The sequence below is a fragment of the Bacillus sp. AFS077874 genome, from assembly GCF_002566505.1.
Taxonomy (GTDB): domain Bacteria; phylum Bacillota; class Bacilli; order Bacillales; family Bacillaceae_G; genus Gottfriedia.
The window spans coordinates 1-57,671 of record NZ_NUYF01000049.1; the positions used below are offsets into that span (position 1 = coordinate 1).

Annotated in this window: 58 protein-coding genes and 2 other RNA genes (1 of these 60 running past the window's edge); 11 read left to right on the forward strand and 49 right to left on the reverse strand. The window is 31.6% G+C overall.

Annotation, left to right across the window (positions count from 1 at the left end):
• Nucleotides 1–347: 347 nt before the first annotated feature.
• Together COJ46_RS20785 and COJ46_RS20790 are read right to left on the reverse strand one after the other, a co-directional pair.
• Nucleotides 348–536 (reverse strand): zinc-finger domain-containing protein, encoded by a 189-nt coding sequence (locus COJ46_RS20785; protein WP_483294982.1) that lies wholly within the window; start codon nt 534–536, stop codon nt 348–350.
• Between the two features lie 13 nt (nt 537–549).
• Entirely contained in the window at nt 550–1,206 is a 657-nt protein-coding gene (locus COJ46_RS20790) for a reverse transcriptase-like protein (RefSeq protein ID WP_097978846.1), read from the reverse strand.
• 132 nt (nt 1,207–1,338) lie between these two features.
• Between COJ46_RS20790 and COJ46_RS20795 the strand changes: the two genes are divergently transcribed.
• A complete protein-coding gene (locus COJ46_RS20795) occupies nt 1,339–1,719 on the forward strand; it encodes a reverse transcriptase-like protein (protein ID WP_097978847.1) in 381 nt (126 codons plus the stop codon).
• Nucleotides 1,720–1,735: 16 nt separating this feature from the next.
• Nucleotides 1,736–2,671, forward strand: a complete 936-nt coding sequence (locus COJ46_RS20800) for a DMT family transporter (RefSeq protein WP_176522669.1) — start codon at nt 1,736–1,738, stop codon at nt 2,669–2,671.
• A 6-nt stretch (nt 2,672–2,677) separates the two neighbouring features.
• On the opposite strand, the gene ssrS is transcribed toward COJ46_RS20800, so the two are convergent.
• The 6 genes from ssrS to COJ46_RS20830 all read right to left on the reverse strand — a co-directional run bounded on the left by ssrS (nt 2,678) and on the right by COJ46_RS20830 (nt 11,060).
• Nucleotides 2,678–2,860: non-coding RNA, 6S RNA (gene ssrS / locus COJ46_RS20805), on the reverse strand.
• A 46-nt stretch (nt 2,861–2,906) separates the two neighbouring features.
• Entirely contained in the window at nt 2,907–3,743 is an 837-nt protein-coding gene (locus COJ46_RS20810; RefSeq protein WP_286133671.1) for a sulfurtransferase, read from the reverse strand.
• 21 nt (nt 3,744–3,764) lie between these two features.
• On the reverse strand, nt 3,765–7,361 hold the full coding sequence (locus tag COJ46_RS20815; RefSeq protein WP_097978849.1) for a dynamin family protein: 3,597 nt from the start codon (nt 7,359–7,361) through the stop codon (nt 3,765–3,767).
• A gap of 288 nt (nt 7,362–7,649) precedes the next feature.
• On the reverse strand, nt 7,650–8,153 hold the full coding sequence (locus tag COJ46_RS20820; RefSeq protein ID WP_286133672.1) for an isoprenylcysteine carboxyl methyltransferase family protein: 504 nt from the start codon (nt 8,151–8,153) through the stop codon (nt 7,650–7,652).
• The gene (locus COJ46_RS20825; RefSeq protein ID WP_097978851.1) at nt 8,153–9,244 is read right to left on the reverse strand and encodes a type III polyketide synthase; all 1,092 of its coding nucleotides are present in this window, start codon (nt 9,242–9,244) and stop codon (nt 8,153–8,155) included. The genes COJ46_RS20820 and COJ46_RS20825 overlap by 1 nt, the downstream gene beginning before the upstream one ends.
• Before the next feature lie 286 nt (nt 9,245–9,530).
• Nucleotides 9,531–11,060, reverse strand: a complete 1,530-nt coding sequence (locus COJ46_RS20830; protein WP_097978852.1) for a carboxypeptidase M32 — start codon at nt 11,058–11,060, stop codon at nt 9,531–9,533.
• Between the two features lie 224 nt (nt 11,061–11,284).
• On the opposite strand from COJ46_RS20830, the gene COJ46_RS20835 reads away from it, so the two are divergent.
• Both COJ46_RS20835 and COJ46_RS20840 read left to right on the forward strand, forming a co-directional pair.
• Complete coding sequence (locus COJ46_RS20835; RefSeq protein WP_025671541.1) at nt 11,285–11,596, forward strand: ArsR/SmtB family transcription factor; 312 nt, start codon at nt 11,285–11,287, stop codon at nt 11,594–11,596.
• Nucleotides 11,597–11,712: 116 nt separating this feature from the next.
• Nucleotides 11,713–12,231: an SRPBCC family protein gene (locus tag COJ46_RS20840; RefSeq protein ID WP_286133673.1), complete on the forward strand. Its 519-nt coding sequence runs from the start codon at nt 11,713–11,715 to the stop codon at nt 12,229–12,231.
• Nucleotides 12,232–12,293: 62 nt separating this feature from the next.
• On the opposite strand, the gene COJ46_RS20845 is transcribed toward COJ46_RS20840, so the two are convergent.
• From COJ46_RS20845 to COJ46_RS20855, 3 genes are all read right to left on the reverse strand, one after another.
• A complete protein-coding gene (locus COJ46_RS20845) occupies nt 12,294–12,755 on the reverse strand; it encodes an RDD family protein (RefSeq protein WP_097978853.1) in 462 nt (153 codons plus the stop codon).
• Nucleotides 12,756–13,130: 375 nt separating this feature from the next.
• Nucleotides 13,131–13,334 carry an aspartyl-phosphate phosphatase Spo0E family protein gene (locus tag COJ46_RS20850; RefSeq protein WP_069031948.1) on the reverse strand — a complete coding sequence of 68 codons (204 nt, stop codon included), beginning with the start codon at nt 13,332–13,334 and terminating at the stop codon, nt 13,131–13,133.
• Nucleotides 13,335–13,697: 363 nt separating this feature from the next.
• A complete protein-coding gene (locus COJ46_RS20855; RefSeq protein WP_097978854.1) occupies nt 13,698–15,212 on the reverse strand; it encodes a carboxypeptidase M32 in 1,515 nt (504 codons plus the stop codon).
• 168 nt (nt 15,213–15,380) lie between these two features.
• Here COJ46_RS20855 and COJ46_RS20860 point away from each other — a divergent pair, with 168 nt between their 5' ends.
• On the forward strand, nt 15,381–16,001 hold the full coding sequence (locus tag COJ46_RS20860; RefSeq protein ID WP_098566253.1) for an NAD(P)-dependent oxidoreductase: 621 nt from the start codon (nt 15,381–15,383) through the stop codon (nt 15,999–16,001).
• Between the two features lie 31 nt (nt 16,002–16,032).
• On the opposite strand, the gene COJ46_RS20865 is transcribed toward COJ46_RS20860, so the two are convergent.
• Both COJ46_RS20865 and COJ46_RS20870 read right to left on the reverse strand, forming a co-directional pair.
• The gene (locus COJ46_RS20865) at nt 16,033–17,964 is read right to left on the reverse strand and encodes an ATP-dependent DNA helicase (protein ID WP_098566254.1); all 1,932 of its coding nucleotides are present in this window, start codon (nt 17,962–17,964) and stop codon (nt 16,033–16,035) included.
• A gap of 230 nt (nt 17,965–18,194) precedes the next feature.
• Entirely contained in the window at nt 18,195–19,121 is a 927-nt protein-coding gene (locus COJ46_RS20870) for a Gfo/Idh/MocA family protein (RefSeq protein ID WP_098566255.1), read from the reverse strand.
• Nucleotides 19,122–19,292: 171 nt separating this feature from the next.
• Between COJ46_RS20870 and COJ46_RS20875 the strand changes: the two genes are divergently transcribed.
• The gene (locus COJ46_RS20875; RefSeq protein ID WP_069031943.1) at nt 19,293–19,511 is read left to right on the forward strand and encodes a hypothetical protein; all 219 of its coding nucleotides are present in this window, start codon (nt 19,293–19,295) and stop codon (nt 19,509–19,511) included.
• A 125-nt stretch (nt 19,512–19,636) separates the two neighbouring features.
• Here COJ46_RS20875 and COJ46_RS20880 read toward each other — a convergent pair whose 3' ends face one another.
• The 4 genes from COJ46_RS20880 to COJ46_RS20895 form a co-directional block, all read right to left on the reverse strand.
• A complete protein-coding gene (locus tag COJ46_RS20880) occupies nt 19,637–20,788 on the reverse strand; it encodes a THUMP domain-containing class I SAM-dependent RNA methyltransferase (protein WP_098429788.1) in 1,152 nt (383 codons plus the stop codon).
• A gap of 151 nt (nt 20,789–20,939) precedes the next feature.
• Nucleotides 20,940–21,324: RNase P RNA component class B (rnpB, locus tag COJ46_RS20885), an RNA gene on the reverse strand.
• A gap of 78 nt (nt 21,325–21,402) precedes the next feature.
• Nucleotides 21,403–21,708, reverse strand: coding sequence for a cell division regulator GpsB (gpsB, locus tag COJ46_RS20890; RefSeq protein ID WP_097978859.1), 306 nt, complete (start codon nt 21,706–21,708; stop codon nt 21,403–21,405).
• Nucleotides 21,709–21,784: 76 nt separating this feature from the next.
• Nucleotides 21,785–22,351, reverse strand: a complete 567-nt coding sequence (locus COJ46_RS20895; RefSeq protein WP_098566256.1) for an SLOG family protein — start codon at nt 22,349–22,351, stop codon at nt 21,785–21,787.
• 660 nt (nt 22,352–23,011) lie between these two features.
• On the opposite strand from COJ46_RS20895, the gene COJ46_RS20900 reads away from it, so the two are divergent.
• On the forward strand, nt 23,012–23,740 hold the full coding sequence (locus tag COJ46_RS20900) for a GntR family transcriptional regulator (protein WP_097978861.1): 729 nt from the start codon (nt 23,012–23,014) through the stop codon (nt 23,738–23,740).
• A gap of 48 nt (nt 23,741–23,788) precedes the next feature.
• Here the strand turns inward: COJ46_RS20900 and COJ46_RS25115 are convergent, their stop codons facing one another.
• On the reverse strand, nt 23,789–24,595 hold the full coding sequence (locus COJ46_RS25115; RefSeq protein WP_286133674.1) for a YppG family protein: 807 nt from the start codon (nt 24,593–24,595) through the stop codon (nt 23,789–23,791).
• A 200-nt stretch (nt 24,596–24,795) separates the two neighbouring features.
• Here COJ46_RS25115 and yppF point away from each other — a divergent pair, with 200 nt between their 5' ends.
• Nucleotides 24,796–24,972, forward strand: a complete 177-nt coding sequence (gene yppF / locus COJ46_RS20910) for a YppF family protein (RefSeq protein ID WP_084006691.1) — start codon at nt 24,796–24,798, stop codon at nt 24,970–24,972.
• Between the two features lie 134 nt (nt 24,973–25,106).
• Here yppF and COJ46_RS20915 read toward each other — a convergent pair whose 3' ends face one another.
• Together COJ46_RS20915 and COJ46_RS20920 are read right to left on the reverse strand one after the other, a co-directional pair.
• The gene (locus COJ46_RS20915; protein ID WP_097978862.1) at nt 25,107–25,358 is read right to left on the reverse strand and encodes a hypothetical protein; all 252 of its coding nucleotides are present in this window, start codon (nt 25,356–25,358) and stop codon (nt 25,107–25,109) included.
• 400 nt (nt 25,359–25,758) lie between these two features.
• On the reverse strand, nt 25,759–26,769 hold the full coding sequence (locus COJ46_RS20920; RefSeq protein WP_097978863.1) for a DUF2515 family protein: 1,011 nt from the start codon (nt 26,767–26,769) through the stop codon (nt 25,759–25,761).
• A gap of 94 nt (nt 26,770–26,863) precedes the next feature.
• Between COJ46_RS20920 and recU the strand changes: the two genes are divergently transcribed.
• Nucleotides 26,864–27,475: a Holliday junction resolvase RecU gene (gene recU, locus COJ46_RS20925; protein WP_097978864.1), complete on the forward strand. Its 612-nt coding sequence runs from the start codon at nt 26,864–26,866 to the stop codon at nt 27,473–27,475.
• 50 nt (nt 27,476–27,525) lie between these two features.
• Nucleotides 27,526–30,270 (forward strand): transglycosylase domain-containing protein, encoded by a 2,745-nt coding sequence (locus COJ46_RS20930; RefSeq protein WP_098566257.1) that lies wholly within the window; start codon nt 27,526–27,528, stop codon nt 30,268–30,270.
• A gap of 101 nt (nt 30,271–30,371) precedes the next feature.
• On the opposite strand, the gene COJ46_RS20935 is transcribed toward COJ46_RS20930, so the two are convergent.
• The 17 genes from COJ46_RS20935 to COJ46_RS21015 form a co-directional block, all read right to left on the reverse strand.
• Nucleotides 30,372–30,875: a YpoC family protein gene (locus COJ46_RS20935; protein WP_097978866.1), complete on the reverse strand. Its 504-nt coding sequence runs from the start codon at nt 30,873–30,875 to the stop codon at nt 30,372–30,374.
• Complete coding sequence (gene nth, locus COJ46_RS20940; protein ID WP_097978867.1) at nt 30,865–31,527, reverse strand: endonuclease III; 663 nt, start codon at nt 31,525–31,527, stop codon at nt 30,865–30,867. The genes COJ46_RS20935 and nth overlap by 11 nt, the downstream gene beginning before the upstream one ends.
• A gap of 46 nt (nt 31,528–31,573) precedes the next feature.
• The gene (locus COJ46_RS20945; protein ID WP_286133675.1) at nt 31,574–32,284 is read right to left on the reverse strand and encodes a DnaD domain-containing protein; all 711 of its coding nucleotides are present in this window, start codon (nt 32,282–32,284) and stop codon (nt 31,574–31,576) included.
• Nucleotides 32,285–32,572: 288 nt separating this feature from the next.
• Nucleotides 32,573–33,760, reverse strand: a complete 1,188-nt coding sequence (locus COJ46_RS20950) for a pyridoxal phosphate-dependent aminotransferase (RefSeq protein WP_097978869.1) — start codon at nt 33,758–33,760, stop codon at nt 32,573–32,575.
• A gap of 15 nt (nt 33,761–33,775) precedes the next feature.
• On the reverse strand, nt 33,776–34,240 hold the full coding sequence (locus COJ46_RS20955) for a cell wall elongation regulator TseB-like domain-containing protein (RefSeq protein ID WP_097978870.1): 465 nt from the start codon (nt 34,238–34,240) through the stop codon (nt 33,776–33,778).
• An 11-nt stretch (nt 34,241–34,251) separates the two neighbouring features.
• Entirely contained in the window at nt 34,252–34,422 is a 171-nt protein-coding gene (locus COJ46_RS20960; RefSeq protein WP_082459338.1) for a YpmA family protein, read from the reverse strand.
• 107 nt (nt 34,423–34,529) lie between these two features.
• Nucleotides 34,530–37,319, reverse strand: coding sequence for an ATP-dependent DNA helicase DinG (gene dinG, locus COJ46_RS20965; protein ID WP_098566258.1), 2,790 nt, complete (start codon nt 37,317–37,319; stop codon nt 34,530–34,532).
• A 201-nt stretch (nt 37,320–37,520) separates the two neighbouring features.
• Nucleotides 37,521–37,904, reverse strand: coding sequence for an aspartate 1-decarboxylase (gene panD / locus COJ46_RS20970; protein WP_025671415.1), 384 nt, complete (start codon nt 37,902–37,904; stop codon nt 37,521–37,523).
• 26 nt (nt 37,905–37,930) lie between these two features.
• On the reverse strand, nt 37,931–38,776 hold the full coding sequence (gene panC, locus COJ46_RS20975) for a pantoate--beta-alanine ligase (RefSeq protein ID WP_097978872.1): 846 nt from the start codon (nt 38,774–38,776) through the stop codon (nt 37,931–37,933).
• Nucleotides 38,773–39,615, reverse strand: coding sequence for a 3-methyl-2-oxobutanoate hydroxymethyltransferase (gene panB, locus COJ46_RS20980; RefSeq protein WP_097978873.1), 843 nt, complete (start codon nt 39,613–39,615; stop codon nt 38,773–38,775). The genes panC and panB overlap by 4 nt, the downstream gene beginning before the upstream one ends.
• A gap of 380 nt (nt 39,616–39,995) precedes the next feature.
• A complete protein-coding gene (locus tag COJ46_RS20985; protein ID WP_097978874.1) occupies nt 39,996–40,979 on the reverse strand; it encodes a biotin--[acetyl-CoA-carboxylase] ligase in 984 nt (327 codons plus the stop codon).
• On the reverse strand, nt 40,964–42,157 hold the full coding sequence (locus COJ46_RS20990; protein ID WP_098566259.1) for a CCA tRNA nucleotidyltransferase: 1,194 nt from the start codon (nt 42,155–42,157) through the stop codon (nt 40,964–40,966). Before COJ46_RS20990 ends, COJ46_RS20985 begins: the two co-directional genes overlap by 16 nt.
• A 1-nt stretch (nt 42,158) precedes the next feature.
• Nucleotides 42,159–43,289, reverse strand: coding sequence for an N-acetyl-alpha-D-glucosaminyl L-malate synthase BshA (gene bshA / locus COJ46_RS20995; RefSeq protein ID WP_097978876.1), 1,131 nt, complete (start codon nt 43,287–43,289; stop codon nt 42,159–42,161).
• Nucleotides 43,290–43,319: 30 nt separating this feature from the next.
• Entirely contained in the window at nt 43,320–44,021 is a 702-nt protein-coding gene (gene bshB1, locus COJ46_RS21000) for a bacillithiol biosynthesis deacetylase BshB1 (RefSeq protein ID WP_141437844.1), read from the reverse strand.
• Nucleotides 44,022–44,041: 20 nt separating this feature from the next.
• Nucleotides 44,042–44,404, reverse strand: coding sequence for a methylglyoxal synthase (gene mgsA, locus COJ46_RS21005; protein ID WP_097978877.1), 363 nt, complete (start codon nt 44,402–44,404; stop codon nt 44,042–44,044).
• A gap of 14 nt (nt 44,405–44,418) precedes the next feature.
• A complete protein-coding gene (gene dapB / locus COJ46_RS21010) occupies nt 44,419–45,222 on the reverse strand; it encodes a 4-hydroxy-tetrahydrodipicolinate reductase (RefSeq protein WP_097978878.1) in 804 nt (267 codons plus the stop codon).
• A 1-nt stretch (nt 45,223) separates the two neighbouring features.
• Nucleotides 45,224–45,553 (reverse strand): nucleotide pyrophosphohydrolase, encoded by a 330-nt coding sequence (locus COJ46_RS21015; RefSeq protein WP_098566260.1) that lies wholly within the window; start codon nt 45,551–45,553, stop codon nt 45,224–45,226.
• A gap of 136 nt (nt 45,554–45,689) precedes the next feature.
• Between COJ46_RS21015 and COJ46_RS21020 the strand changes: the two genes are divergently transcribed.
• Entirely contained in the window at nt 45,690–46,562 is an 873-nt protein-coding gene (locus COJ46_RS21020; RefSeq protein ID WP_097978879.1) for a YitT family protein, read from the forward strand.
• 68 nt (nt 46,563–46,630) lie between these two features.
• Here the strand turns inward: COJ46_RS21020 and COJ46_RS21025 are convergent, their stop codons facing one another.
• The 12 genes from COJ46_RS21025 to aroC form a co-directional block, all read right to left on the reverse strand.
• Entirely contained in the window at nt 46,631–47,311 is a 681-nt protein-coding gene (locus COJ46_RS21025; protein WP_097978880.1) for a zinc metallopeptidase, read from the reverse strand.
• 58 nt (nt 47,312–47,369) lie between these two features.
• On the reverse strand, nt 47,370–48,152 hold the full coding sequence (locus COJ46_RS21030; RefSeq protein ID WP_097978881.1) for a sporulation protein YpjB: 783 nt from the start codon (nt 48,150–48,152) through the stop codon (nt 47,370–47,372).
• Between the two features lie 59 nt (nt 48,153–48,211).
• Nucleotides 48,212–48,796, reverse strand: coding sequence for a DUF1405 domain-containing protein (locus COJ46_RS21035; protein WP_097978882.1), 585 nt, complete (start codon nt 48,794–48,796; stop codon nt 48,212–48,214).
• 151 nt (nt 48,797–48,947) lie between these two features.
• Entirely contained in the window at nt 48,948–49,724 is a 777-nt protein-coding gene (locus COJ46_RS21040; protein ID WP_056466650.1) for a menaquinol-cytochrome c reductase cytochrome b/c subunit, read from the reverse strand.
• A 63-nt stretch (nt 49,725–49,787) separates the two neighbouring features.
• Nucleotides 49,788–50,462: a menaquinol-cytochrome c reductase cytochrome b subunit gene (qcrB, locus tag COJ46_RS21045; RefSeq protein ID WP_056466653.1), complete on the reverse strand. Its 675-nt coding sequence runs from the start codon at nt 50,460–50,462 to the stop codon at nt 49,788–49,790.
• 2 nt (nt 50,463–50,464) lie between these two features.
• Nucleotides 50,465–50,968, reverse strand: coding sequence for a QcrA and Rieske domain-containing protein (locus COJ46_RS21050; RefSeq protein ID WP_097978883.1), 504 nt, complete (start codon nt 50,966–50,968; stop codon nt 50,465–50,467).
• Nucleotides 50,969–51,111: 143 nt separating this feature from the next.
• Nucleotides 51,112–51,561, reverse strand: a complete 450-nt coding sequence (locus COJ46_RS21055; protein WP_097978884.1) for a DUF2487 family protein — start codon at nt 51,559–51,561, stop codon at nt 51,112–51,114.
• Between the two features lie 607 nt (nt 51,562–52,168).
• Complete coding sequence (locus COJ46_RS21060; protein WP_069031873.1) at nt 52,169–52,708, reverse strand: ReoY family proteolytic degradation factor; 540 nt, start codon at nt 52,706–52,708, stop codon at nt 52,169–52,171.
• A 54-nt stretch (nt 52,709–52,762) separates the two neighbouring features.
• A complete protein-coding gene (locus COJ46_RS21065) occupies nt 52,763–54,022 on the reverse strand; it encodes a tetratricopeptide repeat protein (RefSeq protein ID WP_097978885.1) in 1,260 nt (419 codons plus the stop codon).
• A gap of 17 nt (nt 54,023–54,039) precedes the next feature.
• Nucleotides 54,040–55,323 (reverse strand): 3-phosphoshikimate 1-carboxyvinyltransferase, encoded by a 1,284-nt coding sequence (gene aroA / locus COJ46_RS21070; RefSeq protein ID WP_097978886.1) that lies wholly within the window; start codon nt 55,321–55,323, stop codon nt 54,040–54,042.
• A gap of 196 nt (nt 55,324–55,519) precedes the next feature.
• Nucleotides 55,520–56,605, reverse strand: a complete 1,086-nt coding sequence (aroB, locus tag COJ46_RS21075; protein WP_097978887.1) for a 3-dehydroquinate synthase — start codon at nt 56,603–56,605, stop codon at nt 55,520–55,522.
• Nucleotides 56,605–57,671 carry the 3' portion of a chorismate synthase gene (gene aroC / locus COJ46_RS21080; protein ID WP_025671396.1) on the reverse strand. It continues 103 nt past the right edge of the window, so the window shows 1,067 of its 1,170 coding nt (coding positions 104–1,170); its start codon lies beyond the right edge, outside the window; the stop codon is at nt 56,605–56,607. Before aroC ends, aroB begins: the two co-directional genes overlap by 1 nt.

The following is a 57,671-nucleotide window of genomic DNA, read 5'->3' on the forward strand; positions in this document are numbered from 1 at the left end:
TTCCAATCAACTTATTCATCAAAAAAAGTTTACAAATAAAACCTAATCAAATAGCCTTTACTTTGAGTAAGTTAACAGTTGTTTATTAAAATTTGTAGGTCAATTAATACAGAACATTAATTTATAAACCATTACTTTTCTAAATATTAGTTCATAATTTTTTTAACCTCTGAAAAAAATCTATTCTTTTTTGGGGATCAATAAAACTACAAAAATGATGTTTTAATCATAAAAAATGTTCACTAAATGCACGTTTTCCCTATTAACATTTTTATACCTCAACACTCTGAAAAAGAAGGTAATTAAATTCACACCTTCTTTTTCGTGTTTATTTAGTTAAGGGCAAGTTAACAGTCAGAAGTTAATTGCTTGCCGATCGTTTTTATTTTTTCTCCGATTGTACATTTATTAATACAAAATGATTGTGCGAATTTTTGACTATGGTCTTTTCTAAAATGTTTATAGACAAAACAGCCATCACAATAAGTCCTCATTAAAGTATCTATTTCCTCCAAGATTTCTTTACGTTCCAACATTCAATTCACCTCTTCATGTAACTTCAATCGTACTTATTATCTTATTCCCTTTAAGTGCTTGCGTTGCTAAATTATGAGCTTCTTTATTATCATTACGTTTAATAAGTTCTAATTGTAAGGTTAATTTTAAGTTTTTACATTTTCTTTCAATTCGATTTATGAATCGTTCATGTTGTTCTTCATAACAAGGCCAATCTCCAGTTAATTGATTAATGACTACTTGTGAATCTCCTTTAATAACAATTGTTTGTCCTGTTATATTCATTTCCTCTAATAGTAAGATTGCATTTTCAATCGCAGCAAACTCCGCTTCATTATTTGTCAATAACCCATCTAATTTTTCATTAAACCTTTTTCGATAGTTTTTACCATTTTGACTAAAGTATAAGCATACACCTATTCCAGATAGAGATGTTGCTAGATCAAATCCACCGTCAAAAAATATTGAAATATTATGAGGCTCTTCTTCGAGTTCTTTTAAATACTTTATTACTTGTTTTTTCGTCCACTCTGTGTCGAATTGATCTAAAAAAATGATTTCTTTTGTTCTACCTGTACTTTCAAAATCTTCCGCTAAAAGTAGTGCTTCTTTTATTTCTAACCAATCAGTTTCAAGGGTAATTTGATATTTCTTTTTGGTTTGATACTTCCAACTGATCTTTATCTTCATCCGACACACCTCTGCTTTTATTTATTTTAGACTTGCTATAGTTGAATATAAATTACTTCATTTCATATTTTAAGTTTTCATTTTTTTGAATATATACTAAAATGGTAGATATATAAGTGTTGGAGGTTTACTATGATTGAAGTTTATATTGACGGAGCTTCCAAAGGAAATCCCGGGCCTTCAGGTGCAGGTATTTTCATAAAAGGAATTAAAGAACCTGTTTTTTTAAGTATTCCATTAGTTTCGATGTCTAATCATGAAGCTGAGTTTCATGCATTGCTACTTGCACTAGATTATTGTGTCAAAAATAATTTAACAATAGTTTCATTCCGTACGGATTCAAAAGTCGTTGAAGAAAGTATTGATAAGAAATATTCGAAAAACGATTTGTTTATTCCTTTATTAGAGAAATCACTTAAGTTGATCGATCAACTTGAACTTTTCTTTATTAAATGGATTCCATCAAGCGCAAATAAGGTTGCTGATGAACTTGCTCGAAAAGCTATAAAATAAAAAAGGAATGGACGATATGAAAAATAAATTAATCGCTTTTTCTTCTTTACTCTTTGTGTCCTTCATTTGGGGTTCTTCGCTTTTCATTGTTAAAGAAACACTTAAGTTTGTCCAACCATTTACATTTAATGCATTACGATTTATAGTAGCAGCAATTGTATTATTTACAGTTCAGACTTTATTAAATCGAAAAAATAATAAAAGATATCGCGGAAAAGCTGGTTATATTTTCCCTGGAATCGTTATAGGATTATTTTTATTTCTAGGTTTTGTATTTCAAACATTTGGATTACATTACACGTCTATATCCAAATCAGGTTTTATAATAGGTATTAGTGTTGCGATTGTTCCTTTTCTTTTATTCTTTAAATATAAGAAAAAACCTACTTTACGGGAAAATGTATGTGCAATTATTGCCTTCATCGGATTATTTTTATTAACACTATCAACAAATTCTAAGTTTAATTCTGGTGATATTATTTCCTTTTTCAGTGCAATTGCGTTTGCTCTTCATATTATTTATTCAACGATCTACTCACCTAGTTATAATTCACTACAACTGGCAACTGTACAAATTACTTTTGTAGGTTTAACCTCTTGGACATTTGCTTTAATCTTGGAAGATTGGCAAGTCATTTTCAATCATGCATTATGGACAAATAAATTTTTTGTTTTTTCCATTCTATCTACTGCCATTTTTTGTACCGCTGCAGCATTCTTTATCCAAATGTTTGCCCAACGTACAATAAGTGCGACTGAAGTAGGGATTATTCTCGCTACTGAGCCAGTTTTTGCAGCGATTACTGGATATTATTATGGTGGAGAAAGATTACAAGAAATTGGTTTATTCGGTTGTAGTTTGATTTTAGTTTCTACAATTGTAACTCAAATTAGAAAGAACAAAAGTAAAAAGCAATTATATAAAGAAGAAAAAACCATTCACAAAATGTGAATGGTTTTTTTTCCCGCAAATGCCGTTATTCCTTTTATGTCTAAGTAAACCGAACTCCAAGGTGGATGTCCTCACAAGTAACGCTCATCCTCCTATATGTAGGCACGATGTTGTTACTTAAATATCGGTCTTCCGGTATACAAATCATTGGTTTAAGACATAAACTGACAACGCACACAGCAGGTTTTGTTTAATTTGTATTCTCATTCTATACCAACTAAAACTATTTTGCAACTTATAATTTTTTCTTACTCACAATATTTTCTTCATAAGAAATCCAATCACTAAAACTTCCTGGATAGAGTTTTACATTCGTATATCCAGCTTCAACTAACCCTAAATAATTAACACAACCAGTGACACCTGAACCACAATAAACAACAGTTTCATTGTCTTTTTTTAATGGTTTAAAGAGAGTTTGTAATTCTTCTTTTGTTTTAAATTCTCCTGTTTCATTTAAAACATCTTTCCAAAATGAATTTTTTGCTCCAGGTATATGGCCAGCAATTCGGTCAATTGGTTCAAATTCGCCAATATATCGAATAGATTCTCTAGAATCAATTAAATTGAAATCCTCATTTTTACTATTCTTCTTAACTTCATCCATCGAACTAATCATATACTCTTGTACTTTAATCTCGAATTTTTTAGGTATTACTTCTTCAATTTTAGAAGTTACTTCAAAATCGTTTTCCAACCATTTTTTATAACCACCATTTAAAACAAACGTAAACTGATGCCCTACTAAATTACATAAAAACCAACATCTTGAAGCATTATCATTCGTACCATCGTCATAACAAATTACAATCGTATCATGATCGATCCCTAGTTTCCCTAACAGATTTCCAAAATCAGTTAAGTTAGGAAACGGATGTCTACCTCCATGCTTTTGTACCGGACTAGATAAATCATTATTTAAATCAACATAACGAGAAAGCGGAATATGATTTTTCTGATACTCACTTAAACCATATTCAGGATTTGACAATTGAAATCGACAATCTAAAAATACAACATTTTTATTTAAGCGCAATTTGTTTGCAATGTTTACATCAATAATATTTTTCAATTTTAATTGTCCACCCTCATATTAAATTAATTTTTTAAATAAGTTTAATACTTTTTCATCTACTACTACTTCATTTAAGTTTTCAGTTGCTTTAATTGTTTGTTGAACATCATTTTCGATTTGATTACTGCAGTTTTGCAATACAGAATTTAATGCTTCAACATATTGAATGTGATAATGCTCTGCAAATAAGCTATTCATATTTGCTAAATACTCTTTTAATGGTGTTCTCAATTCGTTAATGCATTCATCAATCATAGTTTCTTTCATGTTTTCAACAAAAAAGCTTTTTGGATTTTTAAAGTAATTCTTTAAACTTTCAAATCGATCTACATTAATAAATTGATCAGGATTTTTTATCGAAACAGGTAAGATCTCATTAATTTCGCTTTTTTGAACGATAAATTCAGATTGAATAGAATGTATTTCATCAATTACTCGATCTTGCGACATTAATATTTCATTCGTTAAAAACTTCTCTAATCTAAATCCTGTTACTCTTAATTCCTTTAAAATCTCTTCCAATACTTCATAAATAAATTCACGAATTTTAGTTACAAATAATTGTTTAATATTTTTCGTTGTATTATTGAAAATACTTGGATTAAAGAAATAAGGGAATAAATCTCGCATCCTTAATTCGATACGCTTTTCGATAAAGAAAATTAATTGCTCGTTTTCTTTCATAAATGCTCTTGGTAAATTAGTCGGTTCTGCATTTCTAATCGATTCTTTAACTTTTTTCTGAATATGCTCAAGTTCGTTGAAGAATTGATCTTTTTCACGTTTTATTCTTTCAAATCGATTAATCGTATCACGTAAGATTTTTTCAATTGTTAATAGGTCATTAATAAATGTTTTAAAGACTTCATTCGCAATTTCAAATTGGAAGAAATTTTGGATTTTCGTATTTAATTTCTTATAATTACTCTGGATTTCTAAATTTAACTCTGAATCACCATATCCCTTCATCTGAAGCATACTTGAAATTGCAAAAACAGATGGGAAACGTACTCCTAATTTCGTTAATTGGTTAACAAAGAAATTTTGCACGATTTCGATTTCGTTTTGATCCTTTGCTAAATCCGAAGCATTTAACACAAAGTAAACTTTATCACTATCAAAGCTTTCTCTCATTCGTCCGATTTGCATTAAGAAAGACTCATCTTGACGTGTAAAGGCATGTTGATAATGTGCAACATATAGAATTAAATCAGCTTTTTTCAAATAGTCGAATGCTAGTTCAGTATGTCTTGAATGGATACTATTTCCCCCTGGCGTATCCACTAGTACGATTCCACTTAACGTGATCTCACAATCAAAATAAACTGTACTTTCTTTTACAAAACACGCTCTATTTTCTTCACTTATAACACTTACATACTCACTTAAATCATATCGCTTAGTTGTACCTAGTAAGCTTCTCATTTCTTCATAATTTTGACATACGCTTTCTGCATAAACGAAAGCATCAGTAGGGATTTTATCCTTTTGTTTCTTAATTAAATTTTGAAGGGTACTAAACCATTCTTTTTCATCTGCTTCCACGCCCCATTTTTTGAAGAAATCAAGAAACTCTTCTTTTAAAGATTCTTCCGATTTATAACTCACATCAGCTTTTTTATTACCAGATTCAGTTGTTGAGCGTTTAATCTTACAAATTGCTGCTGTTGTTGGGTGTGGAGAAACAGGTAATACACGATCGCCAAGTATAGTATTTATATAAGATGTTTTTCCAGAACTAAACGCTCCGAATAATGCAATTGTGTATTCGTTTGATTTTATTTGATCTCTTTTTTCTTTTAGAATACCGATTTTACTCTGGATAAATTTATTTGAAGTTAATTCGTCTAATATAAAATCAGCAACTCCATATTTAGCTTGAATTTCTTCGTTTGAATATTTTTTTGAATTAGTTTGTTCAATGTCAATAATAAGTTCTTCTTTTATTTCCGGTGCTTGAACAGTTAAAATTTTATGATTAATTAATTCACTAACTGATATTAAAGTAGGCTTAATTTCTGGCAATTCTTGATTCATTGCTTGATGATTATTTAAAATCGTCTTAATTTCTGAGACCATATGTGAAATTTTTTGATTATTAAACTCTAATTCATCAAATCCATCTATTTTTGATTGTAAATCATTCTTTTGATTTTTTAGTTTTAGAATAGTTGATTCATTTTGTACCTTAAGTTCCTTTGAAAGTGTATAAATAAATTCAGCAATACTTTTACGATATACCGCCTTAATTCCTTCACTTACTTCCTTCGTATACTGTAATAAATAGTTACCACCTGTATCAATCAAATGGGATGGCTTTGGACAAATTACATCTTCACTCAAATTCGGCTCTAAGATTTTATCAAAGTCACTGCTATCAATTTTATTATTTTCAATTTGTTTTACAGTTCGAATCGCTGCTTCTTTTACAAAATACTCAATTTGTTTATTTGTTAATTCTTGTACCTTGTGAATAAATTGACTTTTAGATTCATGTAAAGAATTTTCAAGTTTTTTTCTAGATTGAAATAATCCTTTATTTTGCAATGCCTTTTCTGATTCTAAATATTTTGATGCTAATTCTCTCATTTCAAATGGTGTAATGTTTGAATTAGTAAGAACTTGTTGTGTAGACTGCAAACAATTTTCCTCAAATGTTGAAACTGATGTTTCAATAACTTCAATTTCATTATTTAAATCATTATATTCCGATCTAATCTCATCAGCATTTTGATCGAGATCAATGTAATCGTTCTCAAGTTGTTGTATTTGTTCATTCATAATTGTTAAAAAGCTTGCATAGTCATTTTCAATTTGTATTACATCTTGATGACTATATAAGTCATTTAAATAATTAATAAACTGACTATATTCGTTATTATCTACAGATTTATCTCTTGTAGAAATATAAAAAACTTGTAAGTTGCCTAATCCTTGTTTTTTCAAGTTTCCAATTACACCATGTTTAAATTGTTCAAATGTCAATTCTGTTTCATCGTGTTTATCAATACATGTAATGACTAAACAAACTTTATTATTTTTTTCAACTAAATTATGAATAAAATCAATATTAGTTTTCGAATGAACATGTTGATAATCCATTAAATAGAAAATACTATCCGCTAGATGAATGACTGAGTTTGTCGCCTCTAAATGATCCATATCTGTTGAATCAATTCCAGGAGTATCAATTAAAACAGATCCAGTTGGAATTTTAAATAGTTCTTGTGCCCACTCGAGCTCAATAATTGAACCACTATCAGATGCTAATTTTTTTAGTTCATCTACTTGAATATCCTCTTGAATCTGATACATTTCACCATCTTTAAGCGTAATTAACATTTTACTTTCGCCATTTTTTAATTTTACAACGTTTGCACTTGTAGGTATTGGGCTTGTAGGTAGTTTTTCTACTTGTAAAAGATCATTTAGTAAAGATGACTTACCAGCAGAAAAATGCCCACAAAATACGTAATAACTTTCCTTATTTTGTATTTTGTATGCTAATTTTTTTAATTGAAATAATTCCTTCGAATTTCCTTGTTCAGAAAGTAAATTGATCCCTGAAGAAACCTTATTCAGTATTTCCCCTCTGTTAATCTTAGTGTTTTGCAACGTGATTTCCCCATTTCATGTCATACTCAAATAATTTCCCTAGCATTATTTTATCCCCATATATATTAATTTGGAAGAAGAATGTATAGGCATATGCATATAAAATAAAAAAAACTAGGTAACATCACCTAGTTTTGAACTTGTTTAAGTACATATTTAGTTAATAAAAAGTATAAAAGAATTGTAGCTGACACAAATCCAAGAACCATTTGACGCACAACCTTCCGAAGTTGATAATGATTTTCATTCTACATTAATCATAATCAGTTATTTTCCATTTGTCAATAACTATTCGATTGATTGTAAAAGCGCTTTATTTTCTTCTCGGATTCTTACTTTTAATAAAATTAAATTACAAACAGAAAAGATTACAGTTGTAATATACGCATGAAACATAATAGGTATTACTAATAATTCCATGGTAACGATCATGTAATTTGGATGCTTGATATATTTATAAAGGCCACGTTTTACTAATTTTTCATTAGGTAAAATAATGATTTTTGTATTCCATCTTTCCCCTAACGTTGAAATAACCCATACCCTTGCTAATTGTAATATGATAAAAACGATAAGGAGAAAGGTAAAAAATCTAATTTCTAAATAATGAATGAAATAATTCTCAATTAGAATTGAAATAAAAAACATGCTATGTAAGATGATAAAAAATTTATAATGCTCTTGGCCAAATTCAAGTGCGCCTCGCATTTTTAATTTTTTTTCATTATTCTTTGCTATACCTAGCTCAATCACTCTTTGTATGACGATGAATAAAAAAATAATCTTTAACATTAGCATTCTACCCACTTTAACAATGATAACTCTGAACTAAATCCTGGTCCTAAAGCACAAAGAAGACCGTACTCATTCGTTTTTCCTAACTTCATATACTCACTTAACACAAATAAGACAGTACAAGATGACATATTTCCATATGATTTTAAAATATTTAAGGAAATTCCGATTTTCGCTTCGGAAAGTTCTAATGAATCGATATATGCGTCCAATACTTTTTTTCCACCAGGGTGAGCAATGAAATGAGTTACATCCTTTATTGTTAGTTCATTTTCCGTTAAAAAATTTGAGACAACTGGATGTAACCAATCTTTAACGATTGTTGGTATATCTCTTGAAAAAATGACAAATAAACCATCATTCCGAACATCCCATCCCATTACGTCTAATGAATTTGGCATTAGAGTTGAATTAGTTTGTTCAATTGACGGTAAAGATTTATGGATCGTTCGATTTTTCAAATCACTCTCATCGCCAATAACTAGAACCGCTGCTGCTCCATCAGCAAATAATGAAGTTCCTATTATATTACTTTTGGAAAGATCTTCTTTTTGAAATGTTAAACTACATAATTCAACTGCAACTAGTAAAATATTTGACTTTGGATGGGCTTTACAATAATCAAATGCTCTAGAAATTCCACTAGCACCACCGGCACACCCTAAGCCCCATATGGGTATTCTTTTAATCGAAGAATGAAATGGCAGGATATTTGCGATATGAGCATCAATTGTAGGGGTTGAAATACCAGTTGAAGAGACAAAAATAATTCCATCAATTTTGTCATATTGAATTTCCGAAGATAGAAATTCATTACTATTCAAACAATTTTTAATAGCTTCTATTGATAATTCAATTGAGATTTCAGTGTAAGCCTGATTTTTTTGCTCAAAGCTATGTTCTTCGCTATACCAAGAAAGCTCCTTAGAAATAAATCGACTTTGAATCTCACCATTTTGAAATACAGATAATAAGCGATCGATTGAAGGATATCTTTTCAAAAAAAGCTCTCGAATAAAAGGCACAATATTTTCCTGATCGATTTTATATTTTGGTACAGCTTTCCCAACAGATAAAATTAAAGGCATAATTTCCCACTCCTTATAGTCATTACCTTTTGTATTAATTTGGAAAATTATTCTTTAATACATGAAAAAATCCTAGAGTGGAAATAAGATGCCATTCAATAAAAAAAAGACAATTCTCTATTCATTCATGGACCATGAACAAATAATAAGAATTGTCTAAGCGTTTCAAAGGAGTATTCTTTCTGTTGTGCAGTTTTAGTATATCTCATTTTACTCGAATCTACATTCGCAATTATTTCCATTAAAATGCTTCTAAAATAAAGCCTACAACATTTCTAATTCACAATTATGATTTATTTACTTCTTCCAACTCATACAATTTTGTATATTTTGATTCTAAATAATTAACAAAATATTTCACATTTAATTCTTCACCAGTAACGTCTTTCAATATTTGCTGTGGTTCCTTCATTGCACCATATTGATGAATATTCACTTTTAACCAATCAAGAATTGTTTGAAAATCATTCGTTTCAATTAATTCACTAAAATTTGGTAATTCTTTTTCCATTGTTGCTTTAATTTGAGCAGCATACATTGCACCTAATGCATAAGTTGGAAAGTATCCAAAATGCCCCATTGACCAATGTACGTCCTGTAAAACACCTTCTCGATCAGTTTCAGGAATTATTCCTAGATACTCCTCCATTTTTTGATTCCAAATTAAAGGGAGCTCTGAAACTTGAATTTTTCCATCTAATAAATCCTTTTCAATTTCATATCGAATCATTACATGTAAAGGATAAGTTAATTCATCAGCTTCAATACGAATAAATGAAGGCTTACTATTATTTATCACTTTATAAAATTCATCTAAAGTAACATTATCTAGCACTCCATTAAGTTGCTCTTTTAATTTTGGATAATTTGATTTCCAGAACTCATAGCTTTGTCCAATAATCTTTTCATATAAAAGGGACTGAGATTCATGAATACCTAAAGACGCTCCATGGGCGATCGGTAAACCATCCAAATCTTTGGAAATATTTTGCTCATATAGTGCATGACCACATTCATGAATTGTACTAAAAATGGCTTTTTCAAAATTATTTTCATGATATTTCGTTGTTACTCGAACATCACCTAAATTAAGAGAAGTAGCAAAAGGATGTGGAGTAGGATCTAATCTTCCGGCATCAAAATTATAACCAAGAGAAGTTAATAGTTGTTCACATATTTCTTTTTGTTTTTGCGTCGAAACGAATGCTTTCATCTCTTCTTTTTCAAAATTTTTCCCACTAGTCGATACAGCTTTAACAATCGGTACTAATTTATTTCTTACTTCTGAAAATACTTCGTCTAGTTTATTTACAGTCATTCCAGGTTCATATTGATCTAAATATGTATCATATTTACAGTCTTTATATCCTAAATATTCAACGAACTTACGTTTATAATCAATTATTTCAGTTAAATAAGGTTCAAATTTAGCAAAATTATTTTCTTCCTTCGCTTCTGTCCAAACACTTTCAGAAATTGCTTGGCATTTAACAAATGCTTCAAACTCATCAACTGGTATTTTCGTATTTTGATCGTATTGCTTTCTTAAATATTTTACTGTTTTTTCAACTTCTAATGAACATTTCCCTGCACTAATGGCTTCTTCCATTGTTATTAAATAATGAGCCATATCTTTTGAAGTACTCATTTTAAAAACATCGGCTGATAATTGACTAATTACATTTGAACGCTGACTTACAGCATTTTTAGGTGCACCTGTTCGAAGATCCCAATATAAAACACTAATTGCTTCTTCAATGTTTAACATTTTTCTTACATAATCTAAAAACGAAGCCTCATAATCTTTTAAGCTCATCAAAACACCCACCTTTTAAAATCGAATTTTCAAGTCAGCTAAATAGTAGCATAAAAAATATGTGGATAAATAAGAATTATCTTATTTTTCAAATAATATTTCTCGACAAAATGAATATTGTTCAGTAATTTCGTAGATACTACTCAAGTATTTTTTAGATCAACACAAATTTATATTCCGAATATTCCTTGACAGGAATATTCCTCATGAGGTATATTCTATTTATGAATTCGACTTTAATTGCTCTTGCAGAGCCGAACCGGTTACAGATTGTTGAACTCTTACGTGACGGTCCTCTATCAGTCGGTGAAATTGCTGAAAGCTTAGGACTTAAACAACCACAGGTTTCAAAGCATCTTCGCGTTCTAAGTGAAGCTGGGCTTGTCGAAGTTCAACCTATCGCCAATAAAAGAATTTATAAACTAAGACCCCAGCCGCTAAAAGAAATGGATTCGTGGATTAAGTCATTCCGTCACGTCTGGGAACAGAGATTCGATCAATTGGACGATTATTTAAAAAAATTACAAGGCAAATAATCTTAGCTTATTAATTGCACACAATTTAATTAGTACTAACTATTATTGAAAGGAGAAGTACCTAGTTTTTTAAGGAAGAAATAAAGTAAATAATAAATTAAATGGAGGAATTAATAATGAGTAAAAATATGTTTAATGTAGATGAGCAAGGATTAGTTTTAACAAGAGTTGTTGATGCACCTCGTGAATTAGTATTCAAGGTTTGGTCAGAAGCAGAACACCTTAAAAACTGGTGGGGTCCAAAAGGCTTTGAAATGGATGTAGCAACGCTAGAATTTAGACCAGGAGGTAAATTCCACTATAAAATGGAATCACCAGAAGGATTCGTTATGTGGGGATTATTTGTTTTTGGTGAAATTATTGAACCTGAGAAAATTGTATTTGTTAATTCATTCTCTGATCAAGAAGGTAATATGGTTCGCGCTCCTTTCTTTGAAGTTTGGCCATTGGAAATTCAAAACACTTTAACTTTAGAAGAAAATGATGGTAAAACAACTATTACATTAAAAGGTTTTCCAATCAATGCTACTGATGAAGAAGTTGCTGCATTTATTGCAAATAAAGATTCTATGCAACAAGGCTTTACAGGTACATTTGATCAACTAGATGAATATTTAGCAAAAACATCTTTATAAGATAAAAAGATAAATACCCTTTAAAGTTTGAAAATAGCTTTAAAGGGTATTTTTTAGTGCTATTAATAATAGACAACCTTCGTTTTAGCGATTAAATCATGCAATGTTTTCCGATCTTTTCGGAAGATAAAAAATAGATCAATTAGATACAAAATTCCGATTGCTTCTATAAATATTGGCAAATTTAGCTGGCAACCAAAAGCAAAGATTGAACGTAATGTCATTGTTTTGAGATCAACTAAGTCATCTGTATCCCTTACAACCATAATACTTAATAATCTTTTTCCTATTGTTTGTCCGTTCCAAATATAAGTAGGTACAATGACATAAAATAGGAAAATAAATAATAGCGACCAAATTGAATATAAAAACAGTTGCTTACTACTAAACATAAATAAATCTAAAATGTCTTTACTTTCTAACCCAAGTATTAATAACCCCAGTTTAGAAAATAAAAGATTTAACGAGCCATCGATCCAAGCTGCAAACAATCTTCTAAAACGACTTGCCAGTTCGAAATCCATCTAGAACCTCATTCCACATTTTTATAAAAAAATGGATATTAATCGATATACTCTATTATATTTAGGGAATTTTGTTTTTGATTAGTGATTTTTAACTATTTGTATTAATTTTTTTAAACAAGCTACATTATCTCCATTTTTCACTACAAATCGAATGCTATTTTTCTTAAAGTCCAGTTGAAACACAAACTATAAACTTCTCGATTTTTTAAACGTCACATAACTTTACAATTTCTACCCTTGTTCTCACAATTTTTATAATAGAATCTATAAAAAATAAATTTAGCTAATTGTTATCTAATTCTTTATACTAGTAGCTTTCCACTTCGAAAAAAATAAGACCACAAAAAATTTTGTGGTCTATGTACTATTTTATCATATTGGTTTAATATTAATTTTTGATTGTTTAACTGCAACCGTTTTCAACAATTTCTGTAGTTCTCTTAAATCAGTGTCCAACTGATGACGAATCTTTACTACTTCTTGATGATTGTCATTATTTTGATTTTGAGCTTCTTGCAACTTGATTCGTTTTTCTTCAATATTTCGTTCTAAAGATCTGGCTGTCCTAAAAAACATTCAAATTACCTCCTTTTCAAAAAAAGTATGAACACGCTTTCATTTTTATCTATAATACTATAAAAAAAATATCTTAAGACTTTCTAAATGTGAATATTTTTTGAACTTAATTTCAGTAACTTTAAATCTTCACTATTTCACTTAATTAAATTCAACTCTTCTTAATAAGTAATTGTGAACACGCTTTCATTTTTATCTATGATACTATAAAAAAGTAATTTATTAAATATCTAAATATGTCTATTCTTTGAACTTATTAAAAAAACACAAAAAAATAATAACTTGGAATTAATCATTTATTTATGTTTTCTTTAATAATGAGTATGAGGAGGTTCTTAACAACCTCCATCCATACGAATCAGATTAAACTAGATTATACAATTTAGAGTATTTATCTTCTAAGTAATCAATAAAGTATTTTACGTTTAACTCTTCCCCTGTAACATCTACTAATATTTCTTTTGGTTCTTTTAGTTTTCCATATTGGTGAATATTAAGGGTTAGCCAATCAACAATTTGATGAATCTCGCCGTTTTTTAAGATGGTTTCAAAATCGCTTAAATCCTGTTTCATTTTATGCTTAAACTGTGCTGCGTACATCGCACCTAATGCATATGAAGGAAAATAACCAAAATCTCCACCTGCCCAGTGAACATCTTGAAGAACACCTTCTCGATCGTTTGATGGAACGATACCTAAGTATTCTTCCATTTTATCATTCCATACTTTTGGCAAATCCTTTACTTGTAAATCACCATCAAACAGTTCTTTTTCAATTTCATATCGAACCATTATATGCAATGGGTATGTACATTCGTCCGCTTCAATTCGAATTAATGAAGGCTCACTATGGTTTATTGCTTTATAAAATTCTTCTACCGATAAATTTTTAAAATACTCACCGGTTTTTGCAATTAAATTTTCATACTGAGCTTCCCAAAATTCTTTACTTCTTCCAATCATATTTTCAAAGAATAGTGATTGAGACTCGTGAATTCCCATCGATGCACCTTCACATAATGGTGTCCCTATTAAATTTGATGATAAATTTTGCTCATATAGCGCATGTCCACATTCGTGAATTGTTCCAAAAAGTGCACTCATAAAATTATCTTCAATATATTTCGTTGTTACTCGAACATCACCAGGATTTAATGTAATCTGAAATGGATGAACTGTTTCATCTAAACGACCTGATTCGAAATTATAACCTAATTTTACAAGTATCTCTTCACTAACTTCTTTTTGAAGATTAATTGAGATCGGTTGTGACAATTCTTCGCGAATTAGTTTAGTTTGTGAATTTGAAATTTTCGCTACTAATGGTACAAGACTTTTTCTTACTTTACCAAAAACTTCATCTAGCTTCCCAGTTGTCATGCCAGGCTCATAAAAGCTTAATAATGTATCATATTTCTTATCTTTATAGCCCCAATATTCAATGAATTGTTTTTTCATCGCTACAATTTTTTCTAAATATGGTTGGAACTTACTAAAATCACCTTCATTTTTAGCGTCTTCCCAAGCATTTTCACTTAATGAACAAAGCTTTACATATTCTGCATATTCATTTTTAGGGATTTTACAGTTTAAATCATAATTTTTTCTACATTCCTTAACAGATTTTTCAATGATTTCATTTAAGTTTCCTGTGTCTATTTCTTTTTCTAATAAATTTAAATAGTTTTCCATTGTACTTGATGTTGTCATTTCAAATACTTCTGCAGAAAGCTGACTGATGACATTTGATCTTTGTTCAGCTCCATTTTTAGGCGCTCCCGTTCTTAGGTCCCAATACATAACATTAATTGCTTCATTATAATTTTCGATTTTCTTTAAATAGTCAGTAAATTCTTCTTGTATTTTATTAATTGCCATATTTACCCCTCATTTCTAAATTTTAGGATGTTAATTTCATTCTATCATAACTTTTCTATTGAATTAAAATTAAGCTTAAAAAGCACTTTCATTATCAGAAATCATGTGCTTAAGTTTATTAAAAGACATAATCAATAAAAATATTGTACAATACAGCAAGGTGATGTTATGAAAATATTATTATTAGGAGCAACCGGAAGAGTTGGTTCTTTTTTAGTGGATTTATTATTAGAAGCTAACTGTGAAGTAATTGCTTTAGTAAGAGATGAACAAAAAATAACGATTAAACATGAAGCTCTTACAGTTTTAAAAGGAAATACGCTAAATGAAAAAGATTTAAATTTAGCTTTAGAAAACGTAGATGGAGTAATTTCTGCCTTAAATACTGGAGGTGAGAATATTTTATCTAAAACAATGGGACTACTAATCCCTCTTCTTGAAAAGAAACAAATAGGTAGGATCGTTACAATTGGAACTGCAGGTATTCTACAATCAAGAGTTAATCCAACCATTCTACGCTATAAAAGCTCTGAATCAAAACGAAAATCAACAACTGCAGCAACTGATCATGAAAAAGCTTTTAACTTATTAAATGAAAGTCAGTTAAATTGGACGATTGTTTGCCCAACTTACTTACCTGATGGTCCAATAACTAAAAATATTCGTGCTGAAAAGAATTATTTACCAATTGATGGCCATCGTATTACAACTGGAGAAACTGCTTTTTTCGCATTTAAAGAATTTTTCGAATGTAATTTTAGTAAATCTAGAGTTGGAATATGCAATTAAAAAAGCTAGCGAATGCTAGCTTTTTTAGCTTTTAAGATGGATTAACAGGTAAACTGTTTAAGATTTTTTCTTTCGTTTCATTGTTTAGATCATTCTCAATAAATAAAACGATTTTTCCTTTATCTTCATGACTACGGATTAGTCGTCCAATACCTTGGCGTAATCTTAATAACATATACGGCTCATCGATCTCGAAGTAAGGGTTTTGTGCATTTTGACGTTTTGATTGGAATACCGGATCATTTGGCGGGAATGGTAGAGCGTGAATAATCACTTGACTTAGTGACATTCCTTGAATATCTAATCCTTCCCATAAATGAACAGCACATAAAGACGCGTTAATATCTTCTTGGAATTTTTGTACAATCGAACTAATTTCTTCTTCACCTTCAAAGTATAAATTGAAGTCCAATTTTTCTTTATCAACTTGCAGTTTAAATTTTTTCATTTCTTGAGTTGAATTGAAGAGAATTAATGTACTTCCGTTATTTCCCTTTAACTTCTCAATAATCTTTTCATTTTTTTCCTCAATTTTGGTTGGGTCAACTTGATTTAACTCTATTTTCATTTGTTCATCATAATCAAACGGAGAATTGACCGAAAATGATAAGTAATCTTTTATCCCTAAACTACCTGCGATATAATCAAAAGAACTATTTTGAGAAAGAGTTGCAGATGAAAATACAATCGGCATTTTTTGATTAAATACTTTTTCTTGTAAAAGCTCATTTACCGCCTTAGGCATGATGACTAATGTTAATTCATTTTGATTATACTCAATCCATTGAATTGCTGTAATTTCATTAATAAATAAATTTAAGCAACGCTCAACATCATCTAAATGCTCATCAACAATATTTAGCTGATATTCATCAATCGTATACATTTCACTTTCAAAGACTAATTCGTCACCAATGCTACTAATTTGAGACTTTAATCTCCTTGCTAACTTAATTAATCTTTCATTCATATTCAGTTTAAAACGTCTAGATCCTTCAACTTCTTCGGTATTGTTATCTAATTCAAAAAAGAATTGATCGTACGTTTCTAATGTATCTTCTAGTAACTGTTGGAAGCTTTCACGCGTACCTGATTGCATTAAAAATGATAAAAATGTATTTAATGTCTCTTGTTGCAGACGATAAGTTAACGATTTTTGACTTGCAAATTCAAGTAAGTGTCCTTCATCAAATACTACACAACTAGGATTAGGTAGTAATGGCAATTGACCTTCACGTTTTCTAGATTCTACCGTCCAAATATGCTCCATATAAAATTCTTGTGAGCATACAATTAGGTCAGTTGCTTTACGATAATGTTCTCTTGAAAGAGTTTGTCCACATCTATGTCTTTGTTCACAAGTAGAACAATCCTGGAAATAATCATATGAAATTGTATCCCACTCTTCGTCTGTTAAGTCCTTATATTCTGTACGGTCTCCATATGGAATAAATTTTTGGAGTGTACCATAATCATTTACAAAGCTTGGTAAATTTTCATAAACCCCTAAAACAGCATCTGATACATCAATTTCTGAACGTTGTAAATCCAATTTCTTTAAACATAAATAATTTGTAGTTGACTTTGCTAACCTAACATCAATTGACAAATTTAAAGCATTCGATAATTTTTCAATATCCCCATTTTTCTTTACTAGCTGTTCAATTAAAGATTCATCAGCACATGCGATAATAGCTGGCTTACCTGTATATCTTGCATAGCATAAACAATATAGTAAATAGACAAACGTTTTACCTGTACCCACGCCTGCTTCAGCAAAAATAACTTTCTTTTCTTTAAACGCTCTTTCAAGCTGATAAGCCATAAAAATTTGCTCATCTCTTAACTCATAGCCTGCATCTGGTAATAAATCGTAAAAAACGTCCCCAATCCATTCCCCTAGCTTTTCAATAAATTGGTCTTGCTTTCCTACCTCAAAAGGTAATTTAGTTGAATGACTCATTGCTACCCCCAAAATGTAAATTAAAAAGAAAAAGTCCTCGTTTGAGAACTTTAATTTTGCAAATTTATTCGATCCATTATATTATTTAAAAATTGTCTCTACCCGCTATCATACAAAAAATGTGAGGGAAAGGCAAGGGAAATAAGGCATGATCACCTAAAGACTAAGGGAATTGGATATTTGGAACGAAAATATATTTGCTTTAAATTCGTAAAGCTTTCTAGATAACTTTACCAGCCTTTTGCCTGCTTTATCATTTCTTCAACAATCATTTGAGATTTTAATGCTTCTTCTCCATTGATCGATGGATTTTCATCAGAGTTTATGCAATTGATAAAATGGTTAATGCAATCCTCAAAACCTCTTTGTTTTAATGTTGTGTCCCATGATGATGAAAACGAATTATTTATTGAGTTGTTTTTTTCTACTTCGAAGTTGTTCATATTTTTTACCCTTATAATCGAACCTTCAGTAATTAATTCTAAGCGCTCAAGATTTGTTCCTGCCATTCGGTGCATTACTGAATTAATAGTAGCTCCTTTTAACGATTCAAATTGGTGAGTAGCATACTCTAATTGATTAGTATGAGTAAGTTTGACTCTACCATTAATCAAGTTAACTTCTCCATCTGCAAACCATCTAATGGTATCAACTAAATGTAAATAATCATCAAGCATCGTAAACTCGAATGAATTAGACCCAATTTTATTCTCTCGATGTTTTTCAAATCTGATTACCGCTATATTCTTTGCCTGTTCTTTTGCCTGCACATACATTGGACAGAATCGGCGGTTGAATCCAACCATAAGTTTTCGATTTAGTTTAATACTTAATTCAGTTAATTTCTCTGATTCTGGCAATGTAGCTGCTAGAGGTTTATCAACATAAACATCTTTACCTTTATTTAGCAAATACGATACAACCTCAAAATGTGAACTAGTTGCACTATGTACAAAAACTGCGTCACTTTGTTCTGCAAGTAATTCCAAACTTTCAAAATCTTGAATTCGATATTGTGAACATATTTTCTTACGTTTTTCTTTATTTGGTGAAAATGCACCGATAAAATCCCAGTTTTCTTCTTTTGTAAGAATTGGTAGATATGCTTTTTGTGCAATATTGCCTAATCCTACCATTCCAATACGTGGTTTTTTCATTTTTGATCAGTCCTTTAGATTGGCTTATTTTTCTAGATTTATTGTAACAAATTATCTTTCTTCATTTAAAAGAAAAATGATTATATTTCAAAATTATCTAATGGCAATAACATTCGAATTATCGGGAAATCTATAAAATAATCATAAAAATGGTAGTTTGGAGGTGATTATTTGTACTTATATTCTTTAATACAGACTAATTTTGATACAAATGATGATATAAGTGTTGTAAGAGACCTTTATTTACTTCAGCACGAAAAGAGTTTCTCTAATGATGAATTCCATGATCTAGTCACTCAATATAAAAGTACTGCAGAAACGAATTGGCATGTTGCACATTTACTTGAAAAAAATCACGGTTTTAGAATTGTACCTGCAATAAATTTATAATGCTACTAAACGAATTCAATTTTTGTTCAAGTTTTGTTCGTAAAAACTTGAACAAAATACGTTATTATAAATAAAAAGGTGCCCCAATCGTCTAAATAGACATTGGGAACACCCTTTTAACTTTTTTACTCTTCAATTCTTCTTGGAGGTCTTTTTCCAAAGTATTGATAATAGTCAGTTTTAATGAAACCATTAAATAATTTACGTTTCTTTGTTGCTGGTTTACCGTAAAATTGTTCAAATCCCTCATGACTAGTAAGTAGATACACTGACCATGTATCTAATTTTGTAAAAACATTCCCCATATCTGAATATAACTTTTCAACGTAAGGTCGATCGTTTAAACGCTCACCATATGGTGGGTTGGTAACAACATATCCATACTCAGATTTAGTAGTAAAGTCTTTTACTTGCATTTGTTTAAATGCAATTGAATCTGATAATCCAACTTCATCAGCATTCGCTTTTGAAACATTAATCATTCGATGATCAATATCTGAACCGATTATTTCTAGTTTTTGATCATAATTTGCTAAGTCTTCTGCTTCTTGTCTTGCTTCATTCCATCTTTTTTTACCAATCCAATGCCAATCTTCAGACGCAAAGCTTCTAAACGATCCTGGAGCGATATTATGTCCAATTAATGCAGCCTCAATTGGAATTGTACCAGATCCACAAAATGGATCAACAAAAGGTAAATCAGCATTCCAATTCGTTAGTAATACTAATGAAGCCGCAAGTGTTTCTTTTAATGGTGCTTCACCTTGATCTACACGATATCCTCTTTTATGTAAGCCTTCACGACCAGTAGTATCAATCGTTAATGTTACGATATCTTTTAAAATAGAGACCTCCACTCGAAATAATGGACCATCTTCAATTAACATACCTTGAATATTTTGGATTGTTTTTAATTTATCAACAATTGCTTTTTTGACGATTGCTTGGCAATCAGATACTGAAAATAATTTTGATTTATGCGATTTTCCTGACACAGGAAATTGACCGTTTCTTGGGATAAACATATGCCAAGGTAAAGCTTTTGTTTTTTCAAATAATTCATCAAATGAGGTTGCCTTAAATTCACCAACACGTAGTTTCACTCGGTCAGCTGTTCTAAGCCACAAATTCGCTTTCACAATACCAGCTTCGTCCGCTTTAAATAATACTCGACCATTTTCAACTACTACATCTTCAAACCCTAGGCTTTTTATTTCTCTAGCGACTAGTGCTTCGATCCCCATTGCAGCAGTAGCAATTAATGTATATTTCGCCAATTTAACCACCTATCTCATTCAAACTAAGAATGAACTTTTCTTTTCATATTTTCATTTTAATTCCTATTTTCATTATGAACAATTTACGTCGAAATTACAAAAAACTCTCCATAGAATGAAGAGTTTTTAAAAAGTTTCATCATTTCATATGTTCTGTAAGCCATGTTCTGTACCATTCGTACTTCAAACGGCTCTCGCCTCGTACTACTAGGTGGTAATCATCTATCTACAGAATAATCTGTCCCTTTCTCTGTTCAATTCCTTTGAAAGGATTCCCCTACCATAATTTGGGTTTCTCACTCGTGGGGTTTACCGCGTTCCACTCCTCTCATTTCTTCGAGGACTACGTCACTGTGGCACTTTAAAGGTAGTAGAACCATATCCTAAAAGGACTTAGGTCCGTTCCCTGCCGTTAGCTGATACACAGCTACCCTATCTTATGACTTCGATAGGCACGAACACTACAGCCATCGCAGGACTGTGCGAGCATGGACTTTCCTCAACAACGTCAAGCGTTGCAGCGATTACCCGAACATATTGAAACGAACATTTATTAGTATAGTAAATTATACTTAAGTTTGCAATGCTTTCTTAAAATATAAATTAAGTTAAAATTATTCGAATAGTTTACTACCAAAAACATGCTTCTCTAAATTTGATAATCTTTTTAGAACATCAGTATTCGTATTATTAAAAGGTGAAGGCGGAGGTGTAGCTGTGTTTTTTTGATCCTCCAACAATTTTTTATACTTTGCATTTTCTTGTTGTAGGGCTACGATTTGATTTTGAAACGATTCATAATCTTTAATGACCGTGTCTAAGTATTGATCCACTTCCTCTTGATTATATCCTCGCATTGAAACTTTAAATTCTTTATTTAGGATATCTTTTATACTTAGTTTTATTTTTGTTGATTCCATGTTTATCACCCCAAAACATTTAGAAATATTTACCTTCTATTTTTTCAAACTCTTCATAAATTGTCAATTATCTATTCTATAATTCCCTATATTTATTGTCATCATTCTCAAAAGACTCTTCTGCAATCACTTGTAAATCGTCAAATGTGATGATTTCTACAGGATAATTAAATAGTTCATTTTTCTTGTATGCTAAATCATATAAATATTTAGGACTACCTTCTTTTTCATTATCGTAAAATAAAATACATCCGTCACTTTTACTAACTAAAAATTCATTTTTTGCTTTTAACTGTATTGGAGATTCGTATGGTTTTCTAGAAATTGAGTCGACGTGATCCGCCCCAATTAAGATTTCATTATAATATTCTTTATTTGCTTCATTCCAATTTTTCTCTTGATCTTCGTAGGGTGTAAAAATACCCAACTTTATTTCGGGATAATCAAGCTGAAGATCGAATACTACTTCTGCGGCCCATAATTCAGTACCCATTTGCCCTGAAATAATAATCCATTCTAGTTCATCTATAAAGAAAAGTATTTTATTTTTTATTGCTTTTTTTATGTACTTAACTGCATCGTGTTTATTCGAAAAAATGCCTAATTCAAATGATTTATAACCAGATATAAGTAGTATCTTCATATTACCTCACAATAATAAATTAGGAAGAACTAAAAGTTCTTCCACAAATTAAATTTTATTAAATACTCTGCTTTATTTCAAATATTTAGTAACAAATAAATATTGTAAGTATATTTATCTCGCAAAAATCATTTATTTAAATAATATTCAAATGTAGAAATTTATATTGAGGGAATCTAATATTTAACTTTGCATTGTAGTCATAAGCTTAGTGGAAATCAACTATTAAGACCAATTTAAGATCAATATTCAATATTTGATTGCTGCTTATAGAGGATATTTTATTCCCTTTAGATTAGTTATTGTGATAGGAATATTATTGTTAAAATTTTTTCGTCGAAATTCTAAGATAAAATTACATATAAAGCTTGTTTAAAACTCGTAAAAATAATTAATGTTAATGTAATTGTGAAAAAAAATAAAAAAAGTATTTTGTTCAAAATTATCCTCTCCAATATCCTAAATATACTTTTATGTCAACTTTTTTATTTTATTAGGTTTGAACATATTTCACAACAATAAAATTAATAATGATTAAAAGTTTAAATATTCTGATTTTTGAGAGTATACACAATGATTGCCGAAAGCATTTTATTCCTTTAAAATGAGTTATGAAATCGTTTTAAATATAGATAATTAATGCAATTCAAGGAGTAAAAAATGATTAACAAAAATTCCCCAATACCAATTTATCATCAATTATTAGAATACATAAAATGTAAAATCGCTTCAGGTGAATACCCTGCTGATGAATTGATTCCATCAGAAAGAGAGTTTTCAGAGAAATTCCAAATATCTCGTATGACCGTTCGACAAGCATTAAATAATTTAGTTCAAGAAGGAATTGTTTACAGACAAAAAGGTAAAGGTACATTTGTTAGTCGTCAAAAAGTTGAAAAAAAAATTAGTAGATTAAATAGTTACACAGAAGAAATGATTGAGAGAGGTTTAAAACCAAGTAGTAGGTTAGTTCAATTTGATATTTTAAATTCTGATAAAGCATTATCCAATATACTAAAGATAAAAGAAAAAGATCCTATTTATTTTATAAAACGTGTCCGTTTAGCAGACTCAATTCCTATGTCGATTGAAAGTATCCACGTGTCATGCGATATTGCTCCAAACTTAAATCAAAGTGTTTTAGAAAAATCATTCTTTGATTATGTAAATGCCAATATTCCAGATCCTATTCAATATGCTGATCAATCGATTCAAGCTAGAATGCCTTCTGAAGAAGAAGCACAATTATTAGAAATTCCGCCAAATTGTCCCGTATTGGCCATTTATCGTACAACATATTTAAGAAGTGGCAAAGTTTTAGAGTACGAATTGACTGTATACAGAGCCGACCGCTACAAGCTTGTACATTCTTTATCTAGAAATGATTAATCGTATAGAAGGTAAATTCTTTATTCAAATAAAAAAAGCNNGCTTTTTTTATTTGAATAAAACCCCTATTTGTTTAAATAGTCCACCTACTTGATTCATCGTATTCATCATTTGACCCGCAGTAGACATCATTTTTGGGACATCGTATGAACCTGAACCATTTTTAAATTGATTTAATATTGATGAAAACTGAAATGATTGACCATTATTATTTTGCTGGTTTAATTTTTTTGGTTGTGTTGGATAAGGTGTACTAGGCGCAAACATTGGTGGAGTTGTAAATGGGCCTTGTTGTAACATTTGAGCATGTTGAGGTTGCATTGAATACTGGTGATTTTGAGGGCTGCTTAAATAGTTCGTTTGATTACCGAATTGTGAAGAATACATTGGCATATATGGATATTGGTTTTGCATCATTCCGTAATAATTAGGATCGTATTGATACCCTTGGTTATATGAAACAGTAGGATTCTGCATTGAAAAGTGTTGTGGTGCTGCATACTGCATTTGACTTTGATCATAACTACCTGTTTGTGTTGATGGTCCCCCATAAGGAGATGGCTCAATCATCTGAGATTGTTGGATTGATTGTGTTGGTTGAACTGGTTGAACTGGTTGTGTTAGTTGAGTGGATTGTGCATGTTGAGTCTGTTGCGATTGAACTGGCGATTGTAGTGTATTCATAGTATGGTTTTGGGAAAAAGGTTGAATTGTATTTCCATAATAACGCTGATTTTCATTTGATATTTGATTCATTTCTGGAAAATTAAAATTCTCATCAATCACTTGATTTTGCTTTCTAAACCATTCAAAGCTGTTATCTGAATGATTTGGAGGAAACATTTGAGATCTCATATTCTCACATCCATTATAAGTTTTCTCATTTATAAATATGTTACAAATGCCTATTCTGTTACTTCTATTATTTTATGCGCTATTTGTCATAATATGTCGGAAGTTTAAATTTTTAAAAAAATTTAAATTTTAAATATTTATGGTACATTTTATTTAGTTATACAAGTTGTTAATTAAATTTTAATGTTGGAGGGGTAATAATGACTTTACAAGAATTAAAGAGCAAGTTTATTTCATCAAAAAGTTTCGAACCAACTGACTTTAATCAATTAATGGACTTTTTACAACAAAATTACCTAAATGGTGAGGTTACTATTCAACATTACAGAGAATTAGTTAAAGAACTTGAACTATTTGGCGCTTGTAAGCCAATTTAGAAATCGGGAATATAATATTATAAGAAATAAAGCGATACACATTTACTAAATTGTAAAAGTGTATCGCTTTATTTAATTCCATTATTCTCTTATCCCTTCATTCAAATCAAATATGTTTTAATTATATATATTTATTAAATATTAAATGCTAATTGTCTTCCTAAAAATGGTGTTGAGATCCAACTACCACCCTCTTTTGCTTGACTTACTTTCTTTTCAAAATGATGAAGATGCACTGTTGTTGACTGGATCTTATTTAAAAGTAAATTCTTTTCTTCATCACATTTTTGATCAATTCTTAAAGCTAAGGAGTGCTCAATAAATTCTACCTCATTTAAAAATTCATCAATTGCTCGAAAAAATTCATCTCTTTGAATTAACTCCATACAGTTCAACTCCTCTTCCTAATTTTCTATACAGAATAAATTCAACAACAGTTCATCTACCTCCTTCCCTAGTGACAAAACTAGAACTATTTCGCTAAACAAAGTGAATAAAGGTATTTTCATCTATAATTTCGACAAAAAAACTTGTAACGTGGAACAGAATTGGGAAAGGTATATTACATGGAGGTGTTTCAAAATGGCAAAAAACAAAAATGAAAAAAAGAAAAAACAAGAAAAAAGTAAAAGTCAACAAACTGGTAATCCAAAATTAGATGGTCCTAATTTCCCTGCTACATAAATAGTAGGAACCACTCGATTGTTTCGATTGAAAAATCGATTTAAAAGAAAAAAGCTAGCATTTGTGTGCTAGCTTTTTTCAGCGAAAATTTATAACCCATTTTTATTGAAAGATCGATTTCAATTTTAACAATGAACCAAGCAGCTCTTGTTTTATTAAAAAAGATTGCTTAAAACTATCTCCATTAATAACTTCCTCATATTCATACCATTCATTTAAAATTTTACTATTTGTATACCAATCATCTAGAGCAGTTCGTGTATGAGGAATTATTGGATAAACATCTCTTAATTTCGGATTATTTGAACTTGTAATTCCGACTAACCCTTCATAATCAGTTCTACTGCCTGTGTGAATAGTTTGCATGGCAAAATCGATAAATTCATTGTGTAAATCCTCATGAAATAAAATGGAATATAATTGTTTACCAATTTGAATTCTTTTCGTTAAATCCTCAAATTGGTAAACACCAAGTCCATATAGTTCACCATTTCTTGTTGGAAATATAACATAACTAAGTTTTAATTGTTCCTGAAGTTTAAATGCTAAAGAATTAAAAACTTCACTTTTAAAAAATTTATTTTGAATGACTGGTCTTTCAATCATATTTTGTTCATTAATAATTAATGAATAAACTAGTCTTTTCTTATCACGATCCGTCCAATATTTCTCCCATTCAATTTCCATAAAACTAGATACTGAAAAATATTTCAATAAATAAAATAATGGCTTATTATTCACTTTTGAATATTCAAAAAGAAGTAACTGTGGGAATGCATCTAAAAAAATAATCCAATTTGCCCGTTCATATGTCATAAAAAGCTGTTTTCTTTGTTTTACACTTAGTCCTTTAACGAATATTTGGTTTTCTAAATCTGTCATGTTATAGCCTGCATTACGCGACACCATACTTGCAAGAAAAGACCACTCGATTTCACTTTGTCTTAAAAAATATTCTTGGTATGCAATCGTTCTGGAAATATTATCAGCATTATATTTAACTGTTTCTTTCTTTATTAAATCAATAAGTTTTGCTTCTTCCTTTGATAAATTGTGGTGCTCTTCTCTTCTTTCTTTTATGAAACCTTTCCAGCTTTCATGGTTTGCATTCATTGACTCACCCCAAGCAATCTGGTATTTTTTTACACGAACATCTGTTTTAGTGCTATAATACAAGTTGTATGTAAATTAAGGTGGAGTTGGTTTTATGACGATAAGTTACCCAAATCGAAGAAATAATGTAGTTCAAAAAAGTCAAAAAAATAACGAAATACAAGTAAAATCAAATAATACTTATAGTAATCGCGGAATGTCCCTTGAAGATGATTTAAATGCTACTAATACGTATTATTTATCAAATAACATCGCAAACATACATAAAAAACCAACACCTGTACAAATCGTAAAAGTAGACTATCCAAAAAGAAGTGCTGCAGTGATTAGGGAAGCCTATTTTAAGCAACCATCAACTACTGACTATAATGGCATCTATAAAGGGAAGTATATTGATTTTGAAGCTAAGGAAACCAATAATAAGACTAGTTTTCCTTTACAAAATTTCCATTTACACCAAATAGAGCATATGGAAAATGTACTGAATCACGGTGGAATTTCGTTTGTCATATTAAAATTTTCATTATATAATGAAATTTATTTTATGAAAGCCACTGATATTCTTACCTTTTGGAAAAGGCAAACAGATGGTGGAAGAAAATCAATTTCTAGAGAAGAATGCAAAGAGTATGGAGCGTTACTTAAACCAAGTTATCCAATCATAGTTCCTTACTTAAAATGTATCGATGAACTTTTTGTAATTTAATATTTTCATAATTTCATTAAGTTCATTTGAAAGGCAGGAGAAACAAAAAAATGGCAAAAGAGTATAGTTCACGACAAGAACGAAAACAAATGGAAATGGAAAAGCCTTCAAATGTCAAACCAAAAAAACGTGAAGGTTTATGGAAAAAGATTACTTTATCAATATTAACTTTAGCGGTACTTTGTATTCTTGGGGGTGTTGGAACTTTCTATTATTTAGTAAGTGATGCACCTAAACTTGATGAATCAAAGCTTAAAGTACCTTTATCGTCTACGATTCTAGATAAAAATGGCAATGTTATTGCTGAGCTAGGAACTGAACAAAGAACGAAAGTTTCATATAACGAGATTCCTAAATTAGTAGAAAATGCATTTATTGCTACTGAGGACGTACGTTTTTATAAGCATAAGGGTGTTGATATCCGCCGTGTGCTTGGCGCAGTTTTAGCTAATATTACTGGTGGATTTGGATCACAAGGTGGTAGTACGATTACTCAACAAGTTGTCAAAAACTCATTCTTGTCTCCACAAAAAACAATTAAACGTAAAGTACAAGAATGGTATTTATCATTCCAGCTGGAACAAAAATATTCTAAACAACAAATTTTAGAAATGTATTTAAATAAAGTTTACTTCTCAAATGGTTTAAAAGGCCGAGGAGTTTATGGTGTAGCAAAAGCAAGTGAAACATATTTTAGTAAAGATTTATCGAAAATTACATTACCTGAAGCAGCTACACTTGCTGGTATGGTACAAAGTCCAAACAACTATAATCCAGCAAAACATCCAGCTGAATCAGAAGCTAGAAGAAATGTTGTATTAAGCCAGATGAAAAAATATGGATATATAACGAATGAACAATATGCTAGTGCAAAAGCAATTCCAGAGAAATCATTAGTAAAAGTTCATGAAAGTGGTCAAACAAAGTATCAAGCATTCATTGATGTTGTTATGGATGAGGTAAAAAAATACGGTGATGCGGATATAAATACAGATGGATTAACAATTGAAACAACTATAGATCCAAAAGCACAAGCAAAAGCAGATGAAATTATTAATCGTGGATCTGACTTTTATCCAAGTGATGATTTCCAAACTGGTTTTGTATTAACTGACACTAAAACAGGTGAAATTAAAGCTGTAGGTGCTGGAAGAAACACAACAAGTGGTGGTTTAAATTTTGCAACAGATATTAAAAGACAACCTGGATCAACTATTAAACCAATCCTAGACTACGGTCCTGCGATCCAATATTTAAAATGGTCTACTAATCATCAACTTGTTGATGAGCCATATCAATATTCTGATGGGACACCTATTCGAAACGCTGATAAATCCTATAAAGGTAAATTATCGATTCGTAAGGCGTTAATCGGTTCAAGAAATATTCCTGCATTAAAAACTATGCAGCAAGTTGGATTAGATAAATCACGTGAATTTGGAAACGGACTTGGATTTAACTTCCAAAAGGACAGTTTTTATGAGTCTCATGCAATCGGTGGATTTACAGGTGTATCTGCAATGGATATGGCAGGTGCATATGCAGCCTTTGGTAATGGCGGTGTATATATAAAACCACATGCTGTTACAAAAATTATCTATCAAGATAAAACTGAAAAAGTATTAGCTCCTGAACCAAAACAAGCAATGAGCGATTACACTGCATATATGATTACAGATATGCTACGTGATGTTGTTAAGGCTCCAGGTGGTACGGGTGGTAGAGCTAATGTACCTGGTCTGGATATGGCAGGTAAAACTGGTACTACAAACTACCCACAAGAAGTTAAAGACAAATATGGCTTCCCTTCAAACGCAACTCGAGATAGTTGGTTTGTTGGTTATACTCCAGATGTAACTATTTCGGTATGGACTGGATATGAGAAAAATAAAGAAGGTCATTATTTAAGTAAAACATCAACAAATTTAGCTAAATATATTGCTAGAGATATGTTAGCAGCAACAGCTGATCGTTCATCTGAGTTCCATAAACCAAATTCAGTTGTAAAAGTACAAGACGAATTATATATTAAAGGTGAAAAAATGGATGATCTACCAACACCTGATACATTAGATCCAGCTAAAAGTGTTACAGCGAAATATGATGAAAAAACGAGCAGTGTTTCATTAAATTGGCAGTATCCTTCTGAGTTACTTGCTTCTACTACTTTTGAAGTAAACTATGATATTAACGGTGTTAAAGGTCAAACTCAAAAAGTAAATGGAACATCAGCAAAAATTAATGGTATCGTCGCTGGAAACAAAGTAAAAATTACAATCGTGGCAACTAATGGCGATACTAAGAGTGCGGCGGTTACTGTTACAGTCGATTTATCTACTACCCAAGAGCCTACTACCCCACCAGCTGATAATAATGGCAATGGTAATGGTAACGGCAATGGTAACGGCAATGGTAACGGCAATGGCAATGGTAACGGTAACGGCACAGGTACTGGCAACGGTGACGGCACAGGTACTGGCAACGGTGACGGCACAGGTACTGGCAACGGTGACGGCACGGGTACTGGCAACGGTGACGGCACGGGTACTGGCAATGGTGACGGTACGGGTACCGGCAACGGTGACGGCACGGGTACCGGGAACGGTGACGGCACGGGTACTGGTACAGGTGATGGTGGCGGAGCTGGAGATGGTAATACAAATCCAACTACACCTCCTACTACACCAGATCCAAATAAACCATCAAAACCAACAAATACGAATCCAACTTCGTATAACTCAGATTCATACTCTAATAATCGATTTAATAAGTTGGAACGTAATATCATTGCATAAATTAAAAACCTCCTCGTTTTTTGAGGAGGTTTTTCTATGTAATTAATCTAAACATTAAGCCTAAGAATAACTGATCTACTCTAAATATAAAATAAGCCTCCTCATCTTGAGGAGGTTATTTTTTGCTTATAATAAAGCTTTTCCAACTCCGTATATAAGCCAGAAAGTTGAATGAATGAGTGATAGTGATCTGGTTGATTTAATACAAAACTAATACGCTCATCTAAATTAATTGGCTTAATCTTTAATTTATTTAACTCAAGTAATAAATTATTTAAATTAAGCAGCATTTGGCCATTTATCCAAGTAAGAATTGATATAAAATTAGCTAAGCCTCTTATCATTGGCTCACTCGCAAGTTTTCGATTCCGTTGTTTAAAGTAGTTAGAAATGTGTTCAGACTCCTCTTTCCATTCATTAATCATCTCTTTAATAATTTCATCGCATTCATTCGGGATGTTAGTGCTCTTATTAACTAGAATCTGATTACTTTCATAAAAAAACGGTATATTTTTAATTTTAATTTCTTCATTGATTATTTGGTCATTAACATTGTCTTTATAAAATGGCGTAACGATAAAATCCTTATAAATACTATTTGTCATTTACTTTCTTCACTTTCATACGTTTTTTTCCTTCTCTACACAGATCAAGTAAAGGACATACCTCACAACTCGGTCTTTGAGCTTTACAATGGTATCTACCAAAAAATATGAGTCGATGATGTGTTACTCCCCAGTCTTCGATTGGAACTTTTTTCATTAGTGTCTCTTCTACTTCTAATACAGAATCTTTCCAACGGCATATAGCTAATCTTTTTGAAACTCTTTCAACATGAGTATCTACAGCAATTGCTGGTATATTAAATGCGACTGACATTACTACATTAGCTGTCTTTCTACCAACTCCAGGCAATTTAACGAGTTCTTCCCTAGTACGTGGAACTTCACCATTAAATTCATTAATAATCATTTCACTTAATTTTTGGATATTTTTTGCTTTGTTCCTAAAAAGTCCGATTGACCGAATATCATTTTGTAATTCCTCTAAAGTAACATTTAAATAATCCTGAGGTTCTTTATATTTTTCAAATAGATTTTTTGTTACCTTATTTACTAAAACATCAGTACATTGAGCGGATAAAGCAACCGCTACTACTAATTCAAACGGATTCTTATGGTTTAATTCACAATGTGCATCAGGGAACATTTCACCAATTATATTAAGAACCTCATTTATTTGTTGTTTATTTAACATCCCAAAACACTCCTTACTAAACAAAAGCGAGGAGCATGTCCTCGCTTTATTTTTCAAGCCAATTATAAAAAGGAATTGATCCTGTATACTTTGTTTCGTTTTGTGGTTCTCTTGTTTCTTTTTTTCTAAAATGCTTACTATAATTCATTGCTTGGTCTACTTGCTTTATTCCATTTTTCTTCCACTCAAAAAGAATACGATCTATATAACGAAAATTTAATTTCCCACTTATAACTGCTTCTTTAAGTGCTGTTTTTATTAGTTTTTCATTATGATCATCTTGGTCCATCCACATTGTTAAAGTTTCAATCTCAAAAGGAGACAATAATCTACCAAATTCTTTTTCAAACACTAAGTAAATTGATTCCTCTTCTTGTTCAATAATTGAAGGATTAGTATGTTTTTCATTTGATTGTTGACCATTCTGGGTCAAATCAATTAATTTTAACCATAGCGGAGATAGTGAATATGCCTCACAACGTAAATTATGATGGTCAATTTCTTCCGTAATTTCTAATAAACCTTTTTTTAGAAGTTCTCGAATAACTTCCATACATTTTTGTTCATTTATTGACATAATCTTTGCTAATTGAGTAGGTGTTGGAAACGTATGACCTTGTTGTTGAAAAGAGAAAAGCTGTAGAATCATGACTAGTTCTTCTTCATTTATGTTTAAAGAAGAATAATGACTGAGAAGTATATTTGGAATACTAATATTCCCAAATTGAATCCAGTTTAGAATGCTATTATTATTCACTTCGAACACCTCTAGCATAGTATAGCATGATTACATAAAATATACAGTAAAAGAAACTCGTGAAATAAAAATAAATAGAGGCATGTAAATCACACCTCTATTTTAGTATATCTATTTAGTATTTAAAAAACCAACTAATAAATTATTTAATTAAGGATATAATCTGTTTAATAAATTGGAAATGCTTTTGCTTAGTGGTGCTTAAAATTAATACAAAAAATGTATTGAAAAAAGCTAAGCATTTGCTTAGCTTTTGTATTTAAAAATATGAGTTACCAACGTTTGAAATTAACTTAAGATACTTGCTTTCATAAATTGCTCAATGCGATCTAACGCTTTATCTAACTGTACTTGAGATGTTGCATATGATAGGCGGATATTATCAGGTGAACCAAATCCTGAACCAGGGATTACCGCTACATTAGCTTTTTCAAGTAATTCAGTAGAGAATTCATCTACATTTTGATATCCAGCCATTTTAGCTGCCTCAGTCACATTTGGGAATAAATAAAATGCACCATTCGGTTTAACACAGCTAAATCCTGGAATTGTAATTAAGCGCTCATAAGTTTTATTTAAACGATCTTCAAACGCTACTCTCATTTCCTCAACAGGACCATCGCCTAACTCATATGCTTTAATCGTAGCGATTTGAGCCATTGTAGTAGGATTTGAAGTAGAGTGGCTAGCAAGATTTGTCATGGCATTAATTATTTCCTTATTACCAACAGCATATCCAATTCTCCATCCTGTCATTGAATGAGATTTTGATACACCATTGATAATAATCGTTTGCTCTTTAAGCTCTGGGCTTAACGAAGCAATTGAAACATGTTTTGCACCATCATATACTAATTTCTCATATATTTCGTCAGAAACGATTAATATATCATGTTTTAAACAAATTTCTCCGATTGCTTTTAATTCTTGCTCATCGTAAATCATACCAGTTGGATTACTTGGTGAATTAATAATGATCGCTTTTGTATTCTCTGTAATCGCTGCTTCGATTTGTTCAGGTGTTACTTTAAATTGTTGATGTTCATAACCTTCAATAAATACTGGTACACCTTCTGCTAATATAACTTGCTCAGGATAGCTTACCCAGTAAGGTGTCGGAATAATTACTTCGTGACCAGGATCTAAAATCGCTTGGAAAAGTGTGTAAAGTGCATGTTTTGCACCATTTGTTACAACAACCTCTCCTGGGGAGTAAGTTAATCCTTGATCTTTCAATAACTTATCACAAATAGTTTGTCTTAAAGCTGGTAAACCGTTTGAAGGAGTATATTTAGTTTGGCCTTTAAGCATTGCTGAATAAGCTTCTTCAATAATTTCAACTGGTGTATTAAAATCAGGTTCACCTGCTCCTAATCCTATTACATCAATTCCTTGATCCTTCATCTCTTTTGCTTTTGCTGTAATAGCTAGTGTTGTAGATGGTGTTAGTGCACTTACTCTTTTTGCTAGTTTCATCTTGTTAATTTCCCCCTAAATACTATAACGTTTTAAAAGCTCTCCATTTTCGAAAGCAGCGTAGTAAAAATTATATCGGCCGTCTTGGTCTATATATACTACTTCCCAAAGTGGTATTTTGTTCTCTATTCCTAACTTTACTTTATGTATTTTTTTTGGGTTTCTCTCACTGACAACTTTGTCAATGATTTGTTTTTGGGTCAACCCTTCACTTTTCTTTCGTGTAATAACTTCTCCATCCTGTACCCACGCGATCATTTCATTATTTGCATCATCTTTACCACTTACAACTATCGCTTGTTCTTTTCCATGGAAATAATCAGAAGTTTCCACAGATTTTAAATACCCTTGATTTAAAACAAGCTCTTCGGCATGATTTTTATCATCACTTAGCTTTGAAATTGATGATTGATAGGTGGCGATTAAAAATAATGATAGAAAAATGATGCTTAATCCAAGGATGACTAACCATTTTTTCATATATACCTCATTTATGTTCGATAAATTGTAAATACCGCATATTCTTGATCTTCTTTATCAAGTGCAAGTCCAAACATTAAATCTTTTTCTTTTAAAGTACGATTTAAACTATCAACAATTTTGTATAAATCTCTAGTATATTCAATTTTTGTTGTTGATAATACTTCAATATTTGAATTCATGTTGCTCCTCCTAAAAATGTATTATAAATACATTACAATTTATGTCATTATACCACACGTCTAACCTTAAATCCCCTACTATTCTTATGCTAAATTTTGAAAAACTCCTAAAAATCTTTTAATAATTCATCCATTGTATTAATTTTTATTTTGTTTTTCGGGATTAACTTTAAAAATTCTGAACCATAACTAGTATTTATTATGCGATTATCTAAAACAAATAATGAACCTTGATCTTTTTCATTTCGGATAAGACGACCATAACCTTGTCTGAACTTAAATACTGCTAATGGTAAAGCCAAACTTGAGAAAGAATTTTCTCCAGCTTTTTTTAATAAATTTGATTTAGCAATAAACATAGGCTTTTCAGGGTTTGTAAACGGTAAGCGTACAATGATTAAACAATCTAATTCTTCATTAGGTAGGTCAATTCCTTCCCAAAAAGTGTTCGTACCTAATAAAATTGTTTGTTTAGATTGTAAAAACTGTTTTATTAACTTTTGTTTTCCACCAGGAGAAACACCTTGAGCTAATACAGATGAATTCAGTGAGTCTAAATCTTGTATTAATTGATCATAAGTCTGTTTTAATAAATCAAAAGCTGTAAATAAAACTAATGTTCTACCTTTTATTCCCGCAACAATTTTGCGAATTGTATTCGAAGTTTGTAATGCATACTCTTCTTGTGTAATCTCTTTTATTCCCATTAAATCTGAAGGAATATAGACTCTCATCCCTTGGGCAAAATCATTTGGGACAGGGTAGATTTTTTCAATAACATTGTTATTTTCACTAATTCCTAATGATGACCTTATAAATGAGAAGGATGAATCAATCGACATTGTAGCAGATGTTAGTACAATAGAATTTCTTCCACTAATTAAATAATTTTGTATTAAATCTGCATTTTCAACTTTCTCACTATAAAGCATTGTCGTATGAAATGAACCTTTTGCTTCAGTTTCCATCCAGCAAATATAATGATCATTTTTATCGAATAATATTTCATAAAGACCATTTTTCATGCTTCTTAATTGGTCAATAATCATTTTAAACTCCGTAACGATTGAACGGTGAAACGCTGATACCTTATTATCTTCAATTAAATTTAAATATTGCTCGCAACCCGTGAATAAAGTGTTATTCACGTGCATTAATCTATTCGCACATTCTTGAATAACCTTCCAATTTTGGCTAGCAGTATTTTTATCACTTAATGTAATTGACTGTCTAATATTTTCTTTATCAAGTTCATTTTGTTTACTTAAAATAAAATCACGTAATAACCTAAATAACTCTTCTGATTCATACTTTATTTCTTTTACTAAATGATCAACTTTTTTCCACCATTTTTCACGAATTGGTATTCCCTCATCAAATTTATATAATCGGTGAACAAGTTCATTACTATCAGTAGTACTTAATCTACTTAAATATTGATAATATTTTAAACAAGAAAAAGTGATTCCAAAAGTTTTTGATGCAGTCTCCTCAAGAGCATGTGCCTCATCAATTACAATCGTTTTAACAGAATTAATTAAGTGATCTTTATTTTTTAAAGTAGACAATAAATATGCATGGTTTGTAATAATTATATCGGCTAACATTAATTGATTTTTAGCCTTTTGATAAAAACATTTATGAAACCAAGGATTTGCTTTTTTATTTTCACTTTCTTCGTTACAACAAACACGATCCCATAAATGTAAGCCACCTGAAGGAAGTGATAATTCATCTAATTCCCCAGTTTCAGTTTCAGTTAACCAAACTGTTATCATAGCCTTAGATAAAATACTATCGTAATTATCATCAAATTGTTCGCCAACAATATACTCAAATTTTTGCAGACATAGATAATTTCTTTTACTTTGTATAGAAGCTATTTTTAACTGAAATGGAACTATTTTTTCAACCGTTTTTATATGTTTTTTAAGTAATTGTTTTTGTAACGCGATGGTACTTGTACTAATGACCACTTGTTTGCCAAATTGTTTTGAGAAAAATGCTGATGGAATTAAATAACCAAATGTCTTGCCAACACCTGTTCCAGCCTCAGCTAAGAGAATATTATTCTGGCTAAATGCATCGAACACATCGTGCATATACGCAAATTGTTCATCTCTTTTTATAAAATTTGGAATTTCTACAGCCATCTGATCTACAAGCTCACGTTTAAGATGCTCGTCGAATTCTACAAAATCTTCTTCTTCTTGAGGTAAACTAAAGCTTCTTTTTTTCAGCGCTATTCGTCTAAATTCTTCATAATCAACAGATTTATTTGAAAAGGATTCAGATTGCTTTTGAAGTAGATCCGAAATATAGTATGTAATATCACTTTTAAAGCTAGTGCTAAGTTTTTCTAATATTTTTAATGATGCATATGGCAAGCTCTCAAGTTTTTTTAATAAAATGGTTAATAATTCGGCAGTAACTTCAGCATCACTATCAGCTTGATGTGGGTTTTCATGTTGTATATTGAATACTTTTGCTAAATCGGATAATTTATAACTAGTTAAAGTTGGATATAAAATTCTTGTTAACTCCACTGTATCAATAGCTAACGGTAAAATTTTTGGTAAACCAATCCGCTCAAATTCTTTTTGCAAAAATGTTAAGTCAAAATGCACATTGTGTGCAACAAAATAAGCGTCATTAAACATCGGGTATAATTCTTCAACTATTTGTTCAAATTGAGGAGCATATTGAACCATTTCATCTGAAATCCCTGTTAGTTCAGAAATAAAGGTTGGAATATTCATGTTTGGATTAATAAAACTTGAAAACTGTTCAATAACTTCTCCACTTTCCAATAAAAAGGCTGCAATTTGAATAATTCGATCTTGACCTCTATTATTATTTCCGGTTGTTTCTAAGTCAACGACCACAAATTTATTCATATTTTGCCACCTCCAAATTCTCTATATAGATATTATTTTGCATAAACAGATTAAACAATGCAACCAACAAAAAAATCCCCTAAAGAAGGGGATTTCAAATTGCCCTCAAACGCTCGTTTTCTTCGCTGTTTCTCTTGTTGTGTCAAATACTTTTGATCCTCATCATGTAACTTCATGCTTCGAAATTCAAAAGTTGACTTTTTACTTAACTGTACCTGCAATTTCTTTGCCAATCATTTCGACAATTTCATTTGCATCATTTAAAATAGCAATCTTTGGTTCATGTTGATCCAGTTTCTCTTCCTCTACCTGACCATATGCAATAATAATTACTTTGTCGCCTTCTTGAACCAATCTAGCTGCTGCACCGTTAAGACAAATTACACCACTTCCACGTTTTCCTGGAATAACATATGTCTCAAGTCGTGCACCGTTATTATTATTTACAATTTGAACTTTTTCGTTTTCAAGTACATCAACTGCATCCATTAAATCTTGATCAATTGTAATACTTCCAACATAATTTAAATTAGCTTCTGTAACTGTAGCTCTATGAAGTTTTGCTCTCATCATTGTGCGAATCATGTCATTTCCCCCTAGTTGTTCAATCCTTAAATAGAAATTAAAATATTATCGATTAAGCGAGCATTAGAAAATTTAACTGCTAACGCAATAATTACTTTTCCATTTATTTTATTTAAAGGCTCTAAATCTGGATAAGAATAAATACTTACGTAATCTACTGTTCCAGATGTTTCACTTTGTATTGTAGAAATAATATTTTGCTTAAGTTGATCTGGATTTAAATTCCCATTATTTATCTCTTCAACTGCTTTTTGTAAACTTTTATAAAGAACTGGTGCTTCTTGTCTTTCTTTGTCTGTTAAATAGACATTTCTAGAACTTTTAGCTAATCCATCTTCTTCTCTAATAGTTGGAACTGGATTAATTTTTACAGGAATATTAAAGTCTTCAACTAAACCTTCAATTACAGCGACTTGCTGAGCATCCTTTAATCCAAAATAAGCCTGGTCTGGTTGAACAATATTAAATAATTTTGTTACAACTAATGCAACACCATCAAAATGTCCAGGTCTTTTTTCACCACAAAGGACATCTACTCGTTTTGTTACTTTCATAGTTGATTTTAATTCATTTGGATACATTTCTTCAACTGTTGGATAAAAGAGGCAATCTACACCAGCATTTAGTGCAACTTTTTCATCTCGTTCAAAATCCCTTGGATATCGATCAAAATCTTCATTCGGGCCAAATTGAGTCGGATTAACAAAAATACTTAAAACGACGATATCATTATTTTTTCTAGCTTCTTCTAATAATGAAGCATGACCTTCATGTAAAAACCCCATTGTTGGAACAAATCCAATCGATTTTTCATTTTTTCTGTGAATTTTTAATTCATTTCTTAAATCATTTATCGTGTGAAACACTTTCATTGCGAACTTCCCCCGTATAATGCCTTTAACTGTTCTTCTTTCATCGTAAACGAATGTTTAGTATCTGGAAATTGTCTAGTTTTAACTTCTTGTACATATGAAGCAATTGCATTTTCAATTGTTGTAGAGACATTTGCATACTGTTTAACAAACTTAGCTACACGACCAACACCATATGTTATTAAATCATGGTAAACAAGTACTTGACCATCTGTATCAACACCAGCACCTATTCCTATTGTTGGAATGGAAAGATCCTTGGTAATATCCTTTGCAATTTGCTTTGGTACACATTCAAGTACGATTGCAAATGCACCTGCTTCTTCACATTTTTTTGCATCGTTAAACAATTTCATCGCACTTTCAGAGTCACGTGCTTGAACTTTATAGCCACCTAATACACCTACAGATTGAGGAGTCAATCCTAAATGAGCTACAACTGGTACTCCCGCGATTGTTAATGCTTTAATCACATCTAAGACATTTTCATCTGCGCCTTCAACCTTAACAGCGTGTGCATCACCTTCTTGCATAATGCGACATGCACTACGTAATGCTTCTTCTTTTGAAAAGTGGTAAGACATGAATGGCATATCTGTCACTATAAACGTATTTTTTGCCCCGCGTTTAACAGCTTTTGAGTGATGAATCATGTCATCTACAGTCACCTTAATTGTAGAATCATATCCTAGGACAACATTCCCAAGTGAGTCACCGACTAAAATCATATCTACTTCACTTGCTTCTGCTAATAGTGCTGAAGGGTAATCATAAGCAGTAATCATTACAATTGGGTCATTATTTTGTTTCATGTTTAAAAAATCTTTTGTTGTTTTCATCTTTTTTCCTCCTTTTAAATGAAGAGGAAATGGGGGCTACAATAAAAAAACTTTGCTCAAAAGAGAACAAAGGAAAATTGTAAACCGTCTCATTCCTCTGTCCCAGTCCTTATAGGATCAAGGCAGACACATTTTTAGAATTGATTTTTTAAAACCTGGTGTAGTTCTTCTTAGGATACTAAAGTTTGATTGACCCTATTCAGATACCACCCTTGAAGTATCAGCGATAGTCGCGACCCTTCCAATACAGTTTATAGTAAGAATAGCAATTAAGTAAAGAAAAAACTTGGTATTATTTACAAATATACGTGGCAATTATACAGCAAATAAAATAACTCTCTTTCAAATATAAAAAGAGAGTTGTTTTATTTCGTATTACATTATTTATTTATCGAAATATCCGCTGAATAAATTGTATGAACATTACCTAAGTGGTCTTCAATCAATAATTGACCTTCATCAGTAATTCCAATGGCATTACCGACAATTTCTTCGGTTAAAGTCGTGGCTTTTATTTGTTTCCCTAGCGAAATTGCATAGCTTTCCCATAAAATTTTTATCGGTTTAAAACCTTTTTCTAAAAATATTTCATAGAACTTTTCAAATTCAGCTAATATAGCTTGAATTAAATTTGCCCTCAGAAAGGTTTGTCCTTTTTCAATACGTAATGATGTAGCAATATCTGACAGTTCTAATGGGTAATCTTCTTCAACTTGATTTACATTGATCCCAATACCTATGACAACGCTTTTAATGCAATCAGCGTCACCTTGCATTTCAGTTAAGATTCCACAAACTTTTTTATTATTGATTAAAATATCATTTGGCCATTTTATATTTGGATGTAAACCGGTCACTTTTTCGATGGCTGAAGCAATGACTACAGCCGTTAATAATGTTAGCTGAGGTGCTACTCTAGGTGAAATAGCTGGTCTAAGGATAACACTCATTGCTATTGCTTTTCCATCAGAAGTTAACCAGTTTCTTTGTAATCTGCCTCGACCTAATAATTGACGCTCAGCCAAAACGATCGTACCTTCTGGAGCATCATTTAGCACTAATTCATTAGCAATCGTTTGGGTTGAATTAGTTTCTTCTTGGTATACGACATTTCTTCCAAATTTTTTCGTTTCTAAACCAAGTTGAATATCCGTTGGAGTTAATCGATCAGATTTGCCTGTTATTTTATATCCAACCTTCCTTACTGCTTCAACTTCAATTCCCTCATCTTGCAATTCTTTCATGTATTTCCATATTGCAGTACGTGAAATTCCTAATTTATCACTCAAAAATTGACCTGATAAATATTCATTACTATTTTCCGTAAACAATTGTATAATTCTTTCTTTTACTTTTGAAGCCAATTTATAAACCACTCCTTAACAGCAAGTTGGTTATTCTCAAGCTGGTTCTCTACTAATTGAAATTCTATTTCACTTAATACTTCTTTCAACCATGGACCACCTTTTAATTGTGACCATTCTAATAAATCATTACCTGTAATACATATATCTGACTTAGAATAAATCGGTAATTGATTATATCTATTTTTTAATAAATCCTCATTAAATTCATTTGCATTGAAATGATCAATGACACACTGTAAACGCTCATATTTTATTGCATCCTGTAATCCAACTTGATATAACTTTGTATTGCTCCATTTAATTTTCGTTTCATTTAACAAATGATAAATCTTTAATATTTGTTTCATGCGACTATTCGACATCTTCCAATTTCTTAAAACCTGTTCTGGGTTATCAACATTACATTTATATATTATTAGCGCCCAAATCTCTTCAATTGTTTTTAATGATTGAATAGGAAGTTCTAAAAGATCATTAAACTGATTTGTATATTCTTTTAAGCTTTGAAGATGATTTACTAAATTTGTTTGTATTAATAGTCCGATGCCTTTTTTAGGTGACTTTCCTATTAACATTTTTTCTATTTCAACCGAAATGCGTTCAATGGCTATATTTTCAATTAAATGTTTATTTGATTTAATTGCGTTAAACGTTTCATCATGTAAACGAAAATCTAATTGGCTTACAAACCGTATACCTCTTAGCATTCTAAGAGCATCTTCTTGAAATCTTTCCTTAGCTTCACCAACACATCTAATTAGCCCATCATAAAGATCAATTGTACCATTAAAAGGATCTATTATTTCATTTTTCGTCGTCATAGCAATGGCATTCATTGTAAAATCTCTTCGTTTTAAATCTTCTTCGATTGATTTTACGAATGTAACCTCCGATGGTCTACGAAAATCATGATATGTTGATTCAGTTCGGAATGTTGTAATCTCATATGGCTCACTATTTTGTATAACTAAAACCGTTCCATGCTGTAATCCAGTTGGAACAGTTTTTGGAAATATTGACATAACCTCTTCAGGTAAAGCTGAAGTTGCAATATCAATATCTCCAATTGTTCTATTTAATAATTTATCTCTAACACAACCGCCGACAAAATAGGCCTCGTAGCCATTTTTTATTAATTGATCTAATATCGGCTTTGCTTTATCAAAAATTTCCATATTATTTCATTCCTAATAACTCATTATAAATGGATAAATATTGTGAAACGATTTTATTTGATTGAAATCTTTCTTTCACAATTTCAATCGAGCGACTTGATATGCGTTTATATAGTTCTTCATCTTGTAATAAGTTGAGTGTATAATAAGCGATTTGTTCAATATCTCCTAGTTCACAAATAAATCCGTTTTCTCCATGTTCGATTACTTCTGGAATCCCACCAACTCTAGTACCGATACATGGAACTCCACAAGCCATTGCCTCAAGTAATACTAATCCAAAGCTTTCTTTTGACGAAAGAAGTAATTTTATATCGCTCATTGAAAGTAACTCTTCAACATTTTCTTGCTTACCTAAAAATAAAACATCATCATCAATACCAAGCTCTCTTACTAATTTACATAAACTTGAGATTTCCGGACCATCACCAACTAGTAGTAACTTAGATGGAATTTCTTTCCTTACTAAGTTAAATACATCTACTACATCTTTTGTTCGTTTAACTTGGCGGAAATTAGAAATATGTATAATGACTTTTTCATGCTCTAAAATCCCGTACTCTGCTTTTAATGCCTGGCAATTTCTTTTGTAATACACTCTTTCATCAATAAAATTATACACAGTTTTTATTTCTTTATCAGGGTTAACTAATTCCTCTGTCTGACGTATTAAATCATTTGAGACCGCAGTTACAACATCTGATTTTTCAATCCCGAACTTAATTAACTCTGTTAAAGATGAGTCATAACCAAGAACAGTTATATCTGTACCATGTAAAGTCGTTACAATTTTAATATCATGATGAATCATTTGTTTTGCTAGAACAGCACATATTGCATGCGGAATCGCATAATGTACATGTAAAATATCTAATTTTTCACGGTTTGCAATTTCAGCCATCTTACTCGCCAATGCTAAATCATATGGAGGATATTGGAAAACTGAATATTGATTTACTTCAACTGCATGATAATAAATATTAGGATATACTTTATTTAAACGAAACGGCATACTTGATGAAATAAAATGAATTTCATGTCCTAGTTCTGCTAATAACTTTCCTAGCTCAGTTGCAATCACACCAGAACCGCCTACTGAAGGATAACATGTAATCCCAATTTTTAATTTCATTTTATCTCTCCTAAACTTCTTCATTTCTTCTTAAACTAACCAATCTGCATTTAATAGGAGTGGTCTCTTTGTCATAAACCCTTCCCCATATGGCACTCCGGCTTCTTTCCCAAAAATTTTTTCTCTTGCAATTACGCTATTTACATAATCGTTTGTTAAAGGCGTAACGACACCATCTGGACCGGGAGTAAATTGACTTTCATATGCTTCTAAGGCTGCCCTTTTGACTTCAATCGTTTCAGAAACATCAACTATAAAATTAGGTCGATGAAACCCATTAATCATATATTGAAAAACGTGTTTTACCTTATGAGCTTCATGATTTGTATTTACATTAAATTTTCTAATCCCAGATGAAAATACAGCTTCTTCTACTATTTTTGTACAATTACCATGATCAGGATGACGATCCACTTCATATGGCGAGAAAATAATACTAGGCTTCGTCATTCGAATTAATGCAGCTACTTGTTTAATCGCTTCCTCAGATAAGTATAGCCCCCTATCTGGTAATGATAAATTAAAACGCTTTGAAACCCCTAAAATCTTATCTGCTTCTTCAGCTTCTTTTCTTCTAATAAAAGTATCTCCATTTGATGAGAGCTCCGCTTCCGTTAAATCACAAATAGCAACCTTATAGCCTAACTTAGTAAACTTAGCAATCGTACCTGCCATTCCAATCTCAACATCATCTGGATGCGCTCCAAACGCTAGTACATCAAAATATTCCACTTATCTCACTCTCTTTCAAACTAACTAAAAAATTTCACAACTGCCTTAGCGGTTTGAATGTTCGTTGCCACCGGGACATGAAAAACATCGCATAGCCTTAATAAAGCATTTACATCTGGTTCATGCGGTTGAGCAGTTAATGGATCCCTAAAAAAGAAAATTGCGTCCATTTTCCCTTTAGCAATTAATGCACCTATTTCTTGATCTCCTCCGAGTGGACCAGATTGAAAACGATAAACGTTTAAAGTTGTATTTTCCATTACACGTAGTCCTGTAGTACCTGTTGAAAATAGTTCATGCTGCTGAAAAAAAGATTCATTTTCTTGAACGAACGTTACTAATGCGTCTTTTCTGTTATCGTGAGCAATTAGAGCTATTTTCACTACCTACCCCACCTTTAGTCCATTATATTTTCTAATCCGTAGACTAGCTCTGTAAGATTCATTACTTCCTCAACGGCTACTTTAACTCCAGACATAAAAGAAGCTCGATTCATTGAATCATGTCGAATTGTTAATAGTTGACCATCACCACCGAATAAAACTTGTTGATGCGCAACTAAACCAGGTAATCTCACGCTATGAACTCTCATTCCATTTAGATCTGCACCTCTAGCTCCAGCTTCAGTTTCAACTTCATTTGGATGTCCTTGTATTTTCGATTCACGAACTTCCTCAATCATTTGAACTGTTTTAAGAGCAGTACCTGAAGGCGCATCTAATTTTTGGTCATGATGTAACTCAATAATTTCGATATCTTTAAAATATTTGGCTGCCATTGCAGAGAATTTCATCATTAATATAGCACCAATTGCAAAATTTGGCGCAATAATACAACCTAGCTCATTATTTGAAGCTAACTCTTTTAAATCATCAAGCTCCTCTTTTGTAAAACCAGTTGTACCGATTACAGGGCGAATACCATTTTTTAATGCTAAAAATGCATGTTTTTTTCCAATTTCAGGAGTTGTTAAATCAACAAGTACATCAAAGCTTTCATTTTCAATACATTGCTCTAATGTTTCATATACTTTTGCTTCACCTTTAAAGCCAGGGCTAACCTTTTGGATTTGTTCTCCACCTAATTTATAATCTACTGCAGCTACAAGGTGAAAATGCTCAGTTCGATCGATTAATTGTAAAGCTTCAATTCCCATTTTACCTCTTGGTCCTGCTAATACTACTCTAATTACTTTTTCCATTTTAAACTTCCTTCCTTGTCCAACGATCTTTATCTCGAGTCTTAAACTTCTTCATCACCATATCATGAGCTTCTTGTAAGTCTATATTTAGGCTATTTGCTAAACAAATCATAACAAATAAGACATCACCTAACTCTTCTTCAATTAGCTTTTCTTCTTCTGTGCTTTTCTTAGGCTTTTCACCATAAGTATGATTGATTTCTCTAGCTAACTCACCCATTTCTTCAGTTAACCTAGCCATCATTGCTAAAGGACTAAAATACCCTTCTTTAAATTGACCTATATATGTATCGACTTCTTTTTGCATTTCTTTCATCGTTTTTTCGTGCATACTAATATCAACTCCTCAATTAAATCTTATCGAATTGACCACTTTTTGACAAATTATATATTATTTTACTTGAAAAAAATACAAGATAAGATAAAAATAAGAGTTTAGGGTAATTTTTATAGTATGGAGGAAGTATATGATTTTTAAATTGAAGTTACGCAATATCTTATTTATTATTTTAGGTTCTGCAATTTTTTCTTTTGGAATTATGAATATAAATATTCCAAACAATCTAGCTGAAGGTGGCTTTACGGGAATTAACTTAATTCTTTTAGCTGAACTAAATATTCCCGTTTGGATCTCAAACTTAGTCCTAAACGTCCCTTTATTTTTTATTGGTTGGAGATTACTTGGTACAGTGACAATGCTTTATACAATCATTGGTACTGTTGCAGTCTCATTTTTCTTAAAATTATTTGAGAAATTTACTTTCAATATAGATGTTCATGGCGATTTAATGTTAGCTTCATTATTTGCGGGTGTATTTATTGGTGTAGGTTTAGGAATTATTTTTAGATTTGGTGGAACTACTGGTGGTGTCGATATCATTGCTCGTTTAGCATATAAATACAAAGGTATTAATATGGGTAAAACGATGTTTATTTTTGACTTTGTTGTCATTACACTTTCACTTTTAACTTACTTAAAAGCATATGAAGCAATGTATACGCTAGTTGCAGTTTTCGTCGGAGCAAGAATTATTGATTTTATGCAAGAAGGTGCATACGCTGCTCGTGGAGCAAATATTATTTCTGAGAAAAATGATTTAATTGCCGCTCGAATTATGAAAGAAATGGAACGAGGCGCAACTTATTTAAAAGCAACAGGAACATTTACTGGAGAAAGCAAAGACGTATTATTTTGTGTCGTTCCTAAAAACGAATTAGTTCATTTAAAAAACATTATTCAGGATATCGATCCACACGCTTTTGTTGCCGTTACAGAGGTGCATGATGTACTAGGTGAAGGCTTTACATTAGATGAAAATAAAGTCCCTCTTCACCCTTAATTTTAACTGAAACAAAAAAGAGGTTCTTGGCATTGATTGCCAGAACCTCTTTTTGTTTTATATTGATATTAATCATCACTACGTGTCATACCAGTATAAATTAAAATTAATCTTAATAATTCTGCTACGGCTACCGCTGCCGCTGCAACATAGGTCAATGCAGCTGCATTTAAAACACGTTTTGCATAAACATGCTCATTCGAATTGATAATACCTAAAGTTGTAATCTGTTTTAAAGCTCTACTTGAGGCATTAAATTCAACAGGAAGTGTAACAACTTGGAACAATACACCTAGTGCTAATAAAACAATCCCTATTAATAATGCACCTGATAGGCGAGAAAACATGCCAATTAAAATAAATATATAAGAAAAATTGGAACTGAAATTGGCAACAGGTACTAATGAATGACGGAATCTTAAAAAGCTATAGTCATTCGCATCTTGAATTGCATGTCCTACTTCATGAGCAGCAACTGCAGTACCCGCTACTGAATATCCATGATAATTTTCAGTTGATAATCTTACAACTTTTGCACGTGGATCATAATGGTCGGATAAATATCCTCGAGTTTCCTCTACTGCTACATTGTATAATCCATTTTCATTTAAAATTTTTCTCGCTACTTCTGCACCCGTTAAATGTGATGTAGAACCAACTTGAGAATACTTTTTAAAAGTTGATTTAACCTTCATTTGAGCATATAAAGGTACAAGCAACAAAATTAAAAAGTAAATTAGATAACTCATTGTAATTCCTCCAAGGAGTGTGATTTTACGATATTGTAATAACTTTTAGAGAAATTTGTCAATCATTATGTTCTCTTCTTTTTTTGTTCTTATTTCGATCACCTATATATTTTCTCCAACCAACATAACTTAATGTACCGACAATAATGATCCCTGTTGTAAATATTGTCCAAATAGAAACAGGCGGAATAATAGAATTACCTTGATCAAAAATGAATAATATTTCACTTTTTGTCTCATCCAACTTTTGTTGAAAAGCCGGTATAGATTCTTGGTTAATACGATAATCATCTAAAAACGAAACAAGTGAATTTATTTTTTTTACTTCATCATATGGAAGGTCCATGATAAGACTTGGATAAATAATCTCAAATTGATGTAAGAATTGATTTAATTGCGTTTCATATGCTTCAGAATTACCTCGTTTATATGCTGACTCCATATTCTCTAGTGGGGTCATAACAGACTTTTTCATTTCCTTCCACATCGGCTGCATAGTCGTTTCTCCAGCATCAATCAATAATCTCAATCCAAGTACATCGGCAACTTTTTCTTGTGGATCAATTGCATCATTTGTTAAAGATACAAGCGCATTTTGAAAAGTAACTGAAATGGTTTCTAACTCCTTTGGTGTGAAATCCTTATTCTTTTTTGCTGACGCCATATACTTAGATTCTAATTGTTCTAATAAATTTGCGCCATGAACATAATCACCATCTTGTACTAAAGAGAGCGATTGTTCAATTAACGAAGTTTCTTGATCTATTTTAGCGTACCCTTTTACGGTATTGAATGAAAAGAAAATAAAAAAAACGCTTATCCCCGCAATTAATTTTTTCATCAAACCCCTCCCTCATAACTACTAATAATTATGAGAGAAAGGACAAGATTAGAACTTGTTCAAGCACGAGCTCTATTTTTAAAAATTAACTGGTAATAAGCGATTAAAATAACAAATATAGTTAACCAAAATGTCACTAAAGCAATCCAAATTCTGTAATCAGAAAGCATATAGTATTCTGGCATTGTTCCAAAAACATAGTCTAAAATAAGATCTTGTAAGATCCAAATACTAGCAACTGTCAAGTGCCATTTTTTAACTTTAAATGTCGGTGCATACAAAACAGCCTGGATCGCCATAGCACCATGCGAAAAAATTAATAAGTATGCAACCGCATCAAGTCCACCCGATAAATAAAGAACCATTCCATTCATCAACACTGCCCATATGCCATATTTCACCAAGCTTACATATGCTAGTGCCTCTATTAGTCCATTCCGTTTATTAAGAATGAACAGTAGCAATACAATACAAAAAAATAATGATGCAGTTGGACTATCAGGAACAAATATTTTTAACCAACCAGGAGTAAAATCAAGTTGAGATCGATACCAATAATATCCATAAATTGTTCCAAGTACATTTATGATAAATAAAGCAATTAAGTTAGGTTTAAGCCGTAGCATACTGTAGAGTATGTTCATTATTTCACTTCATCTCACTTTCACTGAGGAGATTTAATAAATTTATAACACAAAGTTCACAATTTATATGTATCATCACATTTTTTACATGTTATTATTTCAGTATACAATACAACATAAAAAAAGAGTCGAAAATTCGACTCTCTTTTAATTACTCTGTTTTACCTGCTTTTGAAACGAATTCAGCTAGCACTTTAAGTTCTGCGTCAGTACCTTTAAATACGCCAGATGGCATCGCTTTTCGACCGTTTCTTGCGATATGAGCGATTTCTTCAGGTTTTAAACCATTATTTTGAAGACTTGGAGCTGCTGCGCCACCTTCAAGATTATCGCCATGACAAGATACACAAGTATTTTTTTGCAATAGTTTATATGCTGGATCTTCTTTATTTAATTCAACAAAAGTACGGATTTTACCTTGTTCTTTTTGTTTTTTCCAGTCATGGTGAGCCGCAGCTTCCCATGTTAAATAAATTACACCAGATAAAGCTAATAACATAAATCCTGTAGCTAATGGACGTTTAATTGGTTTTCTATGTGGACTACGATCTAAGAATGGCGCTAATAATAAGCCACCAAATGCTAATCCAGGAATTACGAAAGCACCAATTACGTTATAGTCACCAGAAGCATAGCTATATTTTAAGAATTGATATAAGAATAAGAAATACCAGTCTGGTAGTGGCGTATAGCCAGTATCAGTTGGGTCTGCAACCCTCTCAAGTGGAGATGGATGTGCAATTGTTAATGTTAAGTATCCAATTAAGAAAACTGCTCCTACCATCCATTCTTTTAATAAGAAGTTTGGCCAGAATGCTTCAGTTTTACCAGGATATTCTGAATAATCCTTTGGTACATTAGGTTTACGTCCTGCCATTGCAGGTACACGTGAGTCACCTACAAATTTCATTCCTTTACCGCGATGCATGTTCTCCCTCCTTTATTTCGACACACTTTAGTCATTTTTTACTAAAGCCCCATGCACTAAATCTTATAGTGGACCTGAAATACCTTGCTTACGAATAATTAAGAAATGGGCACCCATAAGAGCAAGTAAAGCACCAGGTAAGAAGAATACATGGATTGCGAAGAAACGAGTTAATGTTTGTGCACCGATGATTTCCGGATTACCTGCAATTAACGTTTTCACTTGCTTACCAATAAATGGTGTTTGTTCAGCAATTTGCAGACCTACTTTAGTCGCAAATAACGCTTTCATATCCCAAGGTAATAAATATCCTGTAAAGCCTAATCCAAGCATTACGAAGAAGATTAAAACCCCTACAACCCAGTTAAGCTCACGAGGCTTTTTATATGCGCCTTGGAAGAATACACGTAAAGTATGTAAAAACATCATAACAATTACTAAACTTGCACCCCAGTGATGCATACCACGAACGATTTGTCCGTATGCAACGTTGTTTTGTAAGTAATAAACTGATTCCCATGCATTTTTGATATCTGGAACATAGTACATTGTTAAGAACATTCCAGATAAAATTTGAATTACTGTAACGAAAAATGTTAATCCACCGAAGCAATATACGAATGCTGAAAAATGGTGTGCTGGATTAACGTGTTCTGGTACTTCATGATCAGCGATATCTCTCCAAAGAGGCGTAATTTCTAATCGCTCATCTACCCAGTCGTAAATTTTGTTAAGCACGATTATTTACCTCCTGTATTTGGTTGTAGTTTACCAAGATAGAAAGAATCACCTTTCACTTTTACTGCATAGTTGTCTAGTGGACCAAGCGGTGGTGTACCTTTAATGTTTTTACCATCCTTATGGTAACGACCGCCATGACATGGACAGAAGAATTGATTTGGAAAATCTTTATTGTCGTTCCAACCAACTGTACAGCCTAAATGCTTACAAGTAGGTGATAACGCTACGATGTCTCCATTTGAATTCTTGTACACCCATGCAATGTGTGACGCGTCAGATTTAACCCAACCATCTACCTGCTTAACTTTAAAGTCAAAGCGTTTTGGGTCAGTCGTTAAATCTTTAACTAGTCCAACTTGCACCATTGCTCCAGCTTCTTCTTTTTGTAAAACTGGGTCAATGGCAAAACGAGCCAATGGCATTAGCATTCCTGCCGCCATAAAGCCGCCTACACCTGTTAAAGTGTAGTTTAAAAACTGGCGTCTTGAAACCTTTTCACTCATGAAAATTCCCCCCTCTATCACAAGTACTCCTGTACGGACAACAGCTATAATAATAAAACTAGGACACTTTCATAATATAATAACAAATTTAGAAGGTCAATAATATCCTAATAATAATCATAGTAATAATGTTGTTTTTATTTTTATCCCCATATTTTAGAAAATAATGCATTTATGTGAGATAATTGTTTATCTACTATTACGCGTTGTGATGATTCATCTAAGCTATTGATATTTAAATTAGGTAACCAAATTAATGATTCATCCATTTCAGCTTCTGACTGTCTCCAATCAAAATCACATGTTAAATAAAAAACATGCTTAATCCCACTACCTTTAAACTCTTCATTCCAAGCTTTTAATCGGCTTATTTTATTAGAATCTTCAGGTAAATAAGTAAATTCCGGAGCGATTACAACTCTGCCTTTATATGTACGTTCAAGTTCTGAAGTAAGAATTATTAAGTCCTCTCTTTGCTCGGCTAGACCAATATTTTCTTTTTTCAAAGAAACAGGACAAAGTGGAATAATGATCGTATCGATGTATTCCAGATTCTCAATAACTTGATTTAATTCATTAGTTGTCCATTTCATCAAAATAACCTCTTTCTATTAAAATAATTTATTTATAATTGTGAAATTTTTGTGAACAAATTTCTATTTTCCATTTAACCATACATTACTATTTTAAGAAAGAAAAAAAGCCCGCAAATATAGGATTTTTCAGTCAGTGGAAAGGGATCTTTGTATTCAACTCAGTAATCCCATAAAAGTTTACTGATTAGTATAAAAAATTCAGTTGAACTTCGACCATTACGAAGCAAATATTTCTATTAGATCAATCAATAATTCAAAAATCTTTCTATGTTAAGTAACTTTTTTACTATTTTTTTATATGAGTATTTTTTTATGACGAATTTGCTAATCTTAAGTTTACAAACTTTAATTTTTAACTTGTAAAAGTTAATTGATACGCTCGACTCTTGTGGAATACACCAGAAGTCTAAGGACCTACTAGAATTGCATCAAATGATTAAGATCATGAATCATGAATCTGTCCACACTTTTAAAAGAGAGGGTACTAAAATGGAAATTAACCCCACATATCTTATTTAACAATAAAATTTAATTGTGTTCAATTAGCAAATACCTTTTCAACAGTAAAAAAGCCCCCATAATGAGGACTTTTTTCAGATTAACATTAAGTTAATGAATTCAGTTGCTTAGTTAATTCTTGGAAAAGCTTTTTGTCTTGTTTATCTAGAGCTTCGTCAATCATTTTCATCAATCTGTCTTTTTGGAAATTAATAATTGAATCTGACAATAGCTTTTCAGCAATTACGCGATCTTTTTCGTTACTATTTAAGTTTTTTGGTATATGTGGGTTCTCTTCTAAAACTGAAACAAACATTGGATATTGAAAAGAAGATTTAAAATTGAGCTGGATATAAATATCCTCATCCCTATTTAGTCGAATATCGTGAAATGATTTCTCTGCATCCGTCGTCATAACATTTTGTTTATAAAAATGAAATGGGACCTCTTTAACACAGTTTGTCGACATCACTAACCCGCGTGGACAATATTTAGACTGTTCTACGAAATGAACCTTTTTCATTAAATAGTCATGGCTCATTAGGTAATTTAAAATCCAAACACATTCTCTTTGCTTTAACTGGAAATTACTTAGAAACCACTTAACAAAATCTTTCTTCTCATTCACAGATACAGGGGTTGCCATTATTAAATCCCTCCTCTGTCCTTAAAATTTGTCCCCTTTTCTGAATAAAGAAAACTACAGAATTTCATTTATTCTTTCAAGACGCTCTCTTACTTCTTCCTGTAGATACTCATCGTCTACAAGTTTACTGTAAACCTCTTTTGCTTCTTGTACTAAGCCTTCTTCAAACAATAGGTCTCCGTATTCCTTTAAGAAGGAAATTTCCTGGTTAAAGTCATTATATGCTAGACGATATTGATTTAATGCCAATTCATAATTTTCATTTCCATAATATGCTTTGCCTAAGTCCCAATTAAAATGAGGATCTGAAGCTCCATGCTCAATTGCTAGTTCGATTGTACTAATTATGTCATCGAAATCTTCTTCTTCGAAAAGAATTCCGACTAATAACTGCACTGCCTCAATTAGCGAAGGATCATAAATTAATGCTTCCTGTAAATGTTTTTTACTTGCATCTAAATTCTTCAATTTACGAGCTAATTTTGCTGCTGATAAAAGGCATTCTACATTTGTTTCATCAACAAGTAAAGCTTTTTGTAATATATCATAGCCTTCTTCAATTTGGCCTTCAAGATCATGTGCTTTACTTAGCCATAAATGTGCTACTAAATATTCAGGATCAAAGAAGATTGCTTCCTCGAATACTTGAATTGAGGCTGCATAACGTTCAGCTTGAAATAGTGTAATGCCATATCCTAATAGTGTATGGAAGTCTTTTGTTTTCTGAATTCCTTTTTCATAATAGGAAATTGCATCTTCCCATTCACCTTCAGCACTTAAACATTCAGCAAGTCTTAAATCTTTATTTACTCCACTTACTTCAATTTCTTGATTTGCAAGTTTTTCGTAAAATGGAATTGCTTTTTTATAATCATATTTACTAAAATAATACTCCCCTAGTGCAAAATCTACTACAGGTTCATTCGGTAAAATTCTTTTTGCTTCAAATAATTTTTGTTCAGCTACTTCATCAAGACCTTGAACTTGATATAGATCAGCCATTAATAATAGTGCTTGAACTCGACTTTCACTCTCATCTTTTATGGCAAGTAAAATCTCTAAAGCGTCGTCTTCTAAATCAAGATCCAACAATATTTCAGCATACATTATTTTAAGATCATCGTCGTCATCATATAAGTAAACTAAATCTTCGATGATATTTTTCGCATCTTCCACAAATCCTAATGATTGAAAAAGAAGTGCTGCTTCGTATTTTTCTTCATCGTTAGCGCTTTTTAAATTCTTTCTTAATAAATCTAATCCCTTTTCAGTATGACCGTTCTCTATTAACTGAACAGCTTCGTATAAACTCATTCTTACACCTCATATGACTACTTAATTAATTCATTTAATTGCTCTTTAAAGTTTGGAAAAGATACAGCTATACATTCTGTATTTTCAATAATTGTATCACCTTTAGCAAGTAATGCAGCAATTGAAAGCATCATTCCCATTCGATGATCTCCATGTGAATTTACATTAGCACCTATTAAAGAACTATTCCCTTTTATAATCATACCATCTTTTGTTGCTTCAATGCTTACACCAAGATTTGAAAGTTCTGTTACAACAGTCTGGATACGATCCGTTTCCTTTACTCTTAACTCTTCAGCATCCTTAATAATGGTCTCTCCATCTGCTAAAGCTGCTGCTAAGGCCAAGATTGGTAACTCATCGATACATGTAGGAATTTCAGCCCCACCGATTACAGTTGATTTTAAATTGGATGATTTCACTCGTATATTCGCTATTGGTTCTCCGTTTACAACTTTTTCATCCTCTAAAGTAATATTGGCGCCCATTCTTTCTAGAACTGTTAATATCCCTGTTCTGGTAGGGTTTACCCCTACATTTTTTAACAATATTTCGCTATTAGGAACAATCGAGCCTGCTACTAAGAAAAATGCAGCTGATGAAATGTCCCCTGGTACAATAACATCTGTTGCAGTTAATTCTTGGTTTCCATTAATCGAGACTTTGTTTCCATCAACTACTAACTCACAACCAAATGCATTTAGCATTCTTTCAGTATGGTCACGAGACTTTTCTGGTTCAGTCACAGTCGTTGTACCTTTTGCGAATAAACCAGCTAGTAAAATTGAAGATTTAACTTGTGCACTTGAAACAGGAGAAGCATAAGAAATACTATTCAGTGAACCTCCTCTAATAGAAATAGGTGTATATGTAGCGTCTTCACGTCCATCTATAGAAGTTCCCATCATTTTTAAAGGTTTTGTAACACGTTTCATTGGTCTTTTACCAATGGATTCATCACCAATAATAACTGAATGGAAAGGTAAACCACTTAATATTCCCATCATTAATCTTGCTGTTGTTCCCGAATTTCCTACATCAAGTACTTCATGTGCCTCTTTAAGTCCTTCAATCCCTTTACCATAAACGACTACTTCATCTTCTGATACTTCGATTTGTACACCTAATTTTCTAAAACACGCAATCGTACTTAAACAATCTTCACCTAATAGAAAGTTAGTAATTTTTGTAGTCCCTTTCGCTAATGATCCAAACATAATTGCTCTATGAGATATTGATTTATCTCCTGGAATTGTCACATCACCAACTAAACGGATTTTTTCTAACTGGGAATTTCTCATCATAGTCACCTTATCTAACCTTTCTATATGTATTTACATTCCATTTTTTATTAAATCAAACCTTTTTTTTCTCTGAAATTCTATTCGACGAATTGTCCTATGATTTTCATTTTTATTGATTTAGTTAGCCTAATTTAGAAAAAGAAAATGATATTTTGATTTAACTTTTGATCAAAACACCATTTTCAGGTAAGTATTATGAAATTATTTGTTTTAAAAAACGATCTAAATTTTCTTTTATAAAGTCTTCCTCTAATTCACAAATCACTGGGTTCCCAAAACTTTTTAAGATTATATATTTTATTTTCAAATCGATATTTTTCTTATCTTGTTTCATTAGATTTAAAATTGGTTCTAATTCTAAATTTGAATAAACAGGATAATTCAATCGATTATACCAATTTAAGATCTCATTAAATCTTAAGTCAACCTTAAAGAACTGTTCACTTAAATAGATTGAAAATATAGTTCCAAATGCAATTGCTTCACCATGAGTTGTTTTAGCATAGCCTAAATAAGCTTCAATTGCATGCCCAAGTGTATGGCCTAAGTTTAAAAATGCTCTTTCACCAGTTTCTCTTTCGTCCTTGGATACAATTTCATTTTTTACACTTATTCCCATTGTCACACATTTTTCAACTAACTCATCATCTAACTCTTCAAGTGAAAGAATATGATCCATTAACCAATTCAAATTGTCGTTAGAAGAAATCATAGCTTCCTTACTAATTTCAGCAAAACCTGATCTCCATTCCTCTATTGGCAAAGTAGTTAAAAAGCTTAATTCATACAATACTAATTCCGGCTGATAAAATGCGCCAACTATATTTTTAGCTTTTGGAAGGTTTATAGCTACTTTACCACCTATAGCACTATCGTGGGCTAGTAAAGTAGTAGGTAATTGGATAAAACGAATACCACGCATATAAGTAGCAGCAACAAATCCTGCTAAATCACCAACTACTCCCCCACCTAAAGCAATTATTAAACTATTACGATCTAATTGGACATCAAAACAATAGGTTAAACAATTTTGGTATATAGCAAAACTCTTACTTTTTTCACCATGTGGAATAATAAAGTGTTCAATTTTATTTTTTTTACTACAATTTAGTAGTACTTCTTCTAAATAAAGTGGAGCAACTTGATCATCTGTAATGATTAGTATTTTGGAAACTTTAGGAACTAAGCTGTCCAACTTTGACTGTAGTTCACTTAATACTCCAAACCCTATACAAACATCGTATTGTTTAGAGCTTGTATTTACAGTTATCACATTCATTAAAAATTCCTCGCATACTCACGGAAATCTTCAATATTACGTTTTAAACGCTCAAGTTGATCTGATTCAAATTGTTCAATAATTGCTTTTGCAACTTCCCAAGCAACAATATGCTCTGCTACGACACTTGCTGCCGGAACAGCACAGCTATCAGAACGTTCGATACTAGCTTCATAAACTTCCTTTGTTTCAATATCAACGCTCTTTAGCGGCTTGTAAAGCGTTGGGATAGGCTTCATTACTGCTCGAACGACAATTGGCATACCAGTTGTCATACCGCCCTCAAAACCGCCAGCACGGTTCGATAATCGGTAGTAGCCTTGTTCTTCTGAATATGCAATCTCATCATGAACTTCACTACCTGGTAGTGATCCAGCTTCAAACCCGATGCCGAATTCTACACCTTTAAAGGCATTAATGCTTACGATTGCACCTGCAATTTTTGAGTCTAGCTTTCTGTCATAATGAACGTAGCTACCAACACCAGCTGGCATGCCTTCAACAACAACTTCTACAATTCCACCAACTGAATCTCCTTTTTGTTTTGCATCATCAATTAATGATTTCATGTTTTCTGTAGCTTCAGCGTCAATACATCTTACTTCCGAGTTTTCAGCTCTATTATGTAAGTCTTCTACATTTTTATAGTCTAGATTTTTTGCTTTAACGCCACCAATTTCAATAACATGGCTTGCAATTGTGATTCCTAGCTCACTCAACAATTTTTTTGCAACTGCTCCAGCTGCAACACGTACAGTCGTTTCACGAGCTGAAGATCGCTCTAAAACATTCCTCACATCTCTAAAACCATATTTTATAGCTCCATTTAAATCGGCATGCCCTGGTCGTGGTTTTGTAATGCTTCTTTTTCCTTCGTATTCTAGATTGTCCAAAGGTTCAGGACCCATAATATTAGTCCAATGTTTAAAGTCGTTATTTTCAACAACCAATGCGATAGGAGAGCCTAATGTATAACCATGTCGAACACCGCTAGTAATTTGAGCAGTATCCTTTTCTATTTGCATTCTACGCCCTCTTCCATATCCACCTTGACGTCTACGAAGTT

Excerpts from the sequence above, each read along its gene's own strand:
- COJ46_RS20785 (WP_483294982.1), bottom strand. The coding sequence starts at position 536 with ATGTTGGAACGTAAAGAAATCTTGGAGGAAATAGATACTTTAATGAGG.
- COJ46_RS20790 (WP_097978846.1), bottom strand. The coding sequence starts at position 1,206 with ATGAAGATAAAGATCAGTTGGAAGTATCAAACCAAAAAGAAATATCAA.
- COJ46_RS20795 (WP_097978847.1), top strand. The coding sequence starts at position 1,339 with ATGATTGAAGTTTATATTGACGGAGCTTCCAAAGGAAATCCCGGGCCT.
- COJ46_RS20800 (WP_176522669.1), top strand. The coding sequence starts at position 1,736 with ATGAAAAATAAATTAATCGCTTTTTCTTCTTTACTCTTTGTGTCCTTC.
- COJ46_RS20820 (WP_286133672.1), bottom strand. The coding sequence starts at position 8,153 with ATGTTAAAGATTATTTTTTTATTCATCGTCATACAAAGAGTGATTGAG.
- COJ46_RS20825 (WP_097978851.1), bottom strand. The coding sequence starts at position 9,244 with ATGCCTTTAATTTTATCTGTTGGGAAAGCTGTACCAAAATATAAAATC.
- COJ46_RS20830 (WP_097978852.1), bottom strand. The coding sequence starts at position 11,060 with ATGAGCTTAAAAGATTATGAGGCTTCGTTTTTAGATTATGTAAGAAAA.
- COJ46_RS20835 (WP_025671541.1), top strand. The coding sequence starts at position 11,285 with ATGAATTCGACTTTAATTGCTCTTGCAGAGCCGAACCGGTTACAGATT.
- COJ46_RS20840 (WP_286133673.1), top strand. The coding sequence starts at position 11,713 with ATGAGTAAAAATATGTTTAATGTAGATGAGCAAGGATTAGTTTTAACA.
- COJ46_RS20845 (WP_097978853.1), bottom strand. The coding sequence starts at position 12,755 with ATGGATTTCGAACTGGCAAGTCGTTTTAGAAGATTGTTTGCAGCTTGG.
- COJ46_RS20850 (WP_069031948.1), bottom strand. The coding sequence starts at position 13,334 with ATGTTTTTTAGGACAGCCAGATCTTTAGAACGAAATATTGAAGAAAAA.
- COJ46_RS20855 (WP_097978854.1), bottom strand. The coding sequence starts at position 15,212 with ATGGCAATTAATAAAATACAAGAAGAATTTACTGACTATTTAAAGAAA.
- COJ46_RS20860 (WP_098566253.1), top strand. The coding sequence starts at position 15,381 with ATGAAAATATTATTATTAGGAGCAACCGGAAGAGTTGGTTCTTTTTTA.
- COJ46_RS20865 (WP_098566254.1), bottom strand. The coding sequence starts at position 17,964 with ATGAGTCATTCAACTAAATTACCTTTTGAGGTAGGAAAGCAAGACCAA.
- COJ46_RS20870 (WP_098566255.1), bottom strand. The coding sequence starts at position 19,121 with ATGAAAAAACCACGTATTGGAATGGTAGGATTAGGCAATATTGCACAA.
- gpsB (WP_097978859.1), bottom strand. The coding sequence starts at position 21,708 with ATGGAATCAACAAAAATAAAACTAAGTATAAAAGATATCCTAAATAAA.
- COJ46_RS20895 (WP_098566256.1), bottom strand. The coding sequence starts at position 22,351 with ATGAAGATACTACTTATATCTGGTTATAAATCATTTGAATTAGGCATT.
- COJ46_RS20900 (WP_097978861.1), top strand. The coding sequence starts at position 23,012 with ATGATTAACAAAAATTCCCCAATACCAATTTATCATCAATTATTAGAA.
- COJ46_RS25115 (WP_286133674.1), bottom strand. The coding sequence starts at position 24,595 with ATGAGATCTCAAATGTTTCCTCCAAATCATTCAGATAACAGCTTTGAA.
- yppF (WP_084006691.1), top strand. The coding sequence starts at position 24,796 with ATGACTTTACAAGAATTAAAGAGCAAGTTTATTTCATCAAAAAGTTTC.
- COJ46_RS20915 (WP_097978862.1), bottom strand. The coding sequence starts at position 25,358 with ATGGAGTTAATTCAAAGAGATGAATTTTTTCGAGCAATTGATGAATTT.
- COJ46_RS20920 (WP_097978863.1), bottom strand. The coding sequence starts at position 26,769 with ATGAATGCAAACCATGAAAGCTGGAAAGGTTTCATAAAAGAAAGAAGA.
- recU (WP_097978864.1), top strand. The coding sequence starts at position 26,864 with ATGACGATAAGTTACCCAAATCGAAGAAATAATGTAGTTCAAAAAAGT.
- COJ46_RS20930 (WP_098566257.1), top strand. The coding sequence starts at position 27,526 with ATGGCAAAAGAGTATAGTTCACGACAAGAACGAAAACAAATGGAAATG.
- COJ46_RS20935 (WP_097978866.1), bottom strand. The coding sequence starts at position 30,875 with ATGACAAATAGTATTTATAAGGATTTTATCGTTACGCCATTTTATAAA.
- nth (WP_097978867.1), bottom strand. The coding sequence starts at position 31,527 with ATGTTAAATAAACAACAAATAAATGAGGTTCTTAATATAATTGGTGAA.
- COJ46_RS20950 (WP_097978869.1), bottom strand. The coding sequence starts at position 33,760 with ATGAAACTAGCAAAAAGAGTAAGTGCACTAACACCATCTACAACACTA.
- COJ46_RS20955 (WP_097978870.1), bottom strand. The coding sequence starts at position 34,240 with ATGAAAAAATGGTTAGTCATCCTTGGATTAAGCATCATTTTTCTATCA.
- COJ46_RS20960 (WP_082459338.1), bottom strand. The coding sequence starts at position 34,422 with ATGAATTCAAATATTGAAGTATTATCAACAACAAAAATTGAATATACT.
- dinG (WP_098566258.1), bottom strand. The coding sequence starts at position 37,319 with ATGAATAAATTTGTGGTCGTTGACTTAGAAACAACCGGAAATAATAAT.
- panD (WP_025671415.1), bottom strand. The coding sequence starts at position 37,904 with ATGATTCGCACAATGATGAGAGCAAAACTTCATAGAGCTACAGTTACA.
- panC (WP_097978872.1), bottom strand. The coding sequence starts at position 38,776 with ATGAAAGTGTTTCACACGATAAATGATTTAAGAAATGAATTAAAAATT.
- panB (WP_097978873.1), bottom strand. The coding sequence starts at position 39,615 with ATGAAAACAACAAAAGATTTTTTAAACATGAAACAAAATAATGACCCA.
- COJ46_RS20990 (WP_098566259.1), bottom strand. The coding sequence starts at position 42,157 with ATGGAAATTTTTGATAAAGCAAAGCCGATATTAGATCAATTAATAAAA.
- bshA (WP_097978876.1), bottom strand. The coding sequence starts at position 43,289 with ATGAAATTAAAAATTGGGATTACATGTTATCCTTCAGTAGGCGGTTCT.
- dapB (WP_097978878.1), bottom strand. The coding sequence starts at position 45,222 with ATGGAAAAAGTAATTAGAGTAGTATTAGCAGGACCAAGAGGTAAAATG.
- COJ46_RS21015 (WP_098566260.1), bottom strand. The coding sequence starts at position 45,553 with ATGCACGAAAAAACGATGAAAGAAATGCAAAAAGAAGTCGATACATAT.
- COJ46_RS21020 (WP_097978879.1), top strand. The coding sequence starts at position 45,690 with ATGATTTTTAAATTGAAGTTACGCAATATCTTATTTATTATTTTAGGT.
- COJ46_RS21025 (WP_097978880.1), bottom strand. The coding sequence starts at position 47,311 with ATGAGTTATCTAATTTACTTTTTAATTTTGTTGCTTGTACCTTTATAT.
- COJ46_RS21030 (WP_097978881.1), bottom strand. The coding sequence starts at position 48,152 with ATGAAAAAATTAATTGCGGGGATAAGCGTTTTTTTTATTTTCTTTTCA.
- COJ46_RS21035 (WP_097978882.1), bottom strand. The coding sequence starts at position 48,796 with ATGAACATACTCTACAGTATGCTACGGCTTAAACCTAACTTAATTGCT.
- COJ46_RS21040 (WP_056466650.1), bottom strand. The coding sequence starts at position 49,724 with ATGCATCGCGGTAAAGGAATGAAATTTGTAGGTGACTCACGTGTACCT.
- COJ46_RS21050 (WP_097978883.1), bottom strand. The coding sequence starts at position 50,968 with ATGAGTGAAAAGGTTTCAAGACGCCAGTTTTTAAACTACACTTTAACA.
- COJ46_RS21055 (WP_097978884.1), bottom strand. The coding sequence starts at position 51,561 with ATGAAATGGACAACTAATGAATTAAATCAAGTTATTGAGAATCTGGAA.
- COJ46_RS21060 (WP_069031873.1), bottom strand. The coding sequence starts at position 52,708 with ATGGCAACCCCTGTATCTGTGAATGAGAAGAAAGATTTTGTTAAGTGG.
- COJ46_RS21065 (WP_097978885.1), bottom strand. The coding sequence starts at position 54,022 with ATGAGTTTATACGAAGCTGTTCAGTTAATAGAGAACGGTCATACTGAA.
- aroA (WP_097978886.1), bottom strand. The coding sequence starts at position 55,323 with ATGAGAAATTCCCAGTTAGAAAAAATCCGTTTAGTTGGTGATGTGACA.
- aroB (WP_097978887.1), bottom strand. The coding sequence starts at position 56,605 with ATGAATGTGATAACTGTAAATACAAGCTCTAAACAATACGATGTTTGT.